This window comes from Plantibacter sp. AC185 (genome assembly GCF_979258065.1).
The window spans coordinates 2,819,854-2,875,761 of record NZ_OZ409831.1 but is presented as its reverse complement, the minus strand read 5'-3'; the positions used below and the strand labels follow the sequence as shown (position 1 = coordinate 2,875,761).

52 protein-coding genes, 1 pseudogene and 1 riboswitch (2 of these 54 cut by a window edge) are annotated in these 55,908 nt (G+C 70.3%); of the genes and pseudogenes, 24 read left to right on the top strand and 29 right to left on the bottom strand.

Annotated features, from left to right (window positions below):
* Positions 1-888, bottom strand: partial view of a DMT family transporter gene (locus ACZZZB_RS13620; protein ID WP_463529971.1) — the 5' portion only. 120 nt of this gene lie to the left of the window's left edge; 888 of the gene's 1,008 nt are visible here — the first part of the coding sequence; the start codon lies at positions 886-888; its stop codon lies beyond the left edge, outside the window.
* A complete protein-coding gene (locus ACZZZB_RS13615; protein WP_192005963.1) occupies positions 888-2,162 on the bottom strand; it encodes an AI-2E family transporter in 1,275 nt (424 codons plus the stop codon). Before ACZZZB_RS13615 ends, ACZZZB_RS13620 begins: the two co-directional genes overlap by 1 nt.
* A gap of 165 nt (positions 2,163-2,327) precedes the next feature.
* Here ACZZZB_RS13615 and ACZZZB_RS13610 point away from each other — a divergent pair, with 165 nt between their 5' ends.
* From ACZZZB_RS13610 to ACZZZB_RS13600, 3 genes are read left to right on the top strand one after another with little or no spacing between them, the layout of a single operon-like run.
* Positions 2,328-2,903, top strand: coding sequence for an RNA polymerase sigma factor (locus ACZZZB_RS13610; protein ID WP_229940005.1), 576 nt, complete (start codon positions 2,328-2,330; stop codon positions 2,901-2,903).
* Positions 2,900-3,517 (top strand): Asp23/Gls24 family envelope stress response protein, encoded by a 618-nt coding sequence (locus tag ACZZZB_RS13605; RefSeq protein WP_191941824.1) that lies wholly within the window; start codon positions 2,900-2,902, stop codon positions 3,515-3,517. Before ACZZZB_RS13610 ends, ACZZZB_RS13605 begins: the two co-directional genes overlap by 4 nt.
* Complete coding sequence (locus tag ACZZZB_RS13600) at positions 3,510-3,878, top strand: hypothetical protein (RefSeq protein WP_191941825.1); 369 nt, start codon at positions 3,510-3,512, stop codon at positions 3,876-3,878. Before ACZZZB_RS13605 ends, ACZZZB_RS13600 begins: the two co-directional genes overlap by 8 nt.
* A gap of 61 nt (positions 3,879-3,939) precedes the next feature.
* Here the strand turns inward: ACZZZB_RS13600 and ACZZZB_RS13595 are convergent, their stop codons facing one another.
* The gene (locus tag ACZZZB_RS13595) at positions 3,940-7,623 is read right to left on the bottom strand and encodes an SdrD B-like domain-containing protein (RefSeq protein WP_463529970.1); all 3,684 of its coding nucleotides are present in this window, start codon (positions 7,621-7,623) and stop codon (positions 3,940-3,942) included.
* Between the two features lie 399 nt (positions 7,624-8,022).
* On the opposite strand from ACZZZB_RS13595, the gene ACZZZB_RS13590 reads away from it, so the two are divergent.
* The 4 genes from ACZZZB_RS13590 (at position 8,023) to ACZZZB_RS13575 (ending at position 12,451) form a co-directional block, all read left to right on the top strand.
* A complete protein-coding gene (locus ACZZZB_RS13590; protein ID WP_079706622.1) occupies positions 8,023-8,454 on the top strand; it encodes a MarR family winged helix-turn-helix transcriptional regulator in 432 nt (143 codons plus the stop codon).
* Positions 8,455-8,543: 89 nt separating this feature from the next.
* Positions 8,544-10,082, top strand: a complete 1,539-nt coding sequence (locus tag ACZZZB_RS13585) for an AlkA N-terminal domain-containing protein (RefSeq protein ID WP_463529969.1) — start codon at positions 8,544-8,546, stop codon at positions 10,080-10,082.
* The gene (locus ACZZZB_RS13580; RefSeq protein WP_463529968.1) at positions 10,042-10,602 is read left to right on the top strand and encodes a methylated-DNA--[protein]-cysteine S-methyltransferase; all 561 of its coding nucleotides are present in this window, start codon (positions 10,042-10,044) and stop codon (positions 10,600-10,602) included. Before ACZZZB_RS13585 ends, ACZZZB_RS13580 begins: the two co-directional genes overlap by 41 nt.
* 478 nt (positions 10,603-11,080) lie before the next feature.
* A complete protein-coding gene (locus ACZZZB_RS13575) occupies positions 11,081-12,451 on the top strand; it encodes a cryptochrome/photolyase family protein (RefSeq protein WP_463529967.1) in 1,371 nt (456 codons plus the stop codon).
* A gap of 199 nt (positions 12,452-12,650) precedes the next feature.
* Here the strand turns inward: ACZZZB_RS13575 and ACZZZB_RS13570 are convergent, their stop codons facing one another.
* Together ACZZZB_RS13570 and ACZZZB_RS13565 are read right to left on the bottom strand one after the other, a co-directional pair.
* The gene (locus tag ACZZZB_RS13570; RefSeq protein ID WP_463529966.1) at positions 12,651-13,307 is read right to left on the bottom strand and encodes a response regulator transcription factor; all 657 of its coding nucleotides are present in this window, start codon (positions 13,305-13,307) and stop codon (positions 12,651-12,653) included.
* The gene (locus ACZZZB_RS13565; protein ID WP_463529965.1) at positions 13,300-14,565 is read right to left on the bottom strand and encodes a sensor histidine kinase; all 1,266 of its coding nucleotides are present in this window, start codon (positions 14,563-14,565) and stop codon (positions 13,300-13,302) included. Before ACZZZB_RS13565 ends, ACZZZB_RS13570 begins: the two co-directional genes overlap by 8 nt.
* Before the next feature lie 176 nt (positions 14,566-14,741).
* On the opposite strand from ACZZZB_RS13565, the gene ACZZZB_RS13560 reads away from it, so the two are divergent.
* The 3 genes from ACZZZB_RS13560 to ACZZZB_RS13550 all read left to right on the top strand — a co-directional run bounded on the left by ACZZZB_RS13560 (position 14,742) and on the right by ACZZZB_RS13550 (position 17,115).
* A complete protein-coding gene (locus ACZZZB_RS13560; protein WP_463529964.1) occupies positions 14,742-15,827 on the top strand; it encodes an ABC transporter permease in 1,086 nt (361 codons plus the stop codon).
* A 61-nt stretch (positions 15,828-15,888) separates the two neighbouring features.
* Positions 15,889-16,593, top strand: coding sequence for an ABC transporter ATP-binding protein (locus ACZZZB_RS13555; RefSeq protein WP_463529963.1), 705 nt, complete (start codon positions 15,889-15,891; stop codon positions 16,591-16,593).
* Positions 16,594-16,644: 51 nt separating this feature from the next.
* Positions 16,645-17,115, top strand: coding sequence for a hypothetical protein (locus ACZZZB_RS13550; RefSeq protein ID WP_463529962.1), 471 nt, complete (start codon positions 16,645-16,647; stop codon positions 17,113-17,115).
* 36 nt (positions 17,116-17,151) lie between these two features.
* Here ACZZZB_RS13550 and ppnP read toward each other — a convergent pair whose 3' ends face one another.
* From ppnP to thiM, 4 genes are all read right to left on the bottom strand, one after another.
* On the bottom strand, positions 17,152-17,448 hold the full coding sequence (gene ppnP, locus ACZZZB_RS13545; protein ID WP_064296149.1) for a pyrimidine/purine nucleoside phosphorylase: 297 nt from the start codon (positions 17,446-17,448) through the stop codon (positions 17,152-17,154).
* 47 nt (positions 17,449-17,495) lie between these two features.
* Complete coding sequence (locus ACZZZB_RS13540) at positions 17,496-19,067, bottom strand: bifunctional hydroxymethylpyrimidine kinase/phosphomethylpyrimidine kinase (protein ID WP_463529961.1); 1,572 nt, start codon at positions 19,065-19,067, stop codon at positions 17,496-17,498.
* On the bottom strand, positions 19,064-19,774 hold the full coding sequence (gene thiE, locus ACZZZB_RS13535) for a thiamine phosphate synthase (RefSeq protein ID WP_463529960.1): 711 nt from the start codon (positions 19,772-19,774) through the stop codon (positions 19,064-19,066). Before thiE ends, ACZZZB_RS13540 begins: the two co-directional genes overlap by 4 nt.
* The gene (gene thiM, locus ACZZZB_RS13530) at positions 19,771-20,622 is read right to left on the bottom strand and encodes a hydroxyethylthiazole kinase (protein WP_463529959.1); all 852 of its coding nucleotides are present in this window, start codon (positions 20,620-20,622) and stop codon (positions 19,771-19,773) included. Before thiM ends, thiE begins: the two co-directional genes overlap by 4 nt.
* A riboswitch (TPP riboswitch) is annotated at positions 20,614-20,714 on the bottom strand. (Overlaps the previous gene by 9 nt.)
* Before the next feature lie 60 nt (positions 20,715-20,774).
* Between thiM and ACZZZB_RS13525 the strand changes: the two genes are divergently transcribed.
* Positions 20,775-21,284, top strand: coding sequence for a DUF1622 domain-containing protein (locus ACZZZB_RS13525; RefSeq protein WP_463529958.1), 510 nt, complete (start codon positions 20,775-20,777; stop codon positions 21,282-21,284).
* A 24-nt stretch (positions 21,285-21,308) separates the two neighbouring features.
* On the opposite strand, the gene ACZZZB_RS13520 is transcribed toward ACZZZB_RS13525, so the two are convergent.
* From ACZZZB_RS13520 to ACZZZB_RS13510, 3 genes are all read right to left on the bottom strand, one after another.
* Positions 21,309-21,992 carry an HAD family hydrolase gene (locus ACZZZB_RS13520; RefSeq protein ID WP_463529957.1) on the bottom strand — a complete coding sequence of 228 codons (684 nt, stop codon included), beginning with the start codon at positions 21,990-21,992 and terminating at the stop codon, positions 21,309-21,311.
* A 68-nt stretch (positions 21,993-22,060) separates the two neighbouring features.
* Entirely contained in the window at positions 22,061-23,338 is a 1,278-nt protein-coding gene (locus ACZZZB_RS13515) for a CDP-alcohol phosphatidyltransferase family protein (RefSeq protein WP_463529956.1), read from the bottom strand.
* A gap of 104 nt (positions 23,339-23,442) precedes the next feature.
* A complete protein-coding gene (locus tag ACZZZB_RS13510; protein ID WP_229939940.1) occupies positions 23,443-25,419 on the bottom strand; it encodes a carboxypeptidase regulatory-like domain-containing protein in 1,977 nt (658 codons plus the stop codon).
* A 240-nt stretch (positions 25,420-25,659) separates the two neighbouring features.
* On the opposite strand from ACZZZB_RS13510, the gene ACZZZB_RS13505 reads away from it, so the two are divergent.
* The 3 genes from ACZZZB_RS13505 (at position 25,660) to ACZZZB_RS13495 (ending at position 27,831) form a co-directional block, all read left to right on the top strand.
* Positions 25,660-26,109, top strand: coding sequence for a hypothetical protein (locus tag ACZZZB_RS13505; RefSeq protein WP_086474833.1), 450 nt, complete (start codon positions 25,660-25,662; stop codon positions 26,107-26,109).
* Positions 26,110-26,224: 115 nt separating this feature from the next.
* Positions 26,225-27,196 carry a DMT family transporter gene (locus ACZZZB_RS13500; protein ID WP_229939939.1) on the top strand — a complete coding sequence of 324 codons (972 nt, stop codon included), beginning with the start codon at positions 26,225-26,227 and terminating at the stop codon, positions 27,194-27,196.
* Entirely contained in the window at positions 27,193-27,831 is a 639-nt protein-coding gene (locus ACZZZB_RS13495) for a GntR family transcriptional regulator (protein ID WP_137243993.1), read from the top strand. The genes ACZZZB_RS13500 and ACZZZB_RS13495 overlap by 4 nt, the downstream gene beginning before the upstream one ends.
* Before the next feature lie 221 nt (positions 27,832-28,052).
* On the opposite strand, the gene ACZZZB_RS13490 is transcribed toward ACZZZB_RS13495, so the two are convergent.
* On the bottom strand, positions 28,053-29,600 hold the full coding sequence (locus ACZZZB_RS13490) for a sensor histidine kinase (RefSeq protein WP_205125878.1): 1,548 nt from the start codon (positions 29,598-29,600) through the stop codon (positions 28,053-28,055).
* An 80-nt stretch (positions 29,601-29,680) separates the two neighbouring features.
* Complete coding sequence (locus ACZZZB_RS13485; RefSeq protein ID WP_064295688.1) at positions 29,681-30,472, bottom strand: response regulator transcription factor; 792 nt, start codon at positions 30,470-30,472, stop codon at positions 29,681-29,683.
* A 110-nt stretch (positions 30,473-30,582) separates the two neighbouring features.
* On the opposite strand from ACZZZB_RS13485, the gene ACZZZB_RS13480 reads away from it, so the two are divergent.
* From ACZZZB_RS13480 to ACZZZB_RS13460, 5 genes are all read left to right on the top strand, one after another.
* Complete coding sequence (locus tag ACZZZB_RS13480; protein WP_194645078.1) at positions 30,583-31,347, top strand: GNAT family N-acetyltransferase; 765 nt, start codon at positions 30,583-30,585, stop codon at positions 31,345-31,347.
* 287 nt (positions 31,348-31,634) lie between these two features.
* On the top strand, positions 31,635-33,365 hold the full coding sequence (locus ACZZZB_RS13475; RefSeq protein ID WP_463529955.1) for a dihydroxyacetone kinase family protein: 1,731 nt from the start codon (positions 31,635-31,637) through the stop codon (positions 33,363-33,365).
* 77 nt (positions 33,366-33,442) lie between these two features.
* Entirely contained in the window at positions 33,443-33,904 is a 462-nt protein-coding gene (locus ACZZZB_RS13470) for a ribose-5-phosphate isomerase (protein WP_071258616.1), read from the top strand.
* Entirely contained in the window at positions 33,904-34,707 is an 804-nt protein-coding gene (locus tag ACZZZB_RS13465) for a triose-phosphate isomerase family protein (RefSeq protein WP_463529954.1), read from the top strand. Before ACZZZB_RS13470 ends, ACZZZB_RS13465 begins: the two co-directional genes overlap by 1 nt.
* A 102-nt stretch (positions 34,708-34,809) precedes the next feature.
* Positions 34,810-35,523, top strand: coding sequence for a GntR family transcriptional regulator (locus tag ACZZZB_RS13460; RefSeq protein ID WP_463529953.1), 714 nt, complete (start codon positions 34,810-34,812; stop codon positions 35,521-35,523).
* Positions 35,524-35,698: 175 nt separating this feature from the next.
* On the opposite strand, the gene ACZZZB_RS13455 is transcribed toward ACZZZB_RS13460, so the two are convergent.
* The 6 genes from ACZZZB_RS13455 to ACZZZB_RS13430 all read right to left on the bottom strand — a co-directional run bounded on the left by ACZZZB_RS13455 (position 35,699) and on the right by ACZZZB_RS13430 (position 41,340).
* A complete protein-coding gene (locus ACZZZB_RS13455) occupies positions 35,699-37,072 on the bottom strand; it encodes an MFS transporter (RefSeq protein WP_463529952.1) in 1,374 nt (457 codons plus the stop codon).
* A 217-nt stretch (positions 37,073-37,289) separates the two neighbouring features.
* Positions 37,290-38,063: an SDR family NAD(P)-dependent oxidoreductase gene (locus tag ACZZZB_RS13450; protein WP_463529951.1), complete on the bottom strand. Its 774-nt coding sequence runs from the start codon at positions 38,061-38,063 to the stop codon at positions 37,290-37,292.
* Positions 38,064-38,138: 75 nt separating this feature from the next.
* On the bottom strand, positions 38,139-39,092 hold the full coding sequence (locus tag ACZZZB_RS13445; protein WP_192006007.1) for a 3-hydroxyacyl-CoA dehydrogenase family protein: 954 nt from the start codon (positions 39,090-39,092) through the stop codon (positions 38,139-38,141).
* Positions 39,093-39,119: 27 nt separating this feature from the next.
* Complete coding sequence (locus tag ACZZZB_RS13440) at positions 39,120-40,073, bottom strand: sugar phosphate isomerase/epimerase family protein (protein ID WP_463529950.1); 954 nt, start codon at positions 40,071-40,073, stop codon at positions 39,120-39,122.
* A gap of 235 nt (positions 40,074-40,308) precedes the next feature.
* Positions 40,309-41,004, bottom strand: a complete 696-nt coding sequence (locus tag ACZZZB_RS13435; protein ID WP_228501933.1) for an LON peptidase substrate-binding domain-containing protein — start codon at positions 41,002-41,004, stop codon at positions 40,309-40,311.
* Positions 41,005-41,118: 114 nt separating this feature from the next.
* A complete protein-coding gene (locus tag ACZZZB_RS13430; RefSeq protein WP_463529949.1) occupies positions 41,119-41,340 on the bottom strand; it encodes a hypothetical protein in 222 nt (73 codons plus the stop codon).
* Between the two features lie 220 nt (positions 41,341-41,560).
* Here ACZZZB_RS13430 and ACZZZB_RS13425 point away from each other — a divergent pair, with 220 nt between their 5' ends.
* A complete protein-coding gene (locus ACZZZB_RS13425; RefSeq protein WP_124767435.1) occupies positions 41,561-41,770 on the top strand; it encodes a hypothetical protein in 210 nt (69 codons plus the stop codon).
* A 75-nt stretch (positions 41,771-41,845) separates the two neighbouring features.
* Here ACZZZB_RS13425 and msrA read toward each other — a convergent pair whose 3' ends face one another.
* From msrA to ACZZZB_RS13410, 3 genes are all read right to left on the bottom strand, one after another.
* On the bottom strand, positions 41,846-42,394 hold the full coding sequence (gene msrA / locus ACZZZB_RS13420) for a peptide-methionine (S)-S-oxide reductase MsrA (RefSeq protein ID WP_079706599.1): 549 nt from the start codon (positions 42,392-42,394) through the stop codon (positions 41,846-41,848).
* Between the two features lie 150 nt (positions 42,395-42,544).
* Entirely contained in the window at positions 42,545-43,192 is a 648-nt protein-coding gene (locus ACZZZB_RS13415; RefSeq protein WP_463529948.1) for an MOSC domain-containing protein, read from the bottom strand.
* Between the two features lie 82 nt (positions 43,193-43,274).
* Positions 43,275-44,381: a LacI family DNA-binding transcriptional regulator gene (locus ACZZZB_RS13410; protein WP_079706597.1), complete on the bottom strand. Its 1,107-nt coding sequence runs from the start codon at positions 44,379-44,381 to the stop codon at positions 43,275-43,277.
* A 96-nt stretch (positions 44,382-44,477) separates the two neighbouring features.
* Between ACZZZB_RS13410 and ACZZZB_RS13405 the strand changes: the two genes are divergently transcribed.
* Entirely contained in the window at positions 44,478-46,469 is a 1,992-nt protein-coding gene (locus ACZZZB_RS13405) for an aldo/keto reductase (protein ID WP_463529947.1), read from the top strand.
* A 181-nt stretch (positions 46,470-46,650) separates the two neighbouring features.
* Here ACZZZB_RS13405 and ACZZZB_RS13400 read toward each other — a convergent pair whose 3' ends face one another.
* The 4 genes and pseudogenes from ACZZZB_RS13400 to ACZZZB_RS13385 all read right to left on the bottom strand — a co-directional run bounded on the left by ACZZZB_RS13400 (position 46,651) and on the right by ACZZZB_RS13385 (position 51,627).
* Entirely contained in the window at positions 46,651-47,742 is a 1,092-nt protein-coding gene (locus tag ACZZZB_RS13400) for an ABC transporter permease (RefSeq protein ID WP_463529946.1), read from the bottom strand.
* Positions 47,739-48,752 carry an ABC transporter permease gene (locus ACZZZB_RS13395; protein WP_463529945.1) on the bottom strand — a complete coding sequence of 338 codons (1,014 nt, stop codon included), beginning with the start codon at positions 48,750-48,752 and terminating at the stop codon, positions 47,739-47,741. Before ACZZZB_RS13395 ends, ACZZZB_RS13400 begins: the two co-directional genes overlap by 4 nt.
* Positions 48,753-49,255: 503 nt before the next feature.
* Positions 49,256-50,497 (bottom strand): annotated as a pseudogene (locus tag ACZZZB_RS13390) (sugar ABC transporter ATP-binding protein); the annotation flags it as partial.
* Positions 50,498-50,592: 95 nt separating this feature from the next.
* Positions 50,593-51,627: a sugar ABC transporter substrate-binding protein gene (locus ACZZZB_RS13385; RefSeq protein ID WP_079706592.1), complete on the bottom strand. Its 1,035-nt coding sequence runs from the start codon at positions 51,625-51,627 to the stop codon at positions 50,593-50,595.
* A 280-nt stretch (positions 51,628-51,907) separates the two neighbouring features.
* Here ACZZZB_RS13385 and ACZZZB_RS13380 point away from each other — a divergent pair, with 280 nt between their 5' ends.
* From ACZZZB_RS13380 to ACZZZB_RS13370, 3 genes are all read left to right on the top strand, one after another.
* The gene (locus ACZZZB_RS13380) at positions 51,908-52,579 is read left to right on the top strand and encodes a FadR/GntR family transcriptional regulator (RefSeq protein ID WP_064295672.1); all 672 of its coding nucleotides are present in this window, start codon (positions 51,908-51,910) and stop codon (positions 52,577-52,579) included.
* A 93-nt stretch (positions 52,580-52,672) separates the two neighbouring features.
* Entirely contained in the window at positions 52,673-53,740 is a 1,068-nt protein-coding gene (locus ACZZZB_RS13375) for a hypothetical protein (RefSeq protein ID WP_463529944.1), read from the top strand.
* Between the two features lie 184 nt (positions 53,741-53,924).
* Positions 53,925-54,377, top strand: a complete 453-nt coding sequence (locus ACZZZB_RS13370) for a hypothetical protein (protein WP_463529943.1) — start codon at positions 53,925-53,927, stop codon at positions 54,375-54,377.
* A 79-nt stretch (positions 54,378-54,456) separates the two neighbouring features.
* Here the strand turns inward: ACZZZB_RS13370 and ACZZZB_RS13365 are convergent, their stop codons facing one another.
* On the bottom strand, positions 54,457-55,611 hold the full coding sequence (locus tag ACZZZB_RS13365; protein ID WP_463529942.1) for a sensor histidine kinase: 1,155 nt from the start codon (positions 55,609-55,611) through the stop codon (positions 54,457-54,459).
* A protein-coding gene (locus ACZZZB_RS13360; RefSeq protein WP_463529941.1) for a response regulator transcription factor crosses the window boundary here: on the bottom strand, positions 55,608-55,908 show its 3' portion. The gene runs 425 nt beyond the window's last position; the window shows 301 of its 726 coding nt (coding positions 426-726); the start codon falls outside the window, past its right edge; its stop codon occupies positions 55,608-55,610. The genes ACZZZB_RS13365 and ACZZZB_RS13360 overlap by 4 nt, the downstream gene beginning before the upstream one ends.

The following is a 55,908-nucleotide window of genomic DNA, read 5'->3' as shown; positions in this document are numbered from 1 at the left end:
GGGCGCACTGGCCGCCTCACCGAGCACGACGATGCCGATGCCGACGGCGACGAGTGGGTCGACGACGGTGAGGCCCGCGACCACCAGGTCCGGCTGTCCGCTCTGGTGGGCCTTCTGGACGAAGAACCCACCCACCCCGGCGGCGACGAGCAATGCGATGATGCCGACGACGGTGAGACCCTCGAAGTTCTGCGTGATGACCCGGTTGATGACGACCTTCGCGAGGGTCACGACGAAGCCGTACAGGACGCCTGCCGCGACCACGTAGAACACCGTGTGCAGCTTCCGGCGCCACAGGGCATAGGCACCCGCGAGGGCGAGGGTCACCACGGTCAGCATGATGAGGATGATGATGAGCTGCGGCTGACGGATCGGCTCCTCCACCGCGTAGAGCGCGGCGACGATCACGAAGAGGCCGATACCGGCGACGCACAGCACCATCGCGCGGGTCTGCTCCTTGGTGATCTTGACCCGGGTGACCCTGGCGTTCAACAGTGCCGTGATCACGAGGGCGATCGCCCCGAGCGGCTGCACGACGATGAGCGGCGCGAAGGCCAGCGCGACGAGCTGGAAGACGATGGCCAGGCCGAGCAGCAGGGTGCCGATGAGCCAGGACGGGCGACCGAGCAGCTGCGGGAGCTGCTTCAGCCCGAACGCCGACGAGGCCGCCTCGACCTTCCCGACGCCTCGGGACTGGAGCTGGGTCCCCACCGCCAGGAAGAAGGCGCCGACGAGGGCGATCGGGATGCCGATCGCCTGGTACGGCGTCACGCTGATCGTCGGGATGTCGAGGTCGACCGCGGCCCGAGCGGACTGCGCGACGATGCCGGCCGTACCCGACAGCAGCAGGGCGCCGGCCGCGAGGACCGGGAACGACGTCGCCGCCATCACTTCGCCGCCGCGCTCGTGCCGACGGCCGCCGTCTCGGCGTCACCGAGTTTGTTCTCCGGTACCACCTTGGAGTCCTGGCTCGGGAAGACGACCTTCTGCACGATGATGATGATCGATGCGGCGACCGGGATCGCGACGAGGGCGCCGAGGATGCCGCCGAGGGCACCGCCACCGAAGGCCGCGATGACGACGAGGGCACCGGGGACGGCGACCGCCTTGTTCATGATGCGCGGGCTCAGGACGTACGCCTCGATCTGCATGTAGATCAGGTAGTAGATGATCGCGATGAGCGCGGTGACCGGCGAGACGAAGAGGCAGAGCGCGCTGTTCACGATCGAGGCGCTCAGCGTGCCGACGAGCGGGATCATCGAGCCGATGAACGCCAGCAGGGCGAGCAGCGGCGGGAAGGGCGCTCCGATGATGCTGAGGAAGATGAAGCTCAGCACACCGTTGACGAGCGCGAGCCCGACCTGTCCGACGACGTAGCGTCCGACGGCCTGCGTGATCTCCTCGAGCACCTGCGCGAAGCCCTCGCGGCGGTAGGCGGGGAGGAAGCGGTACGTGACGGCCTTCATCGAGCGCAGCGACGCGAGGAAGTACAGGGTCAGGATGAGGACGATGATCGAGCCGGTGATGCCCGATGCGACGCCCGCACCGACCGCGACGATGCCGCCACCGATGTTCAACAGGTTGTTGGGGTCCTTGAGGAAGGAGAACGCGTCGTTGAGCGCCGAGTCGATGTCGAGGGTGTTCCCGATCGTGTTCTGCACCCATGCGACGAAGTCGCTGTTCAGGAACTGCTGCGAGATCCGGGGGTAATCGCTCACGAAGTTCGAGATCTGCGTCACGAGCAGCGGCACGATGGCGAAGATGATGCCGACGAACGCGCCGATCACGGCGAGGAAGACGACGGCGATGGCGAGGCCACGCGGCAGCTTCTGCTCGAGCCAGGAGACGAGCGGGTCCAGGCCGAGCGCGATGAACAGTGCGACGCCGACGTAGATCAGGGTGGTGCTGAGCTGGGTGACGATGCTGCCGATCACGAGCGCGACGAGCACGCCGATACCCCCGACGAGGCCGATGCGGAACGCGTTGATGCGCACGCTCGGAGCCGAGGGCTGGAGGGCCGCGACCACGGCGGCCGACGGTGGCGAGGAGGCTGCAGCCTTCGCCGCGCGCTCCTGCTTGGCCTCCTGGTGCTTGACGCGCCTGGCCTCGCGCTCCTCCGGGGTGGAGGAGAACCCGGGCAACCGGAGTTTGGGGGTCTTCATCGTGCGGTCTCCTCGGTGGTGTTGCGATCGTGGTGCTGGGGGCGTTCACATGGATCGCCGCTCTGTGCCTACAGTAGTGAGACGGAGCCCGGCTCGCAGATGTCACGGTCGGGTGTGACGAAACCGCCGGAAGTTGTCTCGGCCGGCACAGAGAGGTGGCAGGCGGTGGGTGTCGATCCAGTGCGCAGGTCGGGCGGCCTCCTCGAGCAGGCGACCGACCGGACCCTCGTCGAACGGTGCGTCGACGGCGACACCCGCGCGTTCCAGGTGCTCATCACGCGCTACGGCCGGATGATGAAGGCGTATGCCGTGCGACTCACGCGCTCCTCGGCGGACGGCGACGACGTCGTCCAGGAGGCGCTCATCTCCGCCTGGAAGCGGATCGACACGCTCGAGGACGGCGCGATGGTGAAGAGCTGGTTGATGCGCATCGTCAGCCGCCGGGCGATCGACCTGATGCGGCAGCGCAAGGACACCGAGTCGACGGACGACGCCATCATCGAGGCCCCGGAGCGCGACGGACCCGAACGGCGAGCCGAAGCGTCGTCGCAGCTGGGAGCACTGTCAGCAGCACTCGACAGACTGCCGCACGGACAGCACCAGGCTTGGGTGCTCCGCGAGATCGGCGGATACTCGTACGAGGAGATCGCCGAACAGCTGGGGCAGAGCGTCGCCAGCGTCCGAGGGAGTCTCGCACGGGCTCGAGCGACACTGGTCAAGGACATGGAGGGGTGGCGATGAACACCGAAATTCCGGGCTCCGGACCGGGCGAACCGGGCGGTTGCGCGCACGGCATCGACGCCCTCACGGACTACCTCGAACGCGACATGCTGCCGGCCGACCCGTCGATCGACGAGTCGCCCGAATGCCAGCGGATCCTCCGGTCCCTGCGACGGGTCCGCTCGCTCGCCGCGCCATTGCGGGAGGCGGACGAAGCGGCGGTCACCGCACTCGACCAGGACTGGATCCGCGGGATCATGGAGAACATCGGCCGTGAGGCGAAGGCCGGACGCGACATCCCGTTCGCCGCGTCCGACGACGACGCGGCGCTCGTCATCACGGAGGGCACGGTCCGCGGGTTGGTCCGCGGTGCCGGCGACCGCACGCCCGGCGTGCTCGTGGGTCGCTGCGTGCTCGAGGGCGACGTCACCGTGGTCGGCGAACCGATCATGCTCCACGTCACCGTGAGCATCGGTTGGGGCAAGTCGGTCGCCGACACGGTTGCGTTGTTCCGCGAGGAGGTCGCCGCCAGCCTCCGGCAACACACGGACCTCGTCGTGGCAGGTCTCGACATCGTCGTCGACGACCTGCACTTCGAGGCCGATGAGATCGGAGAGGTGGGGGACGATGCATGACCTGACGGAGACGGACGACGACCTCGGAACGCTCGCGAGTTCGCTCGACGACGTGATCCTGGCGATACCGGGCGTCGACGGGTTGACCGCCGTCGAGCCCACACTGCTCCGGGCCGCGAAGGAGGGTGTCGGCGCACTGCTCGGCTCGCCCGACCAGCAGGCACGGGTGAGCGTCAAGCGCGTCCGAGGCGTCCTGACCGTCCACGCCAACATCTCCGTGGCAGCTGAGGCGGCCTCCCCTGCCGTCGCGCAGGCGGTCCATCGCGCCATCGCGGAGCGGCTCCCCTCGTCCACCGACGAGGGTGCACCGTCCATCACCGTCCGCGTGATCGACGTCGTCCCGAGCGGCTCCCAGGACTGACACGAGCGCGCACGGTCCCGATCCGGGATCGTGCGCGCTCGATGTGCGGTGGCTCCTCGACTCAGCCGCTCGACTCCTCGGCGCCACTGCGGGCGCGACGCGCACGCACGACGAGGAGTGCCGCCCCGCCGATCACGAGCAGGAGCATCGCGGCGATCATCGCCTGGTCGAGCCAGAGCACGCCGGTCGTGGCCAGCGGACCCTGCGTACCGGACAGACGTTCCGGGGTCGCCTGCGGCGTCCCGGACGGCGTCGGCGTCGGCTCCGAGGGGACGGACGGGTCCGTCGGTCCCTCGGGATCGGTCACCGGCGGGCTCACGGGCAGCTCCACCTCGACGATGCCGCCGTTCCAGGTGAGGTCGACCGCGTCCGCGCCGGTCGGCGACGGGTCGACCACGACGATGTCCTCCATGGTGGACGACTGCGGATCGAGCGCCGAGTTGACGAGGCCGTCGTCACCGACGCGGAAGCCGGTGATCTCCGCGCCCTCAGGCAGGTCGACACTGATGGTGTACGCACCCGACACGAGCCCGCTGAATCGGTATCGGCCGTCGGCGTCCGTCTCGGTCTCCTCGGAGACGGTGGCACCGTGCTTGTCGACGCCGTCCAGCCGGAGTGGCACACCGGCCACGCCGTCGCCGGGCTGTCCGTCGGCACCGTCGTCGTCGAGTCCGTCACCGTCACGGTCCCACCAGAGGCGCTCGCCGATCGACGTGGAGACGACGGTCGTCGCCACGAGCGGCGACCGGGCTCCGAGGGTCTGCGACGCCGAGCGCACCGTGGCGTCGTTCCGGTACTCCGCACCGGACACCGCGCCGTCCGTCGTGAGCTCGACGGCGATCTCGTGACGTTCGAGGGCGTCGAGTTCGGCGACCTCCACGCGGAACGCGGTGACGTCGGCGAGCGATTCGGGACACGCCTCCGCACCGAAGTCGTCGGAGGTGCACCAGTCGAACCCGTCCGGAAGCTCCCGGGAGGTGTCCGTGCCGTCGATGGCGGACGCGGCCTGCACTGCGGCCGGGTCGGCGGCGGTGTAGAGCACCCGGTCGCCGTCGGCGGCCTCGATCTCGTCGGCCAGGACGCCGGCCGCGGATGATCCACGGTTGTCGCCGGCGAACGGGAGCACGTCCACCAGGGCGACGTCCTGCTGAGCACCAGTGGCGTTCATGTTGGCGTAGGCGAGGCGGTAGTCGATCCGGTCGCCGGACTCGATGACGCGCTGTTCGACGCTCTTCTGCACGCGGAGCCCACCGGGCGCACGGAGCGACACGGTCTGGCGCCCGTGGTGCGCGTCCTGCGTCGTGGCGTCCTCGGGGACCTCCTCGAGCGAACCCGGGTCGTCCGGGCTCGCGACGACCACCTGATTGACCAGGTCGCCGATGAGCGTCGCATCCGACGTCGCCCAGTACCGGATGACGGGCTCGGCGCCGCGCTCGACATGCCCGAGCCTCCAGGTGAGGAGGGTGGTGCCGTCCTCGGCGAGTTCGACCGAGTCGGGCACGTGTGACACCTCCGTCGGGTCGTAGACGAGCCCGGCGGGCAATCGGTCGACGACGACGACGTCGCGTGCGGCGTTCCCCTGGCCGGGCACACTCGTGATCTGCGGCGTGACCTCGAAGCGGACGCGGTCACCCGCGAGCAGTTGGGCCGGCGAACCGGGTTCCACGGCCGGTTCGATCGCCCGCTTCCCGATGCCGATCACGGCGTTGGCGGCGATGAGCCGGTCGCCGCGAGGGTAGCCCTCGTTCGTCGGTTCCGCCGGGTCGTATTTGCTGTGGTACCAGCCATCCTTCGCGTACCATGCGCTCGTGTCGCGATCAACGGGATACTGCTCCGGGCTGTAGAGCGAGTAGCTCTCGGCGAGGAGGCTGCCGGCCGGGACGCCGGCGTTCAGCTCGAGGGTGAGCGAGGCCATGACGCTCGCGCCGATAGCGATGGTCCCGTTCGCACTCCGGTAGCGGATCTTCGTGATGTCCTCGGCGTCGATCGACGAGGGGTCGGTCGTCCAGATGTCGTCGCCGTCGTTGCAGGTCGTGTCGTTCATCTGCTTCCACCGGGTCGCGTCGTCCGCACCCACGTCGACGGTCGGCCGGGTGCCGTACTCGATGACGATGTCCGTCGTGCCGTGCGAGCGCGCGGGCACCCCGTCGATGCCGATGGCCGCACGCTGCGTCTTCGTGTCGAAGGCCTGGCAGAACACCTGCCCCGTGAACTCGGTGCCGCCGCGGTTGTTGAACATCGTGAGCGCGCGATACTGCTGGCCGGGGACGACCACACCATCACCCGTGCCAGGAAGGAACTGACCGGGGACCGGGATGAGCTTGATGGTCTCGTCGACGTACCGGGTGCCGTGGCTGCCGTCAGCTCGACGGATGAGGTTCGCCGTGGCGCTGTTGTCGTCGAGCGGCTCGGTGGCGTTGGCGATCGGTTCGCCCGCCGCATCGGTGCCGGTCGCGACGAGGTCGCGGAGGGTGATGCGCGTGCTCAGCGAGCCGTTGGCGGGCACGTCGTCCCGAGGGACGAAGACACCGAAGCGACCGAGCGCGAGGTACCCGCGGAGCGGGATGGCGGCACCGTTGGCGGTCTTCGACGGGATGTGGTCGGCACTGAGGTCGGCGCCCGAGACGGTCACGATGATGCGGCGGGCGTCGTCCGGGTCGATCCGGCAGGTCCACCGGCCGGAGTCCGTGACGGCGTTCTCGCCACCGCCGCGGACCTTGGGGAACACTCGGCTCTCGGCGGCACCTGCGGCGCAGGCGGTCTCGTTCGACAGACGGGCGTTCGGGCTCACGTCGTCGAGGTCGATCACGAACGTGACGTCCTCGGTCACGTTCGCCTGACCGCGTGCACCGAGACCCCCGGCAGCGTTGTAGCCGGACAGGTCGAGATACGCGTCGTATTGGACGCGGAACCCGGAGAGTCCGTCCTGCTGGGCGGTCGTCGAGATCAGTTGCGGCCGCACCCCGAGGTTCACCCGCGGGCCGCTACTCGCTGTCGTCGTGGGGACCTCCGTCGCGTCCTCGGCGAGCGCGCCGGAGGCCACGTCGTTCGCCGCCGCGCTGAGTGCTCCCGCCGGGGAGGTGAGCACGGAACCGTTCGGCATGCTCTCCGCCGTGGCGACCAGGTCGTAGGTGGTGACGGAGTTCGGCAGGACGCCGCCGATGACGCACTCGAGGACGCGTCGGTCGTCGCTGACGGTCGACCCGGCTCCGCAGTAGGCGGGGAGCGCGGTGACGATCGGCCAGCGCAGGCCGTCGGGGAGGGTCTGTCGAACGGTCACGAGATCGCCGGCTGCGGCTCCGTCGAGCTGGACCTCGACGCGGTAGGTGACCGTGTCGTGCGTGCGGACGACATCGTTCGTCGCGCTGCTGTCGTGGCCGGGGGCGTCGTCCACGTCGAACGGGGCGGTGCCGGTGGCGACGCCCGCGAGCACGATCTGCAGCGCGAGATCGGCGTTCGGGGCCACAGCGTCGGGGGTGGCGGCGGGCTCGGTCCGCGGTGCCGACGGGGTCGTCGGCGGGGTGTCGTCGGGGTCGCTGCCCGAGGAGGGCTCGTCGGTGTCGACCGGGCTGTCGCTGTCGCCGGTGGGCTCCTCGACGGGCGCGGGGTCCGTCGGTGCCGTTGCCGGGGTGCCGGCCGCTGTCGCGGGCGAAGCGACCGTGCCGGTCAGCAGCGCGGCGAGCGCGACGATGGCGCCCGCGTGGGCGGTGACGATCCGGTGTCGGGGCCGGTGCGGTGTGGACATGGGGGTCTCGTCTCGGTAACGTGTGGTCGGGTGGTATTTCAGAGCGTAACATAATAAACACACGTGGGGAAGTGGCACCATCGGCCTCCATGCGCTCGCGCTCCGCCGGCGTAGCGCACTCGGACAACTCCCAGTAAAAATAACGTTCTGATAACTACCGCTCGTTACCGATCCGTTATATGGTTCTGGAACGTTAGTTGTTTTGCTGTGGCAGCTGACGGAATGTGATTGCAGGACACTCTTGGTGCAAGGGAAAGAGAGCCGGTCGTAGCCTCTGCGACCGGCTCTCGTCATGTCCGGAGACGATACGGAGCGCAACCACCCCACCTCGACGCACCGCTCGACGGCCGTGCAGGATAGATTCAGGTGGTGGATCGTCGGACGGCAGCGGGAGCGGGTATGGACGAGAGGCGACTCGCGATCGCCGCGTGGGAGTCACTGTTCCGCGCGCAGGTCGACGTGATGCGCCACATCTCGCACGACTTCCCGAGCCACGGCATCTCACTTAACGAGTACGACGTCCTGCACACGATGTCGCGGGAGCCCGATCGTCGCATCCGTCTGCGCGACCTCAACTCGAGCGTGCTGCTCTCCCAGCCGAGCATCAGTCGCCTGGTCGATCGACTCGTCGCGCGCGGACTGGTCGGGAAGTGCCCCGACCCCGACGACGGCCGCGGCACCCTCGTCCGCATGACCGACGCGGGCTACGACGTCTACCGCGCGGTCGCCATCGCCCACGGTGCGACGATCGCCGAACGCGTGACCACCTCGCTCAACCCACAAGAGATGGCGACCCTCGCGGCGCTCAGCGACAAGCTCCGCGGAGCGTGAGCCGCGCCGACTGATCCGGCGCGCACGGCCCCCACCGTCGTGTCCGATTTCCGCTCGTCAGACCCGGTGGCGCATGTCAGACTCGGATCATGGACGACACCCGGAGCATGGACTTCGCCGAACGCTACCGCGCGATCCAAGCCCGCGACCAGCGCTTCGACGGGCAGTTCATCACGGCCGTGAGCTCCACGGGGATCTACTGCCGGCCGTCCTGCCCGGCTCGAACCCCGAAGCCGGAGAACGTCACCTTCTACGCGACGAGCGCCGCGGCGCACGAGGCCGGTTTCCGCGCATGCAAGCGGTGCCTGCCTGAAGCGGTCCCGGGCACGCCCGCCTGGAACCTCGGCAACGACGTCGCCGCGCGCAGCATGCGCCTCATCGCCGACGGCGTCGTCGAACGGGAGGGCGTCCCCGGGCTCGCCTCGCGCCTCGGGTACTCGAGCCGGCATCTGACGCGGATCCTCAGCGCCGAGCTGGGCGCGGGTCCACTCGCCCTGGCGCGGGCCCACCGTGCGCAGGGTGCTCGACAGCTGCTGACCGGCACCGACCTCCCCTTCGGTGACATCGCCTTCGCCGCCGGGTTCTCGAGCATCCGGCAGTTCAACGACACGATGCGGGAGGTGTTCGAGCTCACCCCCGGTGAGCTGCGCGCGAAACACCGGACGGTCGGCGAACACGCCTCCGGCTCGATCACCCTGTCCCTGCCGTTCCGCCGCCCGTTCGACGCGGCGGGCGTCTTCGCCTGGCTCGCGCCACGGGCGGTGGACGGCGTCGAGCTCGCGGGGCCCGACCACTACGCCCGGCTCCTCGCCCTCCCCGGCGGCACGGCGTGGTTCGAGGTGCGACAGCTCGGCGACGACCTCCGACTCACCGCCGAGGTGACGGACCTCGCCGACCTGCCGGTGCTCGTCTCGCGGGTCCGTCGGCTCTTCGACCTCGACGCCGACCCGACGTCCGCCGACGCCGTCCTCGCGACGGACCCGCGTCTCGCCGCCTCGGTCGCGGCCACACCCGGCATCCGACTCCCCGGGGCGGTCGATCCGGAGGAGATGCTGGTCCGGGCGATGGTCGGCCAGCAGATCACCGTGGCCGCGGCGCGCACCCAGCTCCGTCGTCTCGCGGACGAGGTGAGCACGACGGTCCCCGAACGACACGGGCTGCACCGGCTCTTCCCGACGGCGACGCAGATCGCGAACGGCGGGGAGGCCGCTCTCGTCGGGCCCCGAGCGCGGATCGACAGCTTGCTCGGCGTCGCGCGGGCACTCGTGTCCGGTGAACTCATGATCGGCTTCGGCGACGACCGCGACGAGCTCCGGACGCGCCTGCTCGCCATGAAGGGGATCGGCCCCTGGACGGCCGACTACGTCAGCATGCGGGTGCTCGGCAACCCCGACGCCTTCCTGCCCGGCGACGTCGCCGTCCGCACGGGTGCGGGCCGACTCGGCTTGCCGTCCGACGCCCGCACCCTCACTGCGGAAGCGGACGCCTTCGCCCCGTGGCGCTCCTACCTCTGCCTACACCTGTGGAAGGCGGCATCCACACCGGCGCCGTCCGCCGCACCTCAGCCCTCGAGAAAGGTCCAGCAGCATGACCACCATCATCTCCAGCACGAGCGCCCGCCGCGGTGACGGCCGGGCGTCGGGCGCGCAGCTCACCGCGACCAGCCAGACCGTCGACACTCCGGACGGCCCCTTCACGATTCTCGCGCGGGAGGACGGAGCGGTGCTCTCCTCAGGGTGGTCCGACGACATCGGCGTCATGCTCGAACGGATCCGGCCAGCCGACCGACCCCGCGAGACGATGGCGGGGACGATCGCGGCGATGGACGCCGTCCGGGCGTACTACGACGGCGACCTGGCGGCGATCGACCTCGTACCGGTCGCCCAGTTCGGTGGCCCGTTCCGCACGCACGCCTGGACGGTGCTGCGGACGATCGCCGCAGGACACCCGGTGACGTACACGGAGTTCGCCGCGGCGAGCGGTCGGCCGTCGGCGGTCCGCGCTGCGGCGAGCGCCTGCGCGACGAACGCGCCCGCCCTGTTCGTCCCGTGCCACCGTGTCCTCCGGACCGACGGGACGCTCGGCGGGTTCGCCTGGGGACTCGACGTCAAGCGGTCGTTGCTCGACCGCGAGGCCGCGCTGAGCTGAGTGGGCACGGGAACAGGGAACACGGTCCCTGAGCACCCATCCACGGACCCTGAGCCTGTCGAAGGGCGGCGCCTCCCCGTGGGCACTTCGACAAGCTCAGTGACCGGAGAAGGAAACACCGGAGCACGAGGGCACCCGTCCAGACCGGGAGAACCCTCCCACGGTCCCTGAGCCTGTCGAAGGGCGGCGCCTCCCCGTGGGCACTTCGACAAGCTCAGTGACCGGAGAAGGAGACAGCGGACCACGAGGGCACCCGTCCAGACCGGGAGAACCCTCCCACGGTCCCTGAGCCTGTCGAAGGGCGGCGCCTCCCCGTGGGCACTTCGACAAGCTCAGTGACCGGAAGAGGGGCTCAGGGACCGGAAGAGGGGCTCAGGGACCGGAAGAGGGGCCCAGTGACCGGAAGAGTTCAATGACCGGGACGGGCGGGTCCGGTCAACCCTGCGGACCGAACGGATCGTCCGCGTAGGCTGACGGGATGGCTGCTGCCCCGACGATCGTATGGTTCCGCGACGACCTCCGCCTGGCCGACAACCCCGCGCTGCTCGCAGCGGTCGAGCTCGGCGCCCCGGTCCTCTGCCTGTTCGTCCTCGATGACAGTGAAGAACTGCGACCGCTCGGCGGCGCGTCACGCTGGTGGTTGCACCACAGCCTCGAGGCGCTCGGCGACGACATCCGCGGTCTCGGCGGCGCGCTGCTCCTGCGGTCCGGGAGCGCGGCGACCATCGTGCCCGAACTCGCCCACTCGATCGGTGCCGGCGCCGTCCTGTGGAACCGTCGCTACGGCGCGGCCGAGCGCGAGATCGACGCCGGGATCAAGTCGGAGCTGAAGGACGCCGGGCTCGACACGCGCAGCTTCGCCGCGAACCTCCTCGCTGAGCCGTGGGAGATCGTCACCGGACAGGGACAGCCGTATTCGGTGTTCACCCCGTTCTGGAAGGCGTCGCTCCAGCGGCACGCGGCGAACCCGCCGAGACACCCCCTCCCCGCGCCGACCGAACTGACCGCCCTGGCCGAACCGCCCTCGGGCGACGAGCTCGGCTCCTGGAACCTGCTCCCGACGAAGCCGGACTGGGCGGCCGGACTCCGGGAGCAGTGGACGCCCGGCGAGGCCGGCGCCGACGCGCGGCTCGCCGAGTTCCTCGACGACGGCGTCACGGGTTACGCGGAGGACCGAGACTTCCCGGCCCAGCCGTCGACCTCCGGACTCTCCCCGCACCTCCGCTTCGGCGAGATCAGCTCGCCGCAGATCTGGCACGCCGCCCGCGACGGCCGGCGGCACCTCGGCGACGACGGCGCGACCTTCCTCAAGGAGCTCGGCTGGCGCGAGTTCGCCTACCACTGCCTCTTCGCCTTCCCAGACCTCGCGACGCGCAACTGGCGTCAGGCCTTCGACCGGTTCCCCTGGCCGGACGTCGACCAGGACGCCTTCGACGCCTGGACCGCCGGGAGGACCGGCATCCCGCTCGTCGACGCCGGCATGCGGGAGCTCTGGACGACGGGCACCATGCACAACCGGATCCGGATGGTGACGGCGTCGTTCCTCACCAAGAACCTGCTCATCCACTGGAAGCTCGGCGAGGACTGGTTCTGGGACACGCTCGTCGACGCCGATCCCGCCTCCAACCCCTTCAACTGGCAGTGGGTGGCCGGCAGCGGTTTCGATGCGTCGCCCTACTTCCGGATCTTCAACCCGGAGCGGCAGCGCGAACGCTTCGACGCCGACGACGCGTACATCAAGCGGTGGGTGCCCGAGTTCGGGACGCCCGACTACCCCGAGCCGATCGTCGACCTCGGCGAGACGAGACAGGCTGCGCTCGCGGCGTACGAGCAGGTCAAGGGGGCGTAGCTCCGGGCCATCGTCCTTCGACCCTTCGACAGGCTCAGGGACCGGGATTCGGCTCAGTGACCGGGTGGATCGGCCCCTGAGACAGTCGCCCCTTCGACAAGCTCAGGGACCGGGGTGGGCGCTCAGGGACCGGGGTGGGCGCTCAAGGACTGGGGTGGGGCTGAGTGGCCGGGGTGGGGCTCAGGGACCGGGGTGGGACTCAGCGGGTGCGGAAGAGACCGGCGCGCTGGGCCGCGGCGATCGCCGCCGAGCGGTTCGACACGTCGAGCTTCGTGTAGATGTGGGCGAGATGCGACTTCACGGTCGTCTCCCCGACGTGCAGTCGCCCGGCGATCTCCAGGTTGGTGAGCCCCTCGGCCGCCCGCGCGAGCACCTCGATCTCGCGCGCGCTCAGCGCCTGTTGCGGTGCGCTCACCCGAGCGACCAGCCGGGTCGCCACGGCCGGCCCGAGCACCGAGTTCCCGCCGGCCGCCGAGCGGATGCCGTCGATGAGGTCCTCCGGGCCGGCGTCCTTCAACAGATACCCCGCGGCTCCGGCTTCGATCGCGCCGAGGATGTCGGCGTCGGAGTCGTAGTTCGTCAGCACGAGGACCGACGGACCGCCCGGCAGCGACGCGATCTCCCTCGTCGCATCGATCCCCGTCGGACCGTCGCCGAAGCTCAGGTCCATGAGGACGAGGTCGGCGCCGGGTGCGGCGGCGACGGCCTCGGCTGCGGTCGACGCGGTCCCGACCACCTCGATGTCGGCGATCGGCGCGAGCACCGCGAGGAGCCCGGCTCGGACGATCGGGTGGTCGTCCGCCACCACGACCCGGATGACCGGCGGCTCCCCGGCATCCGTCGCATCGTCACGCATGGACGTCCCCCTCCACTCCTGGTGCTGCGAACCGCACGGTGATGGTCGTGCCGGCGCCCGGCGCGCTGCGCACCTCGACCTCGCCACCCAGTTCGGTGATGCGACGGCGCATGGACATCATGCCGAACGAACCGCCCGCAGTGCGCTCGGCGACGCTCGTCGCATCGAACCCCACCCCGTCGTCGTCGATGTCGAGGATGACCTCCTCGTCGAGGTAGGTGAGGGTGACGTCCGCCCGGCTCGCTCCGGCATGCCGGACGACGTTCGCGAGACTGCTCTGCGCGGTCCGGAGGAGCGCGGTCGTCACCGGCGTGCCGAGGACGAACGCATCGCCGGTGACCGTCGTGGAGACCGGCGTGCCGCTCTGGGCGGTCGTCGTCTCGGCGAGCCGACCGAGCGCGTCCGCGATCGTCGCGCCGACCAACGCCGGCGGGCTCAGCTCGTCGATGAGGCTGCGCGTCTCGGCGAGGGCCGTCGCCGCGGCCTCCCGGGCCAGACCGATGTGCGAACGCATCTGCTCGGTGCCGGGCTGCTCGACGGCGGAGCGTTCGGCCGCGTGCAGGAGCAGTTGGATGCTCGACAGGGCCTGGGCGACCGTGTCGTGGAGGTCGGCGGCGAGGCGCTCGCGCTCCGCCAGCTTGCCCGCCTGCCGACCGCGCTCGGCGAGTTCCTCGCGTGCTGCGACGAGCTCGGCGATGAGTCGCTCCCGCTCGGCCGCCTCCCGGGCCAGCGCCTCGTAGCCGAGTCCGATCGCGACGGCCACGGCCGCACCGACGAGCGGGCCGACGACTCCCCCGACGCTGAAGCCGCTGTGGAGGCCGATCGCGACGACCGCGGCGATGGTGGCGATCACGACGGCGGGTACCGCGACGGCCCTGGGGAGGAGGTGCAGATAGAGAAAGAACAGGGGGAAGACGAGATAGGCGGCGTCCGGGCTGAGGAGCACGAGGACCACCCACTCGACGCTGAGCAGCACCAGCCAGACGAGGACGGACACCCGACCTCGCCGCACGCGGACAGGAGCAGCGTCGCGATCGGTGGTGCCGCTGACGGCCACCGCACGGCGGACCCGACCGCCGAGGATCGCGCCAGCGGCGTAGGTGAGCAGCATGACGACCGCGAGGACGATCGCCGCGAGGCCCGCTTGGCCACCGACCGAGACGGATCGCGCGATCACGAGCACGATGAGCGCGGTGACGAGGCCGTGGAGGCCGAGCTGCAGGCCGGTGAACACGGGGCTGAGTGCCGAGTGCTTCATCCGCCCAGCGTACGGCGGGGATCGTCCTCGCGAATCATCAGAAAGGTGGAACGTCGCCTCCACCTGACCGCGCCGGAGGACCGTCCCGTCCGACGATGCCCGGAGTCGGCGACGAGACGAGGCTGGAATCCTGCCGCACCACGGAGACGCCGTCGGGCGGCTGACAAGGAGTCCCCATGTTCGTCGCCTGGCGCGACATGCGCTTCGCCACCGGTCGCTTCGTGCTGATCGGGGCGGTCGTCGCCCTCATCACCCTGCTCGTCGGATTCCTCAGCGGCCTCACCGCAGGGCTGGCGAACCAGAACATCTCGGCGATCACCGGACTGGGTGCGTCGAGCATCGTCCTCGCGGCCCCGGCCGACGGCGAGCAGGCGACGTTCGCCGACTCCGCGATCGACGCGGACGCGGCCACCACGTGGGCTGCGGTCCCCGGGGTGGACGGTGTCCAGGAGCTCGGCATCAGCCAGACGCGGATGACCACGGACGATGCGCGCACCTCCGTGGCACTGTTCGGGATCAGCGGTGACGCCGTCCCGGGTCGCGCCGCCGAGGTGCCCGCCGACGGGACCGCCAGCCTGAGTCGGACGGCCGCGGAAGCCCTCCACGTCTCCCGAGGCGACACCGTCTCCATCGGTGGCAGCGAACTCGCGGTCGGATCGGTCGTCGACGACCAGTGGTACAGCCACACGCCGGTCGTCTGGACGAGCCTGTCGGAGTGGCGGTCGATACAGGCCGCGCAAGGGTCCCCCGGCGACGGAGCGACCGCGCTCGCCATCACCGGGAACCCGAGCGCCGATGCGGTGACGGGAGCGGAGCAGGCCACCGGCACGGTATCGAAGGACGTCCTGTCGTCCCTGCTCGCGATCGGATCGTTCCGCTCCGAGATCGGATCGCTCCTCCTCATGGTCGCCATGCTGTTCGGGATCTCCGCGCTCGTCATCGGAGCCTTCTTCACGGTGTGGACCATGCAGCGCGCGGGCGACGTGGCGATCCTCAAAGCACTGGGCGCGACGACCCGTCGGCTGTCGCTCGATGCACTCGGCCAGGCGCTCGTCCTCCTCGTCCTCGGCGTGGGACTCGGCATCGGCATCACCGCCGCACTCGGATCCGCGGCTGGCACGGCGCTGCCCTTCGTGCTCAGCCCACTGACGACGCTCGTGCCCGGGGTGATCATGATCGCCCTCGGCCTGATCGGCGCGGCGTTCGCCCTGCGGTCCATCCTCTCGGCCGACCCGTTGACCGCGCTCGGCGGCAACCGGTGACCGTGCACGCCCTCCCCGCATCCTTCCTCGCACCCACCCCCGTCACCATCGGAGTCACCCCATGATCTCGCTCACCGACGTCACCCTCACCTTCCCCGACGGCGATCACCGCGTCACCGCCGTCGACCACGCGACCCTCACCGTCCCGGCCGGGACCGTGACCGCGCTCACCGGGCCCTCGGGCTCCGGGAAGTCGAGCGTGCTCGCCGTCGCGGCCGGCCTCATCCGGCCCGACAGCGGCCTCGTGGAAGTGGCCGGGGTCGACGTCACCTCCCTCGACCGCCGTGCGGCAACCGACTTCCGCCGCACGAGGCTCGGCATCGTGTTCCAGCAGGCCAACCTGCTGCCGTCGCTCACGGCCCTCGAGCAGTTGTGCGTCCTCGGGACGCTCGGCGGCCGCGCGTCGCGGGCCGACCGGACGCGCACCCGCGAGCGGGCCGCGATGCTGCTCGCCGCCGTCGGGCTCGCCGACCAGGCCGGCAAGCGGCCGCATCAGCTCTCCGGCGGTCAGCGGCAGCGGGTCAACATCGCGCGCGCCCTCATGAACGAGCCCAACGCCCTCGTCGTGGATGAGCCGACCAGTGCACTCGACCACGAGCGCGGGTCCGCGATCATCGAGCTCATCCTCGAACTCACCGCGACCTCGGGCGCCGCGACGCTGCTGGTCACCCACGATCGGAGCCACCTCGACCGCGTGGACCAGGTGCTCGTCATGGAGGACGGTCGGCTCAGCGCCGCCGCCGACGCGCTGGCCCTGCGGTCCTGAGGTCCACCGTCGCCCGGCGGTAGGGTGAGGTCACGTCGAGAGAGGACCGCCATGCGCCGTGCGACCCGTGGGCTGACCGTGATCGCGATCGTCGGCGCCGTGCTCGGCACGAGTGCCTGCACCGGTGGCGCGGACTCGCCCTCCGGTCAGAGCTCCGCGAGCGAGGCCGGCGTGATCGCACCCGTCATCGTGCAGCTCGTCGATCAGGACGGCCGCACCGTGACCGTCGGCCTCGACAACGTGGTGGACCTCGTCGCCGTCGATCCGACCGTGTGGTCCGCTGAGATCGAGGATCCGTCGATCGCGGAGTACGTACCGGGCGGATCCCGCGGCGGCGCGTCGTTCAACCCCGGTCTGCAGCCGCTCGAGGTCGGGAGCACGACGGTGACGCTGACGAACAGCTCAGACGATTCGACCGTCGTCCTCACACTCGAGGTCGTCGACCGGTCCGGAGCCGGGACGCTCGGACGAACCGAACCGGTCCCTGAGCCGGTCGACGGGCGCACCCCGACCGGTCCCTGAGCCTGTCGACACTTCGACAAGCTCAGTGACCAACGTTCAGATGTTGAGGTAGCGGCAGAGGTACGCGGTGGTGACCTCGACCTCGACCTGGAAGCTGCTGCTCCCCGGGACACTGAACTGCGCGTCGGGCCCGAAGTCCTGCCAGGCACTCGTGTTCGGCAGCAGCACGCGGAGCTTGCCGGAGATCACGGACATCTCCTCGGCCTTGCCCGTGGTGAAGGTGTACTCCCCCGGCTCCATCACTCCGACGCTGGCCGACTCCGCACCGGGCTCGTTCGTGGTGAAGCCGATCGACTTCACGTTGCCGTCGAAGTACTCGTTGCTCGTCAGCATCAGGGGCCTCTCGTCGTGGTCCGGGATCGCGGCGGCGGATCCGGCCTTCATCGTATCGGCTCGGCGAAGAACGCCTCCTCGTGCGCGGCCGAGGCCAGGAACGCCCGTCGCATCGTCTCCCGGCCGGCCTCGTCCGCACGAGCTGCCGCCCCGGCGACGATCTCGATCGCCCGGGCGTTCGCCGTCGCGAACGCGGGGTCGGCGTACGTGTCGAGCCACGCCGCGAACGGGTGCTCCGCGTGTGATGCGCCGACCAGTCGCTCACCGAGATCCTGATAGATCCAGTAGCAGGGCAACACGGCGGCGACCACCCGCCCGTAGTCGCCGTCGACCGTCGCCGCGTGCAGGTGGTCGAGGTACGCCGTGGTCGTCGCCGACGGTTCCGCATCCATACCGCCGACGGCATACATGCTGAGCCAGGTGCGGTGCAGCTCCATCTCGGCCTCGATGGAGCCCGCCGCACCGGTCGCCCAGAACACCTGCTCCTCGGCCGTCGGCGCCAAGGCACTCGCTCGTGCGAGGATCCGCGAGTAGGCCCGCAGGTAGATCGCGTCCTGCTGCAGGTACCAGGCGAACCGGGCCGGATCGAGGGTGCCGTCCGCGAGCGTCGTCACGAACGGCAGGTGGTCGACCCGGTCCCGCAGCTCGGCGATGTCCTCCCACCAGCCCGAGAGGATACCGGCGCCGTCCTGGCGACCCGAGGTCATCCCGGCCGACGCCCACAGCTCGGCGAAGTGGCTGATCGGCCCGTTGCCCGAGCCGACCGCGAGCGCGTCCGCGTGCCGGAGGCTCGACGTGAGCCAGGCCTTCGCCTCGCCGAGCGCCTCGGTCCAGGACCCCGAACGGACGACGAGGGTGGCCATCGCGCTCGACAGGGAGCACCCGGTTCCGTGGGTGTTCCGTGTGTCGACTCGAAGACCGTCGAACTCGACGAGTGATCGGCCGCCACCCAGACCACCGGTGGCGTCGACGAGCGCATCCGGGCAATCGGTCGTCCCCGTCAGGTGCCCGCCCTTCACGAGCACGATCACGCCCGCCTGCGCCGAGACCCGTTCCGCCTGGGCGAGTGCGTCGGCCCAGCTCGTCGCCACCGGCTCGTCCGCGAGGACGGCGAGTTCGGGGAGGTTCGGGGTGACGAGGTCGACGTGCGGGAGGAGCGCGCGCATGGCCGCCTCAGCGTCGCGGTGGAGGAGGCGGTCGCCGCTCGTCGCGACCATCACCGGGTCGAGGACGACGGGTCCGGTCACGGTCTCCTGCAGCCAGCTCGACACGGTGTCGATGATCGCGACGTCGCCCAGCATCCCGATCTTGACCGCATCGATCACCACGTCGTCCGCGACCGCGCTCAACTGCTCGCGGAGGAACCCGACGGGCGGGGTGTGCACGGACCGGACGCCCCGGGTGTTCTGCGCGACGAGCGCAGTGACGACCGCCATGCCGTATCCGCCGTTTGCGGCGATGCTCTTGAGGTCGGCCTGGATCCCGGCACCACCGGTCGGGTCGGTCCCGGCGATACTCAGCACCCGGGGTGTCTCGCGGATCGTGACGGTCCGTCGACCGTGCACTCGGTTCACGGTCGCCGGCGTCGGCGTCGTCGTCGTCTGTTCCACGGCGCTCATGCCGAGACCTCGATCCAGGCGCTGCGGAACGCCCGGGCGGCGGCCGCCGGATCGTCGGCGGCGCAGATGGCCGAGACCACGGCGAGCCCGGCGGCACCGGCGGCATGCAGCTCGACCGTGTCCTCCAGCGAGACACCGCCGATCGCAACGCACGGGAGCGGGGTGGCGGCGGCGATCGCGGCGAACCCCTCCACGCCGAGCGGCTCCGGATGGTCCGGCTTGGTCGTCGTCGGGCGGATGACGCCGACGCCGAGGTAGTCGACCGTCCCGAGTGGCAGCGCTGCGACCGCATCGAGGTGCGCCGGGGTGTTCGCCGTCAGTCCCACGACGGCGGCCTGTCCCACGATGCGACGCACGGCGTCGACCGGGAGATCGCTCTGACCCACGTGGACGCCGTGGACGACGGCACCGGCGGAACGGGCGGCGAGGAACACGTCCACCCGGTCGTCGACGAGGAGCAACGCCCGCCCGGCGACGACCTCCGCCGCACGCACGGTCAGGTCGAACAGCTCTCGCGCCGAAGCGGTCTTCTCCCGCAGCTGGACTGCGGTCACCCCGCCGTCGACAGCTCGGCGCACGACGTCGAGGACACCGCGATCCCCGCTGGCCGAAGCATCCGTGACGAGGTAGGTGGCGATACCGCGGCGCACGAGCTCGGCGTGCGAACGGGCCGCGAGGACCCAGTCCGCGGTGGTCGAGGCGCTCACGCGATCACCGCCAGGCTGCGGACGGTGTCGGCATCGAGGAGGTGGAGGCGGTCGAGGAAGGCGGTAGCGAAGGAGCCGGGGCCACGGCTCTCCGCGGCCGCCAGCTGCGCGGCGACCGTGTACGCGGTGGTCGCCGCGACCGTCGTCAGCAGCCGGTCGTCGTCAAGTGACGCGAAGGCGGCGAGCACGGCACCGAGGGCACAGCCACCGCCCGTCACGAGGGTGAGCCAGGCGTGGCCGTTCGAGCAGCGGACGATGCGCTCACCGTCGGTGATGACGTCCGTCGGGCCGGAGATCGCGACGACGGCACCCGAGGTGCGGGCGATCGCGGTGGCCGCCTCGATCGCGCTGTCCACCGAGTCGGTGCTGTCGACCCCGCGACCGCCGGCGCCCAGTCCGGCGAGCGCGATGATCTCGCTGGCGTTGCCGCGGACGATCGTCGGCCGGAGGGCGAGGAGTTCGGCGGCGAGCGCCGTCCGCACCGGCAGGAAGCCGACGGCGACGGGGTCGAGCACCCACGGGGTGCCGGCATCGTTCGCGGCGGTGGCGGCCTCGACCATGGCCTCGCGCTGCTCCGCCTGCGGCGTCCCGAGATTGAGGAGCAACCCGGAGGCGATGCGGGCGAACGGTCCGGCCTCGGTGGGGATGTCGGTCATCGCCGGGGCGGCGCCGACAGCCAGCAGGACGTTCGCGGTGAAGTTGGTCACCACGGCGTTCGTGATCGATTGGACGAGCGGCGTGCGCTCGCGCAGGCGATCGAGGAGGTCCCCGGACGCGCTCGCGAACTCGCCGACGGACGAGTCGTCGGTGGACGGGTGGGCAGACTGCTGCGGTGTGCGAATGCTCATTCGCGACATCCCTTCGCTCGGACTAACGAGATCAGGTTCGACGGGTGTGTTCTCAGCCGATCGTCGTGGGATCGGCACCCCGTGTCACTCGCGACCACCCTAGCGGGTCGGCCCGGCTTCCCGTCCAGCGGGCGGGCGAGGATGATGGAGGGATGGACTTCTTCGAGCTGGTCACCATCGTCTTCGAGGTCGCCGGTGTCGGGGCGATGGTCGTGGGCTTCGTGATCGCCGTCACCCTCTCGGCCCGCTTGTGGTGGAGCACGCGCGACGGCGCACGGGCCTTCCGGATGCTGCGGGAGACGATCGGCTCGGTCATCCTGCTCGGGCTGGAGATCCTCGTGGCCGCCGACCTCGTGAAGACGGTCACGTCGACACCCTCACTGACCGACGCACTCGTCCTCGCGATCATCGTCGTCATCCGCACCCTGCTGAGCTTCTCCCTGCAGATCGAGATCGAGGGCACCCTCCCCTGGAAGCGCTTGGCGACGACCGGCCCGCAGCTGTTCGACCGTGCCGTCAAGCGCGGCGGCGAACGCACCCGACGTCGCGCCGAGGAGCAGGACGTGTCGACGTCGCCCAATCCGACGGCGGCACCGACCGTCGCGTCGCAGGCCGTCCCCGACGATGAGGACGCCTTCCCCGAGCTCCGCAGTCGCAGCTAGCGCGTTGCGGCTCGTGCAGTTCGTCTAGCGTGCGGCGGAGGTCGCCCAGGTGTCGCGGATGAGGTCGGGCAGCAGGCGCATGTCGTCGAACACGTGGGTGCCGTCGCCGACGAGCCGCTCGGCGGGCGTCATGCCACCGGCGTAGGCGTAGACCGTCATGCCGGCCGCGCGGGCAGCCAGGACGCCGACGACGCTGTCCTCGACGACCGCGCACCGCTTGGGGGCCGTGTCGAAGTCGGCGGCGGCGTGCAGGAAGAGGTCGGGGGCGGGCTTGCCGACGGCGACGTCGGTCGCGCTGAAGATGCGCCCGTCGAAGCGGTCGTGGATGCCCACCTGCCCGAGGTTGCGGACAACGTCGTGCAGCATCCCGTTCGAAGCGACGCACAGCTGCACCCCGGTCGCAGCGATGCCGTCGAGGGCGTCGACGACACCGTCGACCGCCTCGAGCTCGCGCTCGCAGATGCCGCGGAACATGTCGCTCCAGCGCTGGATCCAGTCGGCCTCGAGCGGCTTCCCGAGCCGCTGCTCGACGAGCGTCGCGTAGGTCTCGAGCGAGGCGCCGACGAAGAGCTCCCGCACCTCGGCCTCGGTGTAGTCACCGCCGACCTCGTTGAGCAGCTGCAGGTTCACCCGGACGGAGATGCGTTCCGTGTCGACGAGCGTGCCGTCGCAGTCGAAGATGACGAGGTCCGGATAGTCGACTGGCATGCTCCGAGCCTAAACGACGCCGCCTGCGCTGACGCCGTGCGCCATCCGGCGGCGACCTGCCGCGGCGGTCAGCGGGCCGCGCGGACGCCCTGTCGCTGCCAGGTGACGACCATGCGTCGCGCATACTGGGTCGCCGCGACGAAGTGGCCGAGGAGTCCGAGGAGGATCGCCACGAAGCCGACCCCGCCGAAGACCCGATAGAGCGCCGACGTCGGATCCCCGCCGCCGAGCGCGAGGCCCGTGAGCAGCGCGAAGAAGCCGACGAAGAGGAACACCGTCCGGATCTTGCCCGCGATGCTCACCGGCACCTCCGGCGTCCCTCGGAACGCGACGACGGCGACGAACGCGAGCAGGAGGTCGGGGACGATCATGACCACGAACACCTGCCACGGGATGATCTGCGCGATGGCGAACGACGCGGCGACCACGACCACGGTCAGACGGTCGGCGACCCCGTCGAGCCAGGTGCCGAGCGCGGAGACCGTGCCCATGCGGCGCGCGATCTGCCCGTCGGCGACGTCGCTCAGGAACACCACCGCACCGACGACGAGCGCAGCCCAGTAGGAGCCGGTGATCACGAGGGCGGCGAACACCGGGAGCAGGACGATGCGTCCCGCCGTAATCGCGTTCGGCAGGTTCTTCCAGTCGTCGTCGGAGAACAGCTGCGTCCGGAGGCGCGCGAGGGGCGTCTTCTCGTGCAGGGTCACCGGGATCATCGCCTCGTCGCCGGGGATCGCGACGCGACGGCGGAAGCGGGCGATCGCGACCACCGTGACCACCACGACGAGCGCGAACAGCAGCACCCAGCCGGTGGCACCGAGGTACTGGCGGACCGTGTCGAGCGTGGCGCGGACGAGGGAGCCGACCCCGACGTAGACGGCGGACCAGAGGAGGGAGCCCAGCAGCGATGCCGCGAGGAACGACCGGTAGGGCACGCGAGCGACCCCAGCGGCGGTCGGTGTCAGGCACCGGAGCACGGGGACGAGCCTCGTGAGGAAGACGGCCTGGGCCCCGCGTCGCTCGAGCGCCTCGACCGCGCGGTCCCAGCCGTCGACGCCGAGACGCCGGACGATGGCCGAGTCACGGAGGCGACCACCGGAACGACGACCGAGGAGGTAGCCGAGCTGGTCACCGATGGACCCACCGAGGGCGACCGCGAGGAACAGCACGAGGGCACCGGGGGCGGAGTCGAGCATGGCCGCGAGGAGGAGCACCACCGGTTCACCGGGGACGACGAGGCCGAGCCACAGGCCGGACTCGGCGGTCGAGAACAGGAGCCCGAGGAGCCAGATCAGCGGATCAGGCAGCGCCGTCGCGGCGTCGTTCACCCACCCGATGATGTCCACGGATCCCCGTTCAGCAGTGCGATCCGCACTCCTGGGTGGGGCGCGGCTCGCCCAAGTCTACGGACGAGCCACGCCCTCCCATCCCCGAGGGGTCGTTCAAACGGTCATTCGCCGGACAGCTCGTCCCGATTCGCGCGTCGACGACGCAGGACGGCCGCGGTGACGACACCTGCGGCACCGAGCACGAAGAGCGCTCCGGCCGCGACGATCCACGGCATCGCGTCCGCACCGGTCGAGGGCAGACGACCCGCGTTGCTCGGAACCGCGGGGTCGCTCGGGTTCGTCGACGGCACGGGGACGACGGCGTCGGCGACGAGCACGAAGGTAGGCACCGTCTGGACCGCACCGTCCGCGCCGACGACGACGGTGGCGGTCGTGGCGCCACCCGCGGGCACCGAGTACCCGGCCGGGACGGTCAGCGTGACCTCGTAGCTGCCCGGCGCCAGGTCGGCGAGCCCGTAGGAGCCCTCGGCCGTCGTGATCAGGGCGACCGGGCCGCCCGGCGTCGTCACCGTGACCGTCGCTGCGGGCACCGGGGCGTCGCTGTCCGTCCGGACGTCGCCGATGACGGTGCCGAGGCGGGCGAGTTCGAAGTCGACCGCGTCGAGATCGGTTCCGGCGAGCTCCTCCTCCCGGGTGGCCGCTCCGGAGACGGCGTACCCCTCCGGCGCGACGATCGAGACCTCGTACGGCCCCGCGGGCAGGAGCGGGAAGCGGTAGGAACCGTCGGCGGCCGTGACGGCGCTCTCGACACCGTTCGGACCGTCGACGCTCACGGTGACGCCGGCCACACCGACCCCACCGGACGTGATCACCCCGCCGAGACTGGGGTTCGCGACGAGCACGAAGTCCTGCTCGGTGATGACTGTCTCGTTGCCCGCCGAGACGGTGAACGGCGCCGGCGCGTTCTGCACCGCGTAACCATCGGGCGGCGTGAGGAGCACCGTGTGGTCGCCGACCGGCACGGTGTCGAAGAGGTAGTTCCCGTCGGTGTCGGTGGTGACGCTGCCGACACCGACGATCGTGACGGTGGCACCGACGATCGGGACGCCGTCGGTGTCGAGCGCGGTCCCGGACACGGCGACGGGCACGATGTCACGGACGGTGAAGTCCGCGACATCGTCGGCGTCTGTGAGGTCCGCGGCAGCTCGTGCGGGACCGACGGCGATCTTGCCGGTCGGCGGGACGAGTTGCACCGTGTAGCCGTCGGTCGCGAAGTAGCCGGCGAAGGCGTAGGCGCCGCCTCCGGCGGTCGTGGTCGAGGCCACCACCCGGCCGTCGCGGTCGATGAGCCGGACGCCGACGCCGTCCAACGGGCCCGTGGTCTGGTCGGTCACCGTGCCGGTCACGTCACGCGCGATCGACGCGAACCACGCCTGGTAGACGGGCGCTCCGAGACGCTGCTGGAAGGTGAACGTGAGACTGGAGATCGGGGCGGAGGGCTCGAACCATCCCGCGGCGCCAGCGGTGTCCGCGGCGACGGCGTTGCCGCGGAGGACCTGCGTCGCCGGGTCCCAGGTGGGGACGTCCGTCGCGGAACCAGTGCAGGATGGCTTGCCGACCAGACCTGGTGCGCAGTAGTTGAAGCCACCGTTGAACCCGAGCTCGTCAGGGGTGAGCGCGGAGCCGTCGGGGCCGATCGCCGTCACGGTGACCTGGTCGGCGTCGATGTCACCGAGGACGAAGGTCCAGCCGGACGGCGGTGTCGGCGTCGCGAAGGAGTAGGTCGTGGTCGAGGGCGACGCCGCGTTGTTCGCCTTCGGCCGGAGGTTCAGGTAGGCCTGACCGCGGCTGCTGCCGTACTTCGCACCGACGGGGGTGGACGCGGCCAGCCAAGTCGTGGTGCCGGGGATGACGCCGATGCTGCCTCCGCCGACCGAGTCGCTCGTCAACGCCGCGGTGAGCTCGGGTTGCCCAGCAAGGGTCATCGTGCCCTGGTACGACCCCGATCCGCCGGAGAGCTCGGACCACGTCGCCCAACTCGAGGTGGTCGCGGCGGAGGCTGCCGGGACGGCTGCGGTGAGGGCGAGCGCGGAGGCTCCGAGCAGGGCGAGCACAGCGGCTCCGATGCGGCGGGTCATGGGCGTCAGGATAAACGGACGCCGGACGTCTCCGGAATCCCGCTGTCCGGTTTGCGAGGGTCACCGCGCAGCGTGGTATGGCGGGGCTACGGCACCTCAGACCCATGCGCGAGGCGCAGTGGATCGTCCCGCAGGTGGATAGGAGATCGGGCGCGCGGGCGACGCGCCCCGGCGGCGATCCGAGGAGGCTGGAACCATCAACCGATCAGCTCCGCACACCGCGGAGGAAGGAACCAGCTCATGTCCGCCTCAGCCACCACCGAGTCCACCACGATCTCGCCCGCCGAGGACGTGACCCTGGCAGACGCCCCGACCGAAGCGTTCGGCCCCGAACCGCTCACCCAGGCCACGCCCGTGCAGGAGGTCGCGCCGACTCAGCCGACGACCCCCGTGCCCCTTGCCCCCGTGCCTGCTGCGACGACCGCCGACCGCGAGAGCTCGACCCAGACGCTGTCGATCATCGCGTTCGCCCTGTCGATCGCCGCGGTCGTCGCCCCGTCGTTCGTGCTCCTGCCGATCGCCTCGCTCGTGCTCGGCATCATCGCGCTCGCCCGCAAGCCGAAGTCGAAGGGCTTCGCCCTCACCGCCGTCATCATCTCCGGCACGATGCTGGCGCTCGCCCTGATCGTCGCCGCCGGTGCAGCCCTGCTGCTCGGAGTGTCGGTGATCAGCAGCGGCTACGCCGGCTGACCCGCTCTCCCACCCGACGCCCGTCCGCTCCTCGAGCGGGCGGGCGTCGTGGCGTGTCCCCCGGGCATCCCGATCCGCCCTTGATTGTTACACAATCCTGCGGCAGGCTGTCCCCGTGACGCGTTCGCCAACAGAAACCCCGACGACCGGCAGCAGCACTGCCGCGGGGCGCCTGTCCGTCGCCGCCGCGATCCTCGCCGCTGTGTGCTTCGGGACGACGGGGACGGCTCACGCGCTCTTGCCGATCGAGGTGGGCTCGGTCGCGTTCGGCGCTGCACGCATCGTCTTCGGCGGAGCGCTCCTCGTCCTCGTGTGGGCGGCCTTCACCCGTCGCTCGAGGTCCACGCCACCTCGGACCCGCGCAGCGGAACTCGGAAGGCCCGCCCTCATCGTCGCCGTCGTCGTCGGCACGATCGGGGTCACCGCGTACCAGCCGTTCTTCTTCCTCGGGGCGGAACGCAACGGTGTCGCGATCGGGACGCTCACCGCGCTCGGCTCCGCACCCGCGATCACCGGCCTCCTCGAATGGGCGATCCACCGTCGACGCCCGAGCGGCCGCTGGTTCCTGGCCACGATCGTCGCCGCAGCCGGCGTCGCCGTCCTGTCCGGGGTGACGGGCGGCGGGATCGGGACCGTCTCGGTGGACGGGTTGCTCGCGTCCGTCGGCGCCGGAGCTTCCTACGCCCTGTACACGCTCTGCAGCAAGGCGCTCATCGAGCACGGGTGGACGCCGCTCGGCACCATGGCGGCGCTCTTCGGCGGGGCGGCGCTCGTCTCGGTGCCGATCCTCCTCACCACTGAGACCGCATGGATCCTCACCGCACCCGGCGCACTCGCGGTCGCGTGGCTCGCGCTCGTGAACACGGTGGCGGGGTACCTGCTGTTCGGCTACGCGCTCGGCGGACTGCCCGCGTCTCGCGTCGCGACCCTCACGCTCTTCGAACCATTGACGGCGACGCTCCTCGGCATCCTGCTCCTCGGCGAGTCCTTCGGGCCGTCCACCGTCGTCGGTGCCGCGCTGCTCGTGACCGGACTCGCGATCCTCGTCGTACCGAAGCGCATCGACCGTCGCGAGGTCGCCCGATGACCGCGGTCGACGCCGTCGCGGACGCGCTGCGGGAGGACATCCTCGACGGACGGCTCGGCGCGGACGAGCCGTTGCGTGAGACCGCCCTCACGGCCCGGTTCGGCGTCAACCGGCACACCGTCCGAGCGGCACTCCATGCGCTCGCGGCGGAGCGCCTGGTCACGTTCGAGGCCTACCGCGGTGCACGGGTGCGGTCGTTCAGCGATGCGGACGTGCTCGCCCTCATGGAGTACCGGACGGCGATCGAGGCCGAGGCGGTCCGGCTGCTGCGAACGCGTGTGGAGCCGTCATCGCGCCCACCGGCCTCGATCATCGCGGCGAACGACAGTCTCCGACGCATCTGCATCGAACGACCCGGCGATCACCGTGCCATCGAGGTCGCGCACGCCGAGCTGCACCACGCGATCGTCGCCGCGGCCCGGAGCCCTCGACTGAGCGAGGCGCACGCTGGCCTGCTCGCCGAGCTCGGCCTGTTCATGGTGCAGCTCCGGAGCGTCCTCCCGCCCGAGGAACTCATCGACCAGCACGACCGACTCGTCCACGCGCTCAACGGCGACCACGGCGAGGCGGAGCTCCGCGCGCACCTCGCGCACTCGGCGGAGCAGCTCATCGCGCTCCGCCGGTCCGGTCCCTGAGCCATCCCGTCCGATCCCTGAGCCACCCCTTCCGGTCCCTGAGCCACCCCCTTCCGGCCCCTGAGCCACCCTCTTCCGGTCCCTGAGCCTGTCGAAGGGCACCTCGACAAGCTCGGTGACCGGATGGCGCTCGGCGACCGGGCGCGGCTCGGCGACCGGGTGCGGCTCGGCGACCGGGTGCGGCTCGGCGACCGGGTGCGGCTCGACGACAGGACGGGCGATCAGCCTCGCGTCGAGGTGACCGCCTCCGGGCGCGAGCCGGTGGCGTCGGCCGCCGGCCGGACGGCGGGGTGCTCCTCGGACGGGCCCGACCACGGCAGCGTCACGGTGAACGTGGTGCCGGCGGACGACGAGGCGACCTCGATCGACCCTTCGTGGCCCTCGGCGATCGACAGCGCGATCGCCAGCCCGAGGCCCGTGCTGCCGGCGGCACGCGAGCGCGACGAGTCGGCCCGGGCGAATCGGTCGAAGAGTTCGGGGAGGAAGGCCTCGTCGATGCCGGGTCCGTCGTCGGCGATCGTCAGCGAGGCGCGCTGCGGCTCGTCGAGGCTCTTCGGTGCGCTGATGCGGGTGACCACGGAGGTGCCGGCCGGGGTGTGCACGGCGGCGTTCGACAGCAGGTTCACGACGAGCTGGTGGAGACGCTCGCGGTCGCCGCGCACGATGATCGCGCGCTCCGGCACGTCGACCGACCAGTGGTGCGCCGGTGCCGAGACGGCCGCGTCGCTCACGGCGGCGGCGACGAGGTCGCTCAGGTCGACGTCGTCGAGGTGCAGGTCCTGGCCCTCGTCGAGACGCGCCAACAGGAGCAACTCACTGACGAGCGAACTCATCCGGGTAGCCTCCGACTCGATGCGGGCGAGCGCGTGCTCCGTCATGGGCGGGAGGTTCTCGCTGTCCTGGCGGGTGAGCTCGGCGTAGCCCTGGATCGCGGCGAGCGGCGTCCGGAGTTCGTGGCTCGCGTCGGTGACGAACCGGCGCATGCGCTTGTCGGTGGCGGCTCGGACGGCGAGTGCACGGTCGACGTGGTCGATGAGGCCGTTGAGTGCCTCGCCCACCTTGCCGATCTCCGTCCGAGGATCGGTGTCGGCCTGATCGACCCGCACGTCGATCCCGGTGTCGCCGCGCTCGAGCTGCAGCGTGGACACCTCCTCGGCGGCGGCGGCGACGCGGGACAAGGGTCGGAGCCCGAGGCGGACCACGATGATCGCCCCGACGATGGTGACCGCCAGCGCGAGCACGGCGAGGATCGCGATGACGATCGCCTCCTGCTGCACGGCCGCTCGCGGGGTGGCGAGCGAGACGCCGGCCACGAGGGTCTCGCCGTCGCCGTGGTCGAGGAACTCGAGTCGGTACCCGCCGAGCGACCCCAACTCGATGTTCTGTCGCTCGGAGCTGTCGGCCGCGACGGCCTCCTCGATGAGCGCCTTCGTCCGCACGTCGAGCGCCGTCGCGTTGGACTGGGTGAAGCGCGCGGAGTCGACGACCCCTCCGTTCGCAACGAGCGCGATGAGCGTGCCGGGCCCGTGGCCGACGTAGTCCACGAACGGCTTGACGTAGCCGGGCTCGCCGCGCGTGGCATCGGGGTCGACCACGGCTCCCCCACCGGCCTGCTGATCGTGGAACTTCACCACGGAGTGCTCGAAGGCCTCCATCGACCCGGTGAGCTGGGTGTCGACGACGGCGGTGACCGACCCTTCGACCGTAACGATCGTCAGGATGCCCGACACCGCGAGGACCGCCGCGATGACCGCCGCGATGCCCGTCACCAGCCGTCGCTGGAGCGTCCATGGGTGCCGCCGGTCCGCCCGAGGCGTCGGCACGCCCGCAGTCGGAACCGATGCGGTGCTCATTCGACCGGCCGCAGCACGTATCCGACACCGCGGACGGTGTGGATCATCGGCGCCCGGTCGGCGTCGATCTTCTTGCGGAGGTAGGAGACGTAGAGGTCGACGATGCTGGCCTTGCCGGCGAAGTCGTAGTTCCACACGCGGTCGAGGATCTGGGCGCGACTCAGCACGCGCTTCGGGTTGCGCATGAAGTAGCGCAGCAGCTCGAACTCCGTCGTCGTGAGCGCCACCGGCTCGCCGTCGCGGCTGACCTCGTAGCTGCGCTCGTCGAGGAAGAGCCCGCCGATCGTGATGCGGGAGTCGTCGTCGGACACGACGTGCGCGGTGCGGCGGAGGAGACCACGGAGGCGGGCCACGAGCTCCTCGAGCGAGAACGGCTTGGTCATGTAATCGTCGCCGCCGGCGGTGAGTCCCATGATGCGGTCGTCCACCGAATCGCGTGCGGTGAGGAACAGCGTCGGGGTGCCCGATTCCGGCTCCCCCTGCGAGAAGCTGCGGAGCTGGCGCAGGACGCTCAGCCCGTCCATGTCGGGCAGCATGATGTCGAGGACCACGACGTCCGGACGTTCCGTGCGGTAGCGCTGGACGGCCTCGCGACCGTTGGTGGCGACGTCCACGACCCACCCCTCGTAGCCGAGGGCCAGGCTCACGAGGTCGGTCAGGACCGCTTCGTCGTCGACGAGGAGGACGCGGATGGGTGAACCGTCGGCCCGGTACATCCGCGGTAGCTTGGCGAGGACCGCCCGGCGGCGCCCCGAGTCGACGATCTGCGTTGGCAGGTCGGAGGGCATGGGTCGATTATCCGTCGTCGAGCTGCGAGGCGCGGGAGCGACGGGCGATTCATAGAGGCCTCATATCTTTTCAGGCCGAGCCCATGGGCGCGGTGCCTACCGTGGAGGGCATGACCCGAGCAGAACCCCTGGGCACGTCGTTCGCCCCCCGCCGTCGTCGGACGGCCGGAGCGACGGCCGAGCCCGCGGACCGGATCCGGAGCGGTCTCGCCGCCGCGGTCCGTGCTCTGCGTCCCCTGTTCCCGGCAGGTGTCTCACGTCCCCGGTTCCTCCGCGGGCCGCGGATCGAGGTTCCGGTCGACGCGCACCCGATCAGCACCGACCGTCTCGTCCTGCGTCGCCACCGGTTGGAGGACGCCGAGGCCTGGTACCGCATCCAGTCCACGCCCGAGGTCGTCGAGCACCTGCCGTGGCCCGTGCGCGACCGGAAGGCGTCCCGCGAGCACCTGCGTCACCGCGTCCGGCACAGCCGCCTCTGGCAGTCGGGCGACTTCCTCGCCCTGGCCGTCGAGCACGACGGACGGCTCGTCGGAGACGTCTCCCTGCACCTCCGCGACGTCCAGCCCGCCGAGCGCTCGGTCGAGATCGGATGGGTCCTCGACCCCGCCGTCGGCGGACGTGGTCTCGCGAGCGAGGCTTCGGCGGCGATGATCGACCTGGCCTTCCGCGAGGTCGGGGCGAAGACGGTGACGGCCGTCATCGAGCCGGAGAACACCAGGTCCATCGCCCTCGCCGAACGGCTCGGCTTCCTCCGGGCGACCGCGCCGCGCCGATCCTCGAGCATCACCTTCGCGATCACGCCCTCGCTCCTCGCCGCACGTCGTGCCGAACGCGTCGAAGCCACGCCCACGGAGTCCTCCGCCGCGCGTCCCTGATCGCCGGCGTCCCGATCGCCGAACCTGCCGGGGCTGAGTCTCCCCCACTCCAGCCTCGGCAGGTTCAGCCGTCGGGACGCCGGCCACGTGCGTCCCTCGACTCACACGTTCACAACTCAGGTGCTCCCCGGCGCGTCGCCTCCGGCTGCCGCCCGACGGCGCCGACTCGCCCGTGGCGTCCTGAGTTGTGCGCAGCCCAGGGTTCCGGTCAGTTCCAATATCCTATAGGATTATTGCGATGTGCCGGCTCGCGCCGGATCGACGGACTCGATGACGAGGAGATGCAGATGACCAGGCTCTGGAACCGACCGGCCGACTTCGCGGATGAGATGGTTGACGGCTTCGTCCGAGCCAACGGACGCTGGGTACGCAAGGTCTCCGGCGGGGTGTCGCGCTCCACGAAGTCCGCGGAACCGGAGGTCGCCCTCGTGATCGGTGGCGGATCCGGGCACTACCCCGCTTTCGCCGGCCTCGTCGGACCGGGACTCGCCCACGGTGCGGCCATGGGCAACCTCTTCGCCTCACCGTCGGCACACCAGGTGGAGAGCGTCGTCCGCGCGAGCGAACAAGGACAGGGTGTCCTCCTCAGCTACGGCAACTACGCCGGCGACGTGTTGCACTTCACCGCCGCCCAGGACGCCGTGCGCGCCGACGGCATCGACTGTCGCACCGTCACCGTGACCGACGACATCTTCAGCGCCCCGCCCACCGAACTCGAGAAGCGGCGCGGGATCGCGGGCGACCTCACCGTCTTCAAGGTCGCGGGCGGTGCGGCCTCGGGTGGGTACTCCATCGACGACGTCGAGCGCGTGGCGATCCTGGCCAACGCCCGGACCCGTTCGATGGGCGTCGCGTTCTCCGGGTGCACGCTGCCCGGTGCCGACGAACCGTTGTTCTCCGTGCCGGAGGGGCGGATGGCCGTCGGCCTCGGCATCCACGGCGAGCCCGGTATCGACGAGACCGACATCCCCTCCGCAGACGGACTGGCGGAGTTGTTCGTGCACCACCTCCTGAACGAGGTCGAGATCCCGGAGGGCGTCACGCCGAAGGGCGCGCGCGTCGTCCCGATTCTCAACGGCCTCGGCTCCGTGAAGTCGGAGGAACTGTTCGTCGTCTACGACCGCATCGCCTCCCTGCTGGAGGACGCCGGGATCACCCTCGTCGACCCGCAGGTCGGTGAGTTCTGCACGAGCTTCGACATGGCCGGCGTCTCGCTCACCCTGCTCTGGGTGGACGAGGAGCTGGAGCGACTGTGGAGCGCTGCCGCGGACACCCCGGCGTTCCGCACGGGCGCCGTCGACTCCAGCGCACTCGAGACCGTCGCCGCCGACGACACCGAGGACGTCGCCTTCGTCGTGCCGGACGCCTCGCCCGAGTCGCAGGAGTCGGCGGCCGTCGTGGCCGACGCGATTTCCGCGATCCACGAACTCCTCGCGGAGCACGCGGACGAGCTGGGACGCCTCGACGCCATCGTCGGCGACGGCGACCACGGCATCGGCATGGACCGCGGGGCGACCGCCGCCGCCGCCGAGGCCGAGCGCCTGCGCGAGGCCGGTGCCGGCGTCGCGACCCTGCTCGACCGCTCGGGCGACGCCTGGTCCGACCGCGCCGGTGGCACCTCTGGTGCCCTGTGGGGCGTCATGCTCCGCACCCTCGGCGAGCGCCTCGGCGACGCCGGGCGCCCGACCGCCACCGCTGTGAGCGAGGGCGTGACCGCCGCCAAGGACGCCGTCATGCAGTACGGCAAGGCCTCCGTCGGCGACAAGACGCTCGTCGACGCCCTGGTCCCGTTCGCCGACACGCTGGCGGAACGCGTCGCCGCCGGCGACGACCTCTCCACCGCGTGGACCACGGCGGCGGCAGCGGCCACCACCGCGGCCCACGACACGGCCGGTCTCATGCCCGGCATGGGTCGCGCCCGCTCGCACGGCTCGAAGGCCGTCGGCGTCGAGGACCCCGGAGCCGTCTCCCTCGCCCTCATCGTCGAGCGTGTCGGCACCCTGCTCGCCGAGCACTGACGCCCGATCCCCCGAAGCGACACCCCGGTCCCTGAGCTTGTCGAAGGGCCACCCGCTCCAGCAACGAAAGGCACACCATGACCCGCACCTGGCGAATCGTCATCGGCTCCGATGACGCCGGTTACGACTACAAGGAGATCCTCAAGCGTGACCTCGAGGCGAGCGACCTGGTCGCCTCCGTGGTCGACGTCGGGGTCGACGCCGACGGCCACACCAACTACCCGACGGTCGCGGTGACTGCGGCCGAGATCGTCGCCCGCGGCGAGGCCGACCGCGCGCTGCTCATCTGCGGCACGGGCCTCGGCGTCGCGATCGCGGCGAACAAGGTCCAGGGCATCCGAGCCGTCACCGCGCACGACGGCTTCTCCGTCGAACGCGGAGTGCTCTCGAACGACGCCCAGGTGCTGTGCATGGGCCAGCGGGTCGTCGGCATCGAACTCGCCCGCCGCAACGTGCGTGAGTGGCTCACCTACGAGTTCGACGCCTCGAGCGCGTCGAACGACAAGGTGCAGGAGATCAGCGCATACGAAGCGTCCTGATGTCAGGACGTCCCAGACTCGTCGGCGTGAGCCTGAAGATGTACTTCGGGCACGCGCAGACGCTCGACTGGTGCTCGGTCGTCGCGGGGGTGTCGGCCGAGCACCACGCACTCCGATCCGGCGCTGCGGAGCTGTTCGTCATCCCCGGATACCTCTCGGTGACCGGCGCGGTCGAGCGACTCCGCGGCGTCGCAGCCGTGGGGGCTCAAGACCTCGCGACCGAGGACACCGGGGCGTTCACCGGCGAGGTGAGCGGCGCAGAGCTCCGCGAGGTCGGCTGCGAGGTCGTCGAGGTCGGGCACGCGGAGCGGCGCCGACTGTTCGGTGAGACGCCCGACGTCGTCCGCGCGAAGACGACCGCCGCGCTCCGTAACGGTCTCGCGCCGGTGCTGTGCATCGGCGAGGCCGAGCACGGAGACGCCGAGGTGGCGGCCGCGGAGTGCGTCGCGCAGCTTGACGACGCCCTGGCAGGGGCGGTCGCCGCCGGGATCGCGGGCCGCGTCATCGTCGCCTACGAACCACACTGGGCCATCGGCGCCACCGAGGCCGCGAGTCCAGCCCACATCCGCACGGTGTGCCTCCGACTGCGCGGCCACCTCGACGCGCTCGCCACGGGGGGTGTGGTCGACACCTCCTCGGCCGTCATCTACGGCGGGAGCGCCGGACCCGGCCTGCTCACGACGATCGGCGACGCGGTCGACGGGGTCTTCCTCGGCCGCTTCGCCCACGATCCAGCGGCCCTCTCACTGGTGCTCGACGAGGTGGCCGGCCTCGACCGCGCGGGATCCGACCTGCCGCGATGACGCCTGGAGGCCCCGTAAACTGGTCCTCGACGATCATCGCGGCCGCTCGACCGGAGGTTCCCCTCCGTGACGACGCCTCGAGCACACCCTTCGGAGGCTGCCGTGGTTGATGCCGTCTTCCCGCTCGGCGCCTCCTCCTCGCTCGAGCGCCGCGGTCTGCGCGACCGCGTCTACGAGCTGGTCCTCGACATGCTCCTGAGCTCCGGCATCGAACCGGGCGCCCGGCTGTCGATCGACGCCATCGCCCGCGACCTCGACGTCTCGCCGACGCCGGTCCGCGAGGCACTCGTCCAGCTCGAACGCACCGGGCTCGTCACCCGGGTCACCCACAAGGGCTACCGGGTGGCACCGCCGCTCGCCGACGACCAGCTCGAGTCGCTGTTCGACGCCCGCATCGTGCTCGAGAGCGGTGCCACGGCGCTGGCCGCCGCCCACGCCGACGAGCTCGTCCCTGCCCTCGAGGTCGCACTTGAGCAGCACGTCGAGATGACCGCCAGGGTGCGCGCCGCGGCGTCGGCCGGCGAGATCCCCGTCGCACTCCTCCGCGAGTACTTCGCGGTGGACTGGAACTTCCACCACCTCATCTTCGAGGGCACCCGCAACCCCTTCCTCCTCGACATGTCCGAGGGCATCTCCACCCGCGTGCACCGCATGCGCCAGACGGTCGAGACGGGCGTCACCGACGCCGACCAGGCGGTCGTCGAGCACCGCGCCATCCTCGACGCGTTCTCCGACGGCCCCGAGGCCGCCGCGGCGGCCATGCGCTCGCACATCGAGCTCGTGCGCACCCGCGCCCGCAGCGACGCCGAGCACTGAGCCGCCCTTCGACAGACTCAGGGACCGAGTCCGCCGGTCCCCGAGCCCCCTCCTCCGGTCCCCGAGCCGCCCTCCTCCGGTCCCTGAGCCGCCCTCCTCCGGTCCCTGAGCCTGTCGAAGGGCAGAACGGGGCCGACCGCCTGAGCGATCGACCCCGTCGGGTGTTGCGTCGTGACTAGTGCGCCGTGCGGTTCGCCGTCGTCTCGAGCAGCTCGTCCGCCTTCGCCCCACGGAAGAACCGGGTGCAGTAGAGCATCGCGGCCGCGAGGAAGGCGAACACCCCGAGCGAGACCACACCCCACACACCGCTGTCGGTCGGCACGCTCTCGTTGATCCCGGTGCGCATGATCGGGGCGACGAAGCCGCCGAGGTTACCGAGCGAGTTGATGAGGCCGATGCCGGCCGCGGCGGCCGTTCCGGTGAGGAACGCCGTCGGGTAGGCCCACGTGATCGGCCCGACCGAGAGGAAGCTCGCCACGGCGATCGTGATGAACAGGATGCCGAGGATCGGCTGGTTGTTCGCGCCCGCCCAGGCCGAGGCCAGGATGAAGACGCCGGTCGAGATGTAGAACCACGTGCCCCAGGTGCGCCGACGGACGACGGTGTTCGCGTTCCGTCCCACGTAGTAGCAGGCGAAGAGGCCGACGAGCCACGGGATGGCCGCCACGAGGCCGACCTGCCAGCCGACGTCCTGACCGATGAGGTTCGAGACCTGCTGCGGCAGGTAGAACGTCGTTCCGTACACCGCGATCTGCAGGCAGAAGTAGATGATGGTGAAGTACCACACCTTCCAACTCGTCATCGCCTTCGCGATACCGGTCGGGCCGTCCGACTGCCGCACGGTGTCCTCGCGTTCCATCGCGGCCGTCAGCGAGTCCTTCTCCTGTTGGTTCAGCCATTTCGCCTGTTGTGGCGAGTTGGTGAGGAAGTAGAGCGCTGCGAACCCGGCCAGGATCGCCAACATGCCCTCGGCGAAGAACATCACCTGCCAGCCGTGCCACGGGGTCAGGGCGTCGCCGAAGCTGATGAGGCCACCACTCAGCGGGGCGCCGAGCATCTGCGAGAACGGCTGCGCCAGGTAGAAGATCGAGAACATCTGGACACGGACCTTGTTCGGGAACCACTCCGACAGGAACATGATGACGCCGGGGAAGAGCCCGGCCTCGGTCACGCCGAGCAGGAAGCGCAGGACGATGAACATCGTGTCGTTCGTGGTGAACGCGAAAGCCGCAGCGACGATGCCCCAGGTCACCGCGATGCGGGCGAGCCAGAACCGGGCGCCGAACTTCTTCAGCAGCAGGTTGCTCGGGATCTCGAAGATCGCGTAGCCGATGAAGAAGATGCCGGCGCCGAGGGCGAAGGCACCGTTCGAGATGCCGCGGTCGACGCTGAGCGCCTCCTCGGCGAAGCCGACGTTCGTGCGGTCCAGGAACGCGACGAAGTACAGGATGACGAGCATCGGCATGAGGTGCTTCGACGCCTTGCGGATCGCCGACTTCAGCGCCGGATCGTTGGTCGATCCGATCGCCGGCGGATTGGGTGTGGACAAGACACTCTCCTTTGAGATGACTGGTGCGGGTGGGTGCTGCTGGTGCTACTGCTGCTGCTGCTGACGGTGGTCAGGAGACCATCGAGGGGATGATCATCCAGAGGCCGATGCCGACGAAGACGACGCCGAGACCGAGGAAGATCAACCGGGATTTGGTCCACTGACCGGTGAGGTGCTGCATGGTGCTGCTCCGTTCGCTCGTGGTGCGTGTGGTGGATCAGTGCATGTAGAGGCCGCCGTCGACGTTCAGCGTCTGACCGGTGACGAAGCCGGCGTCCTCACTGATGAGGTAGGCGATGGCGGCGGCGATGTCGCGTGGGGTGCCGATGCGGGGCAGGACGCCGTCGGCGGCCATGGCCGTCTTGCGCTCCTCGGTGAGGGTGCCGCCCATGATGTCGGTGTCGATGGGTCCGGGCGAGATGGCGTTGACCGTGATGCCGTCGTGGCCGAGCTCGCGGGCGACGCTGCGGGTGAAGCCGATCACGCCGGCCTTCGCCGCCGAGTAGGCCGTCTTGCTGAAGGTGCCGCCGCCGCGCTGGGCGGAGACGGAGGACAGGCTGACGACCCGACCGACGCCGTTCGACACCATCGACTCCACCGCACGGCGGGTCGTGTAGTGGACGCCGTTGAGGTTGATGTCGATGACGCGCTTCCACTCGTCGGCGCTCACCTCGAGGTAGGGCACCGGTGAGGCTACGCCCGCGAGGTTCACGAGGGCGACGAGCTGTGGGAGGGCGGCCTCGAGTGCGTCGAACGCGGCACGCACCTGCGCCTCGTCGGCGACGTTCGCGCCGGCGCCGGCCGCCTGCACCCCGTGCTGCTCCGCGATCTCGGCGGCGACCGCCTGCGCCGCCGCCTCGTCGAGGTCGATGATCCCGACGTTCCAGCCGAGTTCGGCGAGGTGGTGGGCGGAGGCGCGACCGATGCCGCGCGGGGAGGCTGCACCGGTGAGGACGACGGTCTTGGATTCGGGGAAGCTGGTGGCGGTCATGGCCGGCCTTTCTGCGTGGGAGTGGTGAAGTCGGTGTCCGATCGAGCCGGACGCTGCGCTCGGTCGGCGCCGCGCTCAGTTGATGGGCGCGGGGCCGAGCTCGTCCATGAGCTGCTTGATCGCGACGTAGGCCTTGTTGCGGTAGGCGATCAGCTCGGGCGTGCGGTCGGCCGGGACGTCGAGGTAGCCGGCACCCGACTTGGTGCCGAACTTGCCGGCGTCGACGAGCTCCTTGAGGGAGTCCGGCGTGGCGAACCGCTCGGGCCACCGGGTCTGGAGCGAGGCGTAGCAGAACGAGTACACGTCGAGTCCGGCCATGTCGGCGATCGCGAAGGGACCGAAGACGGGGAGCCGGAAGCCGAAGGTGGTGCGGACGATCGTGTCGATGTCCTCGGGCGTCGCGACGCCCTCCTCGACGAGCTGCGTCGCCTCGTGGAACAGCGCGTACTGCAGGCGGTTGAGCACGAAGCCCGTCGCGTCCTTGACGCGGGCGGTCTCCTTGCCGGTCGCTGCGACGATCTCCTCGACGGTGGCGATCGCCGCATCGGCGGTGGTCTCGTGCGGGATGAGTTCGACGCCGGGGATGAACGGGGCCGGGTTCGAGAAGTGGACGCCGAGGAACCGCTCCGGGTTGGTGACGGCCTCGGCGAGCGAACCGATGAGGATGGTCGAGGTGTTCGAGCCGATGATGGCGTCGGGCGAGGCGGCGGCACTGATGCGACGGAGGGTCTCGTGCTTGATCTCGATCTTCTCGGGGACGGCCTCCTCGATGAAGTCGGCTCCGGTGACAGCCTCCTCGATGGACGCTGCGGGCGCGACGTTGGCGCGGATCCGCTCCACGGCGTCGGCGGGGAAGAGTCCGTCGGCGACGAACTGCTCGGCCTCGGCGATGAGGCGGTCGTAGTTCTTGCGCGCGATCTCCTCGGAGATGTCGGCGATGCGGACGGTGGCGCCGGACAGCGCGAGCACCTGGGCGATGCCGCCGCCCATGTACCCCGATCCGACGACGGCGATGGTGTGTGTGGTCATGATGAAGCTCTCCTGTGGTCGTCTGGATCAGGCCTGCGGCAGCAGGGTCCTGATGTACTTCTGGTTGGTGGAGCACATGCCGAGGCTGTCGCCGCCGTAGTGCTCGGCCAGGATGATGCCGTTGAAGCCGAGCTCGACGGCGTCGCGGAAGACCTGGCGGTAGTTGATGAGCCCGGCCTCCATGGTGGAGGGCACGGACGTCGCCCAGGTGCCGTCGGCCGCCTCGTCGCGGGTGTAGTTCTTCACGTGCATGTAGTTGGCGTACGGCAGGGTCTTGGCGAACAGCTCGCGCCAGTCCTCCACCGGGCGGTGCAGGCGGATGAGGTTCGCGACGTCGGGGTTCAGACCGACGTTGTCGAGCCCGACCTCCTCCACGAACCGGACCGCGCTGTCGGCGGTGCCGAGGTAGGTGTCCTCGTAGAGTTCGAGGGCGAGTGGCAGCCCGACGTCGGCCGCGTGCTTGCCGAGCTCGCGGATGCGGCTGACGGCGGCGTTCCAGACCTCGGGGTCGTCGGGGTCCTTCGGGCCCTGCGCGGTCCAGAACCACAGCGCCTTGCGCTGCGCGTCGTTGAAGGGCTGGTGCAGGCCCGTGGAGAAGACCTGCATCCCCCACTCGGCGGCGGCGTCGATCGTGCGGTGCGCGTACTCGAGGTTGCGCTCCTCGTGGCCCGGCATGATCACGCTCTGTCGCTGCAGGTGGACGGACGGGACGCCGACGCCGTGCGACTTCGCGATCGCGAGGAACTCGTCGCGACGGGACGGTTCGAGGTCGGCGGGCCGGACGTGGCTGTCGGGCAGTTCGGCCAGGGTGAACCCGACGCCGGCGACCTGCGCGAAGAGGTCGTCCCAGGCTTCGGGTTCCGCGTCATGCAGGGACACGCCGTTGCGGTTGACGGGAGGGATGCCGTGCAGGCAGGTGGCGATGGGCCAGGTGTCGGCGGTCCATCGGGGGGTCGACGCGGTCGCGGTCGTATCCGTCATGATGCTCCATTGCGCTCAAGGACTGCTCGGGGCTGGTGCTCCCGATCAAAAAGATCCTATAGGAAATAGTAAAGCGTTTCCACGAATGCGCAAGGGCACTTCGACAGGCTCAGTGACCGGCGAAGGGGCCGAGGCTCGGCGACCAGCGGAGCGGGAGGCGGACTTCCGGTGTCCGAGCGCACCCGGTGACCGAGCACTGCCGGTCACCGAGCCTGTCGAGGTGGGACGTCGGGGCTCAGCCGCCGAGGATGTCCCAGTCCTCGTCGTCCGCGTCGGCGATGCCGCCCGCGATGAACGCTTCGCCGGCCTCGGTGGCGCGATCGCGCACACCGACCAGGAGTTCCTCGAGCGAACCGGCCGAGAGGAACCGCATCTGGTCGATCTCGCTCACCGGGGCGATGCCCGCGAGCTGCCACGACGACTCCAACGGGTCGTCGGCGAGTTCCACGACCGAGGCCCACTGCTGCTCGCTGAACTCGCTGGCCACGGCGAGCGAGCGCCGCACCGCCGCCTCGGTCTCGTCCCGCAGCTGCTCCCAGCGCTCGTCCCACTCCAGGTCGTCGAGCGTGCGGATCTCGGCGCGTGGGTACGGGTCGTCGGGCAACCAGTCGGTCACCTCGAAGCGCTGCCCACCTTCGGCGATCACCGCGACGAAGCCCTCGCCGCCGTCGACCTCGACGATCTCGGCCACGGTCCCGGTGCGGAACCGGTGTTCACCGCCGCCCGTCTCGCGCCCGCGCTCGATGAGCACCACCCCGAACGCCGGATCCTCCGCCTCGAGCAGGTGGGCGAGCATGGTGAGGTAGCGCTCCTCGAAGAGCCGCAGGGCGAGCGGCATGTGCGGGAACAGCACGGAGCCGAGCGGGAACATCGGCAGTTCGAGGACCGGGAGGCCGGATGCCCACGGCTCGGCACTGGAGGAGTCGGTCATGTCAGTCCCCCTCCGCCTCGCAGGCCCGACCGGGTGTCGCCCGACCGGGTGTCGCCCGGCCGATCATCCACCCGGATCGTGCTGCGATCATAGCCGCCGGACACCGGAAGCCACTCAGGCGGCGAGGACGGCACGCAGCGCCTGATCGAACCGGATCGCACGATCGACCTCGACCGCCGTCTCGTAGTCGGTCCCGCGCAGGGCGACGTGCAGCGGCCAGTCCACGTCGATGAACCCGACGCGGCTGTCGCCGACGAAGACGCCGAAGCGGTCGGCCGTGAGCTGCTCCACCCAGGCGCGGCGGAGTTCGGACGTCTCGCTGCCGGTGGAGCTCATGGAACGACCTCTCTCGGCAGCTGAAGCGACCGGGTCAGGACAACCCCTCGAAGTATCTCGACTGTCTAGCTATCTCCGCCGTGCTTCATCATGACAGCACCGACGGCCGATGGACAACTCCGTATCCATCAGACGAAACGAGCTCGCCTCGACGGCATCGTTGCGAGATCGTGGCGCGATGGTCCGCAGATCTTCAGGAACCGTCCGTAGGATGCTGATCGTGGGGTGGAAGTGGCCGTGGGGACGCAAGCGCATCGTCGATGCGCCGGTCGATGCCGGGTCCGACCCCTATCTCCAGTACCTGGAGTGGGTCCGCCTCGGGAAGCCGTCACTGGCGTCACCCGACGATCCACCGCTGCAGTTCGACCCGCGGTTCGCGCCACGACTGGCGTCCGACGCCGTCAACTCCTCTCGCGCGGACGGCGTCTGAGCCTGTCGGTCTGAGCCCGCCGGGCCGCGCACAGCACAGCGCCCGACACCGAGGTGACGGGCGCTGCGAAGGTACTTACGCGGTGGCCTGCTCCGCGACCTCGGCGCGGCGCGGGAGCTTCCAGCCCGGGCGCACGAAGTGGCAGGTGTAGCCCCACGGGATGCGCTCCAGGTAGTCCTGGTGCTCCGGCTCGGCCTCCCAGAACTCGGACACCGGCTCGACCTCGGTGACGACCTTGCCGGGCCAGAGCCCTGAGGCGTCGACGTCGGCGATCGTGTCGCGTGCGACGCGTTCCTGCTCGGGCGAGGTGTAGAAGATCGCCGAGCGGTAGCTCAGGCCGACGTCGTTGCCCTGGCGGTTCTTCGTCGACGGGTCGTGGATCTGGAAGAAGAACTCCAGGAGCTCGCGGAAGGACAGCTTGCTCGGGTCGAAGACGACCTCGAGGGCCTCCGCGTGGGTGCCGTGGTTGCGGTAGGTGGCGTTGGCGACGTCGCCACCGCTGTAGCCCACGCGCGTCGACTTCACGCCCGGCATCTTCCGGACGAGGTCTTCCATGCCCCAGAAGCATCCGCCGGCCAGCACCGCGCGCTCGGTCGTCGTGCTCTGCTCGTCTGCTGCACTCATCGTGACTCCTCCTTCGTGCCGAGCACCGTGCGGGGTCCCCGCGTGCTCCGGTCTTCGGCTCCATGGTATGCAACAGCGTCCGCTTCCGGACTGTTCCGGCCGGGGCTTGCACTCAGCGGTCGCACAGGTGTGAGGCTGCGACGGCGGCGCTCAGACGGTCCGCTTGCGGCGGAGCTGCTTGATCGATTCGTGGATCTCGGGGGCCAGCGACACGGCGCCCGACTGCTCCGACTGTTCGAGGGCGACGGCCTGCGCCTCGTCCGCCGCGGCGAACCAGGAGGCGATGGTCACGCCGTGGCCGGGCTGTCGGACGATCTCGATCGGGTCACCCGCCTGCACCGTCCCACTCTTGACCACCTTGAGGTAAGCACCGGGCCGTGCGGCGTCGGCGAAGCGCTTCACCCACCGGGGCTCGCCCAAGCGCCGCTGGAAGGTGCCGCACGGGGTGCGCGGACAGGTCACCTCGACGACGAGGGTGTCGCCGATCCGCCAGCGTTCGCCGATCTCGGCACCGTTCACGTCGAGCCCCTGCGTGCGGAGGTTCTCGCCGAACAGCCCCGGCGTGATCTCCCGACCGAGCTCGCCCTCCCAGAACCGCGCGTCCTCCTCGGCGTAGGCGTAGAGCGCCTTCGTCAGGCCGCCGTGGTGTTTGCGATCGGCCTGCACGTCGCCGTACAGCCCCATGGGCCGCACGTGCAGCGGCTCGTCGACCGGGCGCTTGTCGATCGCGGTGACACCGATCGACCCGTCGTCCATCTGGAGGGCTTCGACGCGACAGAGGGCGAGGAGTTCAGACATGGGACCAGTCTGCCGTGTCGTCCGCGCCCGTCCGGACTACGGGGCCGGTGCGGCCCGGGTGGAATGGCTCAGGCGGAGCGGCTCAGGCGGACTCGCGGATGACGAGTGAGACACCGACCGAGCGTCGGACGGACGGTCCCGAGAGCGGGAGCGTGCCGGACATCATGCCGTCGAGCAGTTCGAGACTGTGCCGTGCGATGTCGCCCTTGTCGACGGCCACGCTCGTGAGCTCAGGGGTGACGAAGCGACCGAGGTCGAGTCCGTCGATGCCGATGACGGCGACGTCCTCCGGCACGCCGACCCCGGCACGGGCGAGTCCCTTGAGCACGCCGACCGCCATGACGTCATTGAAGACGAGCACGGCGTCGACGTCGGGCATCGCGGCGCGGCACCGCAGGGCGGCCGAGACCCCGCCCTGGTGGGTGTCCTCCGCCCAGGTCTCCGATGCCTCCGACCACGGCAAGCCGTGCTCCTCGAGGAACGCTCGGTACGCGAGACGCCGTCCGGACGGTTCCGCCGAGGCGTCGATCATCGCGATGGACCGGCGCCCGGTCGCGACGAAATGGGCGAGCGCCTGACGGATCCCGTCCTCGAAGTCGATGTCGACGCCCGCCACCTGCAGCGTCGGCTCGGCACCGGACGGGTTCGATCCTGCCTCGGACTCATCTGACCGATGGTCGCCGAGGGAGACGAACGGGATGGTGGCGAAGGCGCCCTGGAGTGCTCCGTGGTCGGCGCCGTTGCGTCCGACGACCGCGTCGACCTGCCGCGCGAGTTCGGCGAGCTGCGCACGTTCCGCGTCGGGGAGGTCCGGTCCGCGATCCGCGGCGGCGGGTCGGTCGCCCGATGCGTTCGCCGCTCCCCCGACCTCGGCGACCAACACGGTCCATCCACGCTCTGCCGCCTGCTGCACGAGGGCGGCCGCGAGCTCCGGGTAGTAGGGGTTCCGCAGGTCGTCGACGACCAGTCCGAGCGTCGTCGTCCGGCCGCTCACCAGGTGCTGCGCGGCGCGGTTCGGACGGTAGTTGAGCGAAGCCGCGACCTCGACGACCCGTTGCCTGGTGGCGTCGCTGACGTCGCGCATCCCGTTGAGTGCGCGGGTCACGGTCTGGCGCGAGACACCGGCGACCCGGGCGACGTCGATGATCGTCGCTCGCGCCGGAGCGTGATCGTCGCGGGGCCTGGTCATGGTCACATCGTACTGATACGCTCACACCGTGAACGTTCACGGTGACGTTCACCACAGACCATCGCACCGCCGATCAACGTTGAGGAGCACCACCACATGGAACACGTCGCTTGGGGAATCATCGGCCCAGGAACGATCGCCGAACGGTTCGCGACCGAGCTGCACGCCAGTCGCACCGGTCGACTCACCGCCGTCGCCAGTCGCGACGCGTCGCGTGCCGAAGAGTTCGGCGAGCGCTTCGGCGACGGCACGGCTCCCGTCCGCGGGTACGGCTCGGTCGCCGAGTTGCTGGCCGACCCCGAGGTCGACGCGGTGTACATCGCGACCCCGCACACGGAGCACGTCCGGCTGGTGATCGAAGCGGCCGAGGCCGGCAAGCACATCGTCAGCGAGAAGCCGCTCTCGGTGAACCGGGCGGGCGCGATGCTCGCGATCGAGGCCGCCCGCCGTGCCGGCGTGTACCTCGCCGAGGCGTTCATGTACCGCTTCCACCCGCAGACCGCGAAGCTCGTCGAGCTCGTGTCGTCGGGTGCCATCGGCGACGTCCAGCACATCGAAGCGTCGTTCGCATTCGCCGCAGATCTGCCCGCCGACCACCGACTCATGAACCCGGAGCTGGCGGGCGGCGGCATCCTCGACGTCGGCGGCTACCCCGTCTCCATCTCGCGGCTCATCGCCGGTGCCGCCGTGGGTGCACCGTTCGCCGACCCGACGGAGGTCACCGGGAACGGCACCATCGGTTCCACCGGCGTCGACGAGTGGGCCAGCGCGTCGCTCGTCTTCCCCTCGGGCATCACGGCGCACGTCACGAGCGGCGTGCGCGTGCAGGACGACAACCGCGTCGTCGTAACGGGCTCGACGGGCCAGCTCATCGTGTCCGACCCGTGGCTGCCGTCGGTCGAGGACGGTTCGACGATCGAGGTCCGCACCATCTCGGGCACCGAGTCGATCCACATCCCCGGGGCGCCGCAGTACGCGATCCAGGCAGATGCGGTCGCGACGTTCGCCGACGCGGGCCAGGCGCCGCAGATGCGTTGGGCGGACTCGCTCGGCAACCTCGCGACCCTCGACCGGTGGCGTGAGGCGATCGGCCTCGAGTACCCGTTCGAGTCGATCGACACCGACATTCCGACCGGTTCCGGTCGGCCGCTCGCCGTGCGCGCTGAGCTCCCGATGCCGACCGGTCGCATCGCGGGCATCGACCACGACATCTCGCGCCTCATCATGGGCGTCGACAACCAGCAGACCCTGTCGCACGCGTCGGCGATGTTCGACGACTTCTTCGAGCGCGGCGGCAACGCCTTCGACACGGCCTGGCTGTACGGCGACGGGCTCCAGGAGCAGCTGCTCGGACGCTGGCTCGCCAACCGGGGTCTCCGCGACGACGTCGTGGTGATCGGCAAGGGTGCGCACACACCGTTCTGCGACCCGGAGTCGATCTCCCGGCAGCTGTTCGAGAGCCTCGACCGTCTCGGCACCGACCACCTCGACCTGTACCTGATGCACCGCGACAACGTGGAGGTGCCGGTGGGCGAGTTCGTCGACGTGCTGAACGAGCACGCCGACGCCGGTCGCATCCGTGCGTTCGGTGGCTCCAACTGGTCGATCGAGCGGTTCGAGGAGGCGAACGCCTATGCGGCGGCCAACGGGAAGCGGGGGTTCGCGGCGCTGAGCAACCACTTCGGGCTCGCTCGCGCACTCGACGTGCCGTGGGCCGGTTGCGTGGAGGTGACGGATCCGACGAGCCGCGCGTGGCTCGAGGAGACGAAGACGCCGCTGCTGCCGTGGTCGTCGCAAGCGCGCGGCTTCTTCACCGGGCGTGCCGAGCCCGAGGACCTGTCGGACCCGGACCTCGTGCGCTGCTACTACAGCGACGACAACTTCGAGCGGCTGGCCCGTGCGCGTCAGCTCGGCTCGGAGCTGGGGGTCGCGCCGACGGCGATCGCCCTGGCGTACGTCCTGGCGCAGGACTTCCCGACCTTCGCCCTCATCGGGCCGCGGTCCGTCGAGGAGACCCGTTCGTCGACCGACGCCCTCTCCCTGAAGCTGACCCCGGAGCAGGTCGCCTGGCTCGACCTCCGGGTCTGATCCGTTCCCTCGGGTGACGCCAGCGCGGTGCGCTGGCGTGACCGCGGGTCATGCACGTGAGCGCGGGTCTCCAGAGGCCCGCGCTCACGCGTGCGGGGCGCGCTCGCGCCGAGTCACTCCTCCTCGCGTCAGCGCACCGCGCTGGCCCGGCCACACCACCACAGCGGGAATCGGATGGGCGTCAGGTGAGGCGTTTGCGGGACCGGTCGCGCGCCAGGAGGACTCCGAGGAGCAGGATCAGGATGAGGACGACACCGCGGGCGAGACCTTGCCAGTAGAAGGACAGCCCGATGAGGTTCATCCCGTTCGTCAGCAGCGCGAAGATGAGCACACCGACAAGCGTCCCGAAGAGGTTCGGCCGCCCGGTCCGGCTCAGCGTCGTCCCGATGAACACCGCACCGATGGAGTCGAGCACGTAGAGCTGACCGCTATTGGCGACGAAGCCCTGGCTCCGCGAGGCCAGGATCAGCCCCGCGATGGCAGCGATCCCGGCGGCGAAGATGAACGCCGTCGCCATCGACGTCCCCGCCAGCCGACCGGAGATCCGGGTCGCCGTCGGCTGCTCCCCCGCCGCGGTCAGCACCCGACCCCAGCGACTCCGTTCGAGCGCGGCCCAGACGATGATCAGCACGAGCACGGCGACGACGATCGGCGCGGCGACACCGAGCACGGTGCCGGCACCCAGCCACGCGAACTCGTCCGGCACACTGCTGCGCGACAGATAGATGGGTGACCCACCGTCGGTCGCGACCTGCTGCACGCCACCGCCGATGAACCAGACGCTGAGCGTCGCCAGGAACGGCCGGATGCGCAGCACCACGATGAGGAACGCGTTCACGGCCCCGACGAGCAGGCCGACGACCAGACCGCCGACGATCGCCACCCAGGCCACGTAGTCGTCGGCCAGGAGCGCCGACGCGGTGAGCGCCGCGAGGTCGATGGCGACACCGATCGAGAGGTCGATGCCACCGGCGCGGACGACGACCGTCATCGCGACGGCCGCGAGCAGGAGGAGCGCGTTCTGGTTGAGCACCCCGAGCAGGTTGTCGGCGGTGAGGAACGACGGCGACAGCACCGCGAACACGATGAGCAGCACCGCCAGCACCGCGGGGGCGAGCGCCTGCGGGACCGAGGCACCGAGGCCACGGACCGTCAGCCTCGAGAGCGGGCCGCCGGGACGCTTGTCGTCGCCGCCTCCCGGTCCAGCCGATCCGGCGTTCGGGACGGAGACGCCGGTGGTGGCGGAGGACTGCGTGCGCGTGTCGACACTCATCGCTTGACGCTCCGTTCGCGGATCGCGGCGACCGCGAGGACCAGCAGGATCAGCACACCCTTGGTGATGCCGATCCACTGGCTCGGGACGCCGAGCTGGCTGAAGCCGTTGGTGAGGATCGCGACGAACACGGCGCTGAACAGCGTCCCCGTGATCGTGACGACGAGCCGACGGGAGAACGCGATGGACAGGAACGTCGCGAGGAGGATGTCGATGAGCGACTGCTCGCCGATCCCCGGCAGTGCAGCGGACAACCGACTGGTCATGAGGACGCCCGCGATCCCTGCGAGGACCGCCGCGAGCACGTAGCTGACGACGATGTGGCGGTTGACGTCGATGCCGGCCACCCGAGCGGCCGTCGGGTTCTGCCCGACCGCGGCGTTCTTCACGCCCCAGCTGGTGCGCCCGGTGGCGAAGGCGACGACCGCGAAGACGAGCAGGAGCACGACGACCGCGGCTGGGACACCGACGACGTGTCCGCTCCGCAACCAGACCAGCCCGGCGTCGGAGACCGGCACCTTCACGTTGTTCGTGATGACGATGGTGAGACTCGTGACGATGCTCATCATCGCGAGCGTGACGAGGAGCGGGCGGATCCCGGCGACGACGACGAGACCGTTCACGAGCCCGATGACCGCCGCGGCACCGAGCCCGATGAGCAGCGCGAGCGGCAGACCGAGCTCGGCCTGCAGGAGCACTGCGACGAGGGCACCGGAGAAGCCGAGGACCGCGCCGATGGAGAGGTCGATGCCGCCGCGGACGACGTCCTCACCGCCCGTGACGACGACGATGGACAGGCCGAAGGCCGCGATCGCGTAGACGGCCGACTGGGTGAGGATCGTCGCGAGGTTGGCCGGGTCGAGGAAGCCGGGCGAGGCGACCGCGAAGACGACGACCTCGATGACGACGATCGCGTAGCCGATGAGTCCCAACCGGGAGACCGGGCGACGCTTCGTCGTAGACTCCGCCGCGGCCGAGGGCGCAGCGGGTGGAGCGGAGAGGGCGGTCATGCGGAGGCTCCTCTGCTGGGCAGTGTGCCGCCTCCAGGGCCTGCCGACGGGGCAGACCTCGGGGGATCAGCCTGCGTAGACGACGTGGGCCCTTCGACAAGCTCAGGGACCGGGGCGGTTGATTTGTCAGAATCCGCATCGGTTGACGAGGTGGGCCCGTCGACAAGCGGTTCATGCCCTTCGACAAGCGGTTCATGCCCTTCGACAAGCGGTTCATGCCCTTCGACAAGCTCAGGGACCGGCGGGACCGAGGGGGCCGACGGCGTGGAGGCGACCTCGGCGGCGCCCGTCGACCAGGCGAGGATCGTGTCGGCGGTCGCCTGCGATCGGGGCAGCTCGGTCCGGATCGTCCCGCGGTACAGCACGAGGACGCGGTCGGCGAGCCCGATCAGTTCCTCGAGGTCGACACTCACGAGCAGGACGCCGGCGCCCTGCGCGACGAGCGCGTCGATCTCCGCGTAGATCTGTTGACGCGACCCGATGTCGACGCCGGAGGTCGGCTGGTCGAGCACGAACACGGTCGACCCGGCCGCGAGCCACCGACCGAGCACGACCTTCTGCTGGTTGCCGCCGGAGAGGCTTCCGGCCACCGCGGTGTCGTTCGCGGGCCGGACGTCGAGTCGCGTGACGAGGTCGGCGGCGATCTCCCGCTCGCGTCGGCCGCGCAGGATGCCACCGAGGCCGGTGATGCGATCGAGGGCTGCGAGCGTGAGGTTCTCGCGGACGGACTGCCGGTTCAGGATGCCGTCGCGGTGACGGTTCGCCGGCACGTGCGCCCCACCGGCCCGGACGAAGGCCCGCGGCGAGCGGATGGTCGCCCGGCCGAGTCGCACGGTTCCGCCGTGCGCGCGCAAGCCGGTGACCGCGTCGGCCAGTTCCTCGAGGCCCGAGCCGACGAGACCCGTGACGCCCACGATCTCGCCCGGGCGGACGGCGATCGAGATGCCGTGCAGCCGTTCCGGGACCGTCAGTCCGTCGATCGCGAGGACCGGTTCAGCGCTGGCCTCGGCGGCGATCCGTTCCCGGTCGCCGAACTCCTCGACGCTCCGCCCCACCATGAGCTGGACGATGGCGTCGAGGGTCGCGTCGGGATCGGCGAGGTCGAGCGCACCGACGCGTTCACCGTTCCGGAGGACCACGACGCGGGACGCGATGTCGCGCACCTCCTGCAGGTAGTGGGAGATGTAGATGACGGCGACACCCTGGCTCTGCAGCGTCCGGACGGTGCGGAACAGCCGCTCGACGTCGCCGGCGGCGAGCGGTGCGGTGGGTTCGTCGAGCACGAGGACCCGTGGGCGCGTGATCGTCGCGATCGCGAGCTGCAGGAGTTGCTGCTCGGCGACACTCAGCTCGTCGACGAGGGTCTTGCCCGGCACGTCCAGCCCGACGAGGTCGAGCAGCTCCCGCTCGGCGCGCCGGTCGAGCTGCCGGCCGGTGAGGAACGCGGAGCGCGAGCCGAGGAACAGCTGCTCCGCGACCGTGAGCCGACCGGCCAGGTGGCGGTCCTGGTGGATGACGCGGACACCGAGGCGTTCGGCGTCGCCCGGGTTGCGGATGACGACCGGTTCACCGTCGATCTCGATGGTGCCCTCGCTCGCCGTGTAGAGGCCGGTGAGGATCTTGATGAGCGTCGACTTGCCCGCGCCGTTCTCGCCGACGAGCGCGACGACCTCGCCGGGGTGCACCTCGAGGTCGACGTCGTCCAGCACCCGGACGCCGCCGAAGTCCTTCGCGATGCCACGCATACTCACGGCGGGAGCCGAGGCTTCGGCCGTGGCGGCACCGGGCCGACCGCCCAGCGAGCGCTGGGCGGCCTGACCGTCGATCGAGGTGTCGTGCGTCATTCCAGGCCGAGTCGCTTGCGCTCGTCGGCGACGTTCGCCTTGTCGATGAACACGGCGTCGAGGTAGGTGCTCAGCGGCACCTCGTCCTGCTTGCCCCCGAGGTACAGGGCGACGTTGTTCGCGCTCGTCGTCCCGAACAGGGTCGGCTGCTGCGCGACCGTGAACTGGTACACCGAGTCGGGGTCCTGGATGAGGTCGAGCGCTCCGGGCTCGGCGTCGACGCCGTAGACCTTGATCTCGTCGCGGCCCGCCGCGTCGATGGCCTGGGAGGCACCGATCGCCGGGAGGTCCCAGCACGACCACACGGCCGAGATCTCGCCCTTGGGGTAGCGGGTGAGCGCATCGTTCGTCTTCTGCTTGGCGTCCTCGATGGTGCCCTCGTAGATGTCCTGCAGCTCGGGCTCGATGATCTCGATGTTCGGGTAGTTCTTCAGCACGAGCTTGAACTCGTCGTAGCGGATCTGGCAGGGGGTGACGTCGTAGAAGCCGTTGAAGACGAGCACCTTGCCTTTCCCGCCGATGTCCTCGGCGAGGGTGCGGGCGAGGGTGGAGCCGATCTGCCAGTTGTCGGAACCGATGTTGTTCACCGAGTTCTCGCTGGCGTGGTCGATCGTGAAGACCGGGATGTCGGCGTCCTTCGCCTGCTGCAGCGCCGGGGCGAGCGTGGTCGCGTCGCCGAGGATGACGACGATCGCGTCGACCTTCTGTGAGACGAGGTTCTCGACGTTGGCCAGGTGCTTGTCGTCCTGTGCGTCGGCCTGGGTGGCGACGACCTTGGCGCCGAGCTCCTCCAGGCGGTCCTGCACACCCTGGTAGGTGAGGCGGCCGAAGTCGCGGACGACGTCCTTGGCGGCGACGCCGACGGTCTTGCCCTTGAGCGAGGGGACGTCCACGTCTGAGGCGGCCGAGCTGGCAGCGGCGCCGCTCGTCGACTCGCTGGACGAGGACTGCTTGAGCGAACAACCGGTGGCCAGGCCGGCCACGACGGCCAGGGTGACAAGAGACAGCGCGAGGCGCGATCGACGACGCATGGGGACTCCAGATGACGGTGGGGTGCGGGACGGTGCAGGGGGTGGTGGAGCGTGCCGGCGTCCGCTGTCGGAGCGATCGGGGCGCACCGGGACGTCGGGTTGCAGCAACAGTAGGGAGTGATCGGACGGGCCGCGAGAGGGCGCTCAACCTGACGTAACACAAGGTGCCCGGTGTCGGCGTTGCGTGGAGCCTGGTCGGGGTGCGGCCCGTGGAAACGTCGGATGTATCATGGCGCGAGGCGGTGTTCCACGTGACCGTCTCGCTCGAGCAGGGGGTCGCATGGCAGTCACGGACGAGGCGATCGCGCGGATCCAGGCGATGATCGTCGCCGGCGACCTCACCCCCGGCCAGCGCCTCCCTCCGGAGAAGGAGCTCAGCGAGACCCTGGGACTCTCCCGCAGTTCCCTCCGCGAGGCGGTGAAGGCGTTGGAGCTCATCCGGGTGCTCGACGTCCGTCGCGGCGACGGCACCTACGTCACGACGCTCGAGCCGAGCCTGCTGCACGAGGCGATGTCGTTCGTCATCGACATGCACGCCGACGCCTCCCTCATCGAGATGTTCGAGGTGCGCCGCATCCTCGAACCCTCCGCGTCGGTGATGGCGATCCAGCACCTCGACGACGAGCGGATCGCCGAGCTGCGCAGCATGGTCGACGAGGTCGACGAGTCCACGACGGTCGAGGACCTCGTCGCGCACGACCTGCAGTTCCACGCCCGCGTGATCGAGCTGAGTGGCAACGCCTACCTCGCGAGTCTGCTCGCCGCGCTCGGCAGCAAGACGGTCCGGGCGCGCATCTGGCGCGGCCTCACCGAGGAGAAGGCCGTCGCCCGCACCCTCCAGGAGCACCACGCGATCGTCGACGCCCTCGAGAAGCGCGACACCGAACTCACCCGCGCGCTGGTCACGGTCCATGTCTCCGGTGTCGAAAGCTGGCTCCGCCGTTCGATGTAACCCCTCCCCCTGCCCGCGAACTGTCACTTGCTGCTCGTCCGAGCCGCCCGGACCAGCAGTTGGTGACAGTTCGCGGGCAGGTAGCGTGAGGGGATGGACGGCACGATCGACACCCGAGCGCTCATCGACCCCATCGACCGTGACGCCATGGCGAAGGCGCCCTCGTACCATCGCGCGCCGTCCGCCCGGCTGCTCATCGGCCTGATCGCGGGGATCGTCGTGGTCACCGTCGGCGGGTTCGTCCTGTTGGGAACGCTGCCCACGCCCTCACGGGGCGGCTCCGGCCCGACACCGCTGCTCGGGATCGGACTCCTCGCGGCCGCCGCCGTCGCAGTGGTCGCGGTCCTCTCCTGGCGGACGAGGCGCATCAAGCGCTTCCGTCTCTCCCAGTTCGCCGCGGCCAACGGGATGACCTACACCGCAGACCTCAGCCACCCGCCGTTCCCCGGCATGATCTTCGGGATCGGATCGTCGCGGCAGTCGACCGACGTGCTGCGGGGTGGTCGTGCCCGCGCCGTGGAGTTCGGCAACTACCGGTACACGGTCCGTCACGGGAAGCGTTCGACGACCCACCACTGGGGATACGTCGCGGTGAAGCTCGACGTCCCCCTGCCGAACATCGTGCTCGATGCGATCGGCAACAACGGATTCGGCTCGAACCTCCCGGCAGCGTTCCAACGGGGCCAGCGACTCTCCCTGGAAGGGGACTTCGACCGGCACTTCACGCTCTACTGCCCCGAAGGCTACGAACGCGACGCGCTCTATCTGTTCACGCCGGACATCATGGCGCGGTTCATCGACCACGCCGCCGAGCTCGACGTCGAGATCATCGACGACTGGCTGTTCCTCTACACGAAACGGGAGGTGTCGACCCTCGATCCCGACACCTGGGCCTGGCTGTTCAGCATCGTCGACGCGCTGATGACGAAATTGGACCAGTGGGCTCGGTGGCGGGACGACCGCTTGCAGCCGCAGACGTCCGGAGCTCCGGAGCACCCGCTGGCACCCGGCGCTCAGGCCGGCCCACCCGCGATCGGACTGCTCACCCCGCCGCCGGGCGTCGCTCCGCCCGGCCGCAGGTTGCGACGATCCGGCACATGGATCCCCATCGCGTTCATCGTCGGAACGCTGATCGTCTGGATCGTCACACGCATGAACTGACCCTCCCCTGCCCGCGAACTGTCACTTGCTGCTAGTCCGGAGGGGCGGGACTAGCGGTTTGTGACAGTTCGCGGGCAGGGGTGGGTGTTGGGAACGTCTGGTGATCGGGAGACGAGGACGGAACAGGCCGGTTGATGGGATGGCCAGGTGACCGACACCGGTCACCCGTCAGAAAGGTCCATCCATGCGCCGACCCACAGCCATCGGCTTCGCCGTCCCCGTCCTCGCCCTCATGCTGGGGCTCACCGCCTGCTCCGGATCCACGGGAGCCCCGTCGAGTGGTGGATCGCCGTCGACCGTCGACTCCTACGCCGAGGCGTTCGACGACTACACCATCTCCCTCGCCGGCTGCCTGCGCGACCAGGGGTTCGACGTCGAGGACCCGGAACCCGGCACCGCGATCACCCTCGACGGTGGCGAGGCGATGAACACGGCCTACGACGCCTGCGCCGACGAGCTCGGCCCGCCGCCCGCGAACCCCGATCAGCCCAGCAGGGCGGAGATCTCCGACGAGCTCCGGCTCCGCGCCCAGTGCCTGCGTGACCAGGGGTTCGACGTCCCGGACCCGGATGCGAACGGGGTGTGGGACCTGCCGGAGGACCTGTTCGATGAGGCCAGGGACTGCGCCGTGCAGTGACCGCCGCACCAGCCGGAACGGCCGACCGATCCCGTGATCGGTCGGCCGTTCCGTCGTTCCAGGTTCCGTCGTTCCGCGGTCAGGCTCCGGCCGGGTCGGCGTCGTGAGCCGGCAACAGCACCGCCACTTCGAGCCCACCCGCCGGCAACGGCGCCAGCCGCAGCGACCCGCCGTGCAGCTCCACGATGCGGGCGCCCAGGGTCAGCCCGAGACCGTTCCCCCGATCGCGACCGGCAGCCCGCGCCATCCGGGCGTCCCGCCGGTCGAACGGCTCCACGAACCGCGCCACCTCGGCCTCGTCGAGCAGCGGCCCCGAGTTGCTGACCACGACGACGGCGCGTCCCGGCGATTGCGGGTCGGGTCCGACCCACACCGAGACCCAACCGTCCGCACCGCTGTTGTATCGCACGGCGTTCGACAGCAGGTTCGTCAACAGCTGCTGGAGGAGCACGCGGTTGCCGCGCACGGATGCGCTCCGAAGGGTCGACGAGATCGTGACCCCGGCGTCGGCGGCCTCCGGCGAGATGAGCTGCGACGCGTCGCGAGCCACCGCCGCAAGGTCGACGGGCGAGGCCACGAGCGGTCGGCGATCGAGCTGGTTCAGCTGCAGGAGCGCCTCGACGATCGCGATCCCCCGCTCGTTCGTCTCGTGCAGCCGCCGCAACGCGCGGTCGACGTCGCGGCCCTCCGGGTCGGCCTGGGCGACCTCGATGAGCATCTTCATCGTCGCAAGCGGCGTCCGCAGCTCGTGCGAGGCGTTGGCCGCGAACCGCTTCTGCGTCAGGAACGACTGCTCGAGGCGCGCGAGCATGTCGTCGAAGCGGTCGGCGAGCTCGCGGAACTCATCGCGGCGGCCCGTCATCGCGATGCGGTGGTCGAGCGAGCCCTCCGCCGCCGCGCGCACGGCCGCATTGAGATCGTGCAGCGGCCGCAGGACCCGTCCGGCGACGATCCAGCCGACGCCAGTGCCGATCACGGCCATCGCGATGAGTGCGAGCATCGAGTAGTTGATGAGCGAGTCGCGGATCTCGCCGCGGGAGATCGCGGAGATCTGTCGACTGTCGTCGGCGGGCGCGAGCGGATAGCTGGGGAACCGCCAGATGATGACGTTGATGACGATGAGCGCGATGAGTCCCGTCACGACGGTGAAGGCCGCGTAGGTCGCGGTGAGTTTGACGCGCGCCGTCACCCACGTCGGCCGGGCGATGTCACCGACGCCCGGAGCGGCGGTCATGCGCCCACCTCGTCGTCCTCGTCGTCGGCGTCCGCGCCGCTCGTCTCAGCGGGAGTCTCACCTGGCGGGAGGACCCGGTAGCCGACGGCCGGCACGGTGTGGATGATCCACGGCTCGCCGAGCACTTTCCGGAGCGTCGACATCGTCACCCGCACGGCGTTCGTGAACGGGTCGGCGTGCTCATCCCAGGCGCGCTCGAGCAGCTCCTCGGCACTCACGACGCCACCCTTGGCCGCGAGCAGGATCTCCAGCACCGCGAACTGCTTCTTCGCCAGACGCACGTACCGGCCGTTGCGG

What these genes read in the sequence shown, in the direction of transcription:
- ACZZZB_RS13560 (WP_463529964.1), top strand. Translation starts at nt 14,742, where the DNA reads ATGTTCGTCGCCTGGCGCGACATGCGCTTCGCCACCGGTCGCTTCGTG.
- ACZZZB_RS13615 (WP_192005963.1), bottom strand. Translation starts at nt 2,162, where the DNA reads ATGAAGACCCCCAAACTCCGGTTGCCCGGGTTCTCCTCCACCCCGGAG.
- ACZZZB_RS13435 (WP_228501933.1), bottom strand. Translation starts at nt 41,004, where the DNA reads ATGACCGACTCCTCCAGTGCCGAGCCGTGGGCATCCGGCCTCCCGGTC.
- ACZZZB_RS13550 (WP_463529962.1), top strand. Translation starts at nt 16,645, where the DNA reads ATGCGCCGTGCGACCCGTGGGCTGACCGTGATCGCGATCGTCGGCGCC.
- ACZZZB_RS13585 (WP_463529969.1), top strand. Translation starts at nt 8,544, where the DNA reads ATGGACGACACCCGGAGCATGGACTTCGCCGAACGCTACCGCGCGATC.
- ACZZZB_RS13565 (WP_463529965.1), bottom strand. Translation starts at nt 14,565, where the DNA reads ATGAAGCACTCGGCACTCAGCCCCGTGTTCACCGGCCTGCAGCTCGGC.
- ACZZZB_RS13400 (WP_463529946.1), bottom strand. Translation starts at nt 47,742, where the DNA reads ATGAGTGTCGACACGCGCACGCAGTCCTCCGCCACCACCGGCGTCTCC.
- ACZZZB_RS13370 (WP_463529943.1), top strand. Translation starts at nt 53,925, where the DNA reads ATGCGCCGACCCACAGCCATCGGCTTCGCCGTCCCCGTCCTCGCCCTC.
- ACZZZB_RS13525 (WP_463529958.1), top strand. Translation starts at nt 20,775, where the DNA reads ATGGACTTCTTCGAGCTGGTCACCATCGTCTTCGAGGTCGCCGGTGTC.
- ACZZZB_RS13405 (WP_463529947.1), top strand. Translation starts at nt 44,478, where the DNA reads ATGGAACACGTCGCTTGGGGAATCATCGGCCCAGGAACGATCGCCGAA.
- ACZZZB_RS13505 (WP_086474833.1), top strand. Translation starts at nt 25,660, where the DNA reads ATGTCCGCCTCAGCCACCACCGAGTCCACCACGATCTCGCCCGCCGAG.
- ACZZZB_RS13410 (WP_079706597.1), bottom strand. Translation starts at nt 44,381, where the DNA reads ATGACCAGGCCCCGCGACGATCACGCTCCGGCGCGAGCGACGATCATC.
- ppnP (WP_064296149.1), bottom strand. Translation starts at nt 17,448, where the DNA reads ATGCTGACGAGCAACGAGTACTTCGACGGCAACGTGAAGTCGATCGGC.
- ACZZZB_RS13380 (WP_064295672.1), top strand. Translation starts at nt 51,908, where the DNA reads ATGGCAGTCACGGACGAGGCGATCGCGCGGATCCAGGCGATGATCGTC.
- ACZZZB_RS13540 (WP_463529961.1), bottom strand. Translation starts at nt 19,067, where the DNA reads ATGAGCGCCGTGGAACAGACGACGACGACGCCGACGCCGGCGACCGTG.
- msrA (WP_079706599.1), bottom strand. Translation starts at nt 42,394, where the DNA reads ATGAGTGCAGCAGACGAGCAGAGCACGACGACCGAGCGCGCGGTGCTG.
- ACZZZB_RS13555 (WP_463529963.1), top strand. Translation starts at nt 15,889, where the DNA reads ATGATCTCGCTCACCGACGTCACCCTCACCTTCCCCGACGGCGATCAC.
- ACZZZB_RS13385 (WP_079706592.1), bottom strand. Translation starts at nt 51,627, where the DNA reads ATGCGTCGTCGATCGCGCCTCGCGCTGTCTCTTGTCACCCTGGCCGTC.
- ACZZZB_RS13570 (WP_463529966.1), bottom strand. Translation starts at nt 13,307, where the DNA reads ATGCGTGACGATGCGACGGATGCCGGGGAGCCGCCGGTCATCCGGGTC.
- thiM (WP_463529959.1), bottom strand. Translation starts at nt 20,622, where the DNA reads ATGAGCATTCGCACACCGCAGCAGTCTGCCCACCCGTCCACCGACGAC.
- ACZZZB_RS13510 (WP_229939940.1), bottom strand. Translation starts at nt 25,419, where the DNA reads ATGACCCGCCGCATCGGAGCCGCTGTGCTCGCCCTGCTCGGAGCCTCC.
- ACZZZB_RS13600 (WP_191941825.1), top strand. Translation starts at nt 3,510, where the DNA reads ATGCATGACCTGACGGAGACGGACGACGACCTCGGAACGCTCGCGAGT.
- ACZZZB_RS13480 (WP_194645078.1), top strand. Translation starts at nt 30,583, where the DNA reads ATGACCCGAGCAGAACCCCTGGGCACGTCGTTCGCCCCCCGCCGTCGT.
- ACZZZB_RS13580 (WP_463529968.1), top strand. Translation starts at nt 10,042, where the DNA reads ATGACCACCATCATCTCCAGCACGAGCGCCCGCCGCGGTGACGGCCGG.
- ACZZZB_RS13445 (WP_192006007.1), bottom strand. Translation starts at nt 39,092, where the DNA reads ATGACCACACACACCATCGCCGTCGTCGGATCGGGGTACATGGGCGGC.
- ACZZZB_RS13595 (WP_463529970.1), bottom strand. Translation starts at nt 7,623, where the DNA reads ATGTCCACACCGCACCGGCCCCGACACCGGATCGTCACCGCCCACGCG.
- ACZZZB_RS13450 (WP_463529951.1), bottom strand. Translation starts at nt 38,063, where the DNA reads ATGACCGCCACCAGCTTCCCCGAATCCAAGACCGTCGTCCTCACCGGT.
- ACZZZB_RS13375 (WP_463529944.1), top strand. Translation starts at nt 52,673, where the DNA reads ATGGACGGCACGATCGACACCCGAGCGCTCATCGACCCCATCGACCGT.
- ACZZZB_RS13590 (WP_079706622.1), top strand. Translation starts at nt 8,023, where the DNA reads ATGGACGAGAGGCGACTCGCGATCGCCGCGTGGGAGTCACTGTTCCGC.
- ACZZZB_RS13365 (WP_463529942.1), bottom strand. Translation starts at nt 55,611, where the DNA reads ATGACCGCCGCTCCGGGCGTCGGTGACATCGCCCGGCCGACGTGGGTG.
- ACZZZB_RS13575 (WP_463529967.1), top strand. Translation starts at nt 11,081, where the DNA reads ATGGCTGCTGCCCCGACGATCGTATGGTTCCGCGACGACCTCCGCCTG.
- ACZZZB_RS13495 (WP_137243993.1), top strand. Translation starts at nt 27,193, where the DNA reads ATGACCGCGGTCGACGCCGTCGCGGACGCGCTGCGGGAGGACATCCTC.
- ACZZZB_RS13520 (WP_463529957.1), bottom strand. Translation starts at nt 21,992, where the DNA reads ATGCCAGTCGACTATCCGGACCTCGTCATCTTCGACTGCGACGGCACG.
- ACZZZB_RS13470 (WP_071258616.1), top strand. Translation starts at nt 33,443, where the DNA reads ATGACCCGCACCTGGCGAATCGTCATCGGCTCCGATGACGCCGGTTAC.
- ACZZZB_RS13475 (WP_463529955.1), top strand. Translation starts at nt 31,635, where the DNA reads ATGACCAGGCTCTGGAACCGACCGGCCGACTTCGCGGATGAGATGGTT.
- ACZZZB_RS13395 (WP_463529945.1), bottom strand. Translation starts at nt 48,752, where the DNA reads ATGACCGCCCTCTCCGCTCCACCCGCTGCGCCCTCGGCCGCGGCGGAG.
- ACZZZB_RS13485 (WP_064295688.1), bottom strand. Translation starts at nt 30,472, where the DNA reads ATGCCCTCCGACCTGCCAACGCAGATCGTCGACTCGGGGCGCCGCCGG.
- ACZZZB_RS13440 (WP_463529950.1), bottom strand. Translation starts at nt 40,073, where the DNA reads ATGACGGATACGACCGCGACCGCGTCGACCCCCCGATGGACCGCCGAC.
- ACZZZB_RS13415 (WP_463529948.1), bottom strand. Translation starts at nt 43,192, where the DNA reads ATGTCTGAACTCCTCGCCCTCTGTCGCGTCGAAGCCCTCCAGATGGAC.
- ACZZZB_RS13465 (WP_463529954.1), top strand. Translation starts at nt 33,904, where the DNA reads ATGTCAGGACGTCCCAGACTCGTCGGCGTGAGCCTGAAGATGTACTTC.
- ACZZZB_RS13605 (WP_191941824.1), top strand. Translation starts at nt 2,900, where the DNA reads ATGAACACCGAAATTCCGGGCTCCGGACCGGGCGAACCGGGCGGTTGC.
- ACZZZB_RS13430 (WP_463529949.1), bottom strand. Translation starts at nt 41,340, where the DNA reads ATGAGCTCCACCGGCAGCGAGACGTCCGAACTCCGCCGCGCCTGGGTG.